The sequence below is a fragment of the Hymenobacter citatus genome (genome assembly GCF_014333615.1).
In the GTDB taxonomy this organism is placed as follows: domain Bacteria; phylum Bacteroidota; class Bacteroidia; order Cytophagales; family Hymenobacteraceae; genus Hymenobacter; species Hymenobacter citatus.
Map to the genome: position 1 here is coordinate 171767 of NZ_JACSCY010000004.1, position 57671 is coordinate 229437.

Here is a 57671-nt window from a genome sequence, read left to right on the forward strand (position 1 = left end):
AGTGGGGTGGTAGCTGGCGCAACGGCAAGGCCGAAGGCCCAGCCTTATGCTTCAAGATTGATATAGACGTGACGGTGCCGGCCGGTGTGGCGGTGCACGTGAACACCATCAGTGGTAATATCGAAGTAACCGACCTGACCGCTCCACTGGAAGCGAAGAGCATCAGCGGCTTTGTCGACGTGAGCTGGCCCGCCCGCCAGGGTGCCGAGGTAGCCTTTAAGACCATCACCGGCGAGGTGTATACCGACCAGGATATTGCCTTCGTTAACCGTAAAGAAAACCCCATTGTGGGCTACCAGCTGCGCGGTACGCTGGGTAGTACTGGTGGCCCCGCTGTGCGCCTGGAGTCGATTAGCGGCGACGTGTTTTTCCGCAAGCGTAAGTAAAGGTATCCTACCCTGGCAGAAAACTGGCTTTCTGCCAGGGTAGGAGTAAAGGGCTGTTATGCTTCGACGAGCTCAGCAGGACAGCGAGTGTCTTCCTGAATAGATTCAACGAAATATTTCGTAGATGATGTTGCATTTATAGATACAACACTATATGTTTGTATTACGAAATTATTCGTACTAAAAACACCGGCTATTCTTCCTCGACGGAGCGCCCCCTAAGGCGCTGGTTCCGCATACCATTTCTGTTCCGTCGGCATTGCTGCCAGGCACCGCGCACCTACTGTAGCGTTGCTTCCTGTCCTTTCTCCGCTTGCTTGCTGCTACTGCCGCCCGGTATGTAGCGTGGTCTTTCGTGTGCCTTCACTAGAGCTGTCTGGCTCCCTATCACTTTCTGCTATGTTAAAGTATATCACCCTTTTATGGGTGCTGCTGGGTGTGCTGTGCCCAGCCGTGGCCCAAACCAACAGCACCGGCCGCATTGCAGGCACTGTGCTCAACGCCACCACCAAACAGCCTGTGGAGTTTGCCACGGTGGCCCTGCTCAGCAAGGCCACTGGTAAGCCAGCAGACGGAACGGCCTGCGACGCCAAGGGCGCCTTCACCTTCGAAAAGGTAGCGCCAGGCGAGTACAGCGTCTCCATTAGCTTTGTGGGCTTCGAAACGAAGGTAGTAGAGAACGTGAAACCGGGTGCGGCAGCCGTAAACCTGGGCCAAGTGCTGCTCACGCCTACTACCCAGCAACTAGGCGAGGTGCAAGTGGTAGGGCAAAGGGAGCTGGTAGAAACCCACGCCGACCGCATTGTCTACAATGCCGAAAAAGACATCAGCAACGCCGGCGCTACGGCTGCGGAAATGCTGCGAAAGGTGCCCTTGCTCACGGTTGACAACGACGGCAACGTGGAGCTACGCGGCTCTACCAGCGTGCGGGTGCTCATCAACGGCAAGCCCAGCTCCATCTTGGCCAGCAGCGTGGCCGATGCCCTGCGCCGCCTACCCGCCGACAAGGTGAAAGCGGTGGAGGTGATTACCTCGCCGGGTGCAAAATACGATGCTGAGGGCTCGGGTGGGGTAATTAATATTATTCTGAAAAAGAATGATTTAACGGGAATGACGGGCTCGGTGGACGCCACGGCGGGCACGCGCTACAGCAATTCTAATACGAGCCTGAGCATCCGGCGCGGCAAGCTGGGCGTCACGCCCGAGGTAGGCTCCTACGCCTACTACAACCGCAGCCGGGGCAGCATCAACCGCACCGATTTATTGCCTGAAAACCAAACGGCGCGGTTAAGCCAGGAGCAGCGCCTGCGCAACGGCGGCGGCGGTATCTACGCCCGCCTGGGCTTTGACTACGACCTGACCGAAAAAGACGCCGTGACCGTGGGCGCCTACACCGACCTGTACCGCTCTACTGCTACGCAACACTTGGCCTCTACCTACGTGGCGCCGCAGAGCTTCGACCAGTTTGCGCGGGATATTCGTCGGCCGTGGGGAGCCAACTGGTGGCCCGAGTTCAGCCTGAACGGCAGCTACACGCATACCTTCAAGCCCAAGCACGAGCTGAGCCTGCTGGCCCTGCAAAACTACGTGTCGAACACTTCTATCTATAATCTTGACCAAACCCGCCCCGAGCAAGGCCTCGACTACCGCGAAACCGGCAACAACCGCAGCCGCAGCCGCGAAACCACCCTGCAACTCGACTACACGCAGCCCCTCGATAGCACCAGCCTGCTGGAGCTGGGCGCCAAAACCATCCTGCGTAACGAGCAGAGCGACTACCGCATCAGCGCCGACAGCCTCAACGGAGAACGATTCGTGCTGGTGCCATCACGCTCCAACGAGTTTAACTACCAGCAAAACGTAGTGGCCGGCTATGCGTCCTACGGCCTTCAGCTAGCCAAAAAATACAATGTGAAAGCCGGGGCGCGGGTAGAGCATACCCGCGTGGATGGCGACTTCCTGACCAGCAGTACCAGCGTGCGGCAGCGCTACACCAACTTTATTCCTACCCTGAACATCTCCCGCGAGTTTGGTAAGGAGAAGGAGCACAAGCTCAACGTGGGCTACTCGCGCCGGCTCCAGCGCCCTTCTATCTACCTGCTGAATCCCTACATCGACGTGAGCAACCGGCGCGTGGTGCGGACCGGTAACCCCAACCTGACAGCTGAACTGACCGACGCCTACGAACTGGGCTACAGCACCACCATTCAAAAAACTACCCTAAATGTATCGGCCTACCTGCGCAAGGCAAATAACGCGTTTCAGCCCTTTGCGCGCACGGTGCCCACTAGCCAGGTTTTTCCTACCGATACCAGCAGCACCACGGTGTTCTTCACCAGTCCTGAAAACGTGGGGCAGCGCACCACCTATGGCGTCAACCTGTACGGCTCCACGAAGCTGACGGACAAGTGGACGCTCAACGGCAGCATCAACACCTACCACGTTTCGGTGCAAAGCGGGGCGCTGGGCATTGCCAACCAGGGTTGGGTCTACAACGGCAACCTAACCTCTGCCTGGACCTTCGAGCATGGATTGAGCGCGCAAGCCGCTGTGTACATCAACTCGCCGCGGGTGTTTTTGCAGGGCCGCACCAACGGCAACGTGTGGCACAATATGTCGGTGAAAAAAGAGCTGTTCAACAAAAAGGGCAGCCTCACCCTCGGTCTCGACAACCCCTTTGCCCGCACCATTCGTTTCCGCACCACCATCACGCAGGCCGACTTATTCACCTCGCAGGAAGTGACCTACGCCTACAACCGCGCCGTGCGCCTAAGCTTCAACTGGCAGTTCGGCAAAATGGACGACGCGCCCAAGAAAGCCCGCAAAACCATCAGCAACGATGACCGGCAAGGAGGGAAGGGGTGAGATGGTGAAATGGTGAGATGGTGAAATGGTGAAATGGTGAAATGGTGAGTTAAAACCCGGCTGTCATCCTGAGCGCAGCGAAGGACCTTCCCACGATAGAACGAGGTGTTGCTACGCTAGTCGTTCAACTGGCATAAGGTCCTTCGCTGCGCTCAGGATGACAGCCCCTCTTTATTACTGATCACTTCACAAACTCACTACTCACCATTTCACCATCTCACTACTCACTTACCCCTCCCCGCGCAGGACCGCCAGCGGCGGCCGCGTGAGCACGTCGCGGCTGTTGAAGAGGCCGATGACGATAGTGAGAACTGTAGTGAGGGCGGCCAGCAGCAGCAAGGGTAGGGGCGAGGCGGTGAAGCCGATATCAAACACCCAGAAGGCCAGCGCCCAGCCGGCCAGCACGGCCATCACGAGGCCAGTGGCCGCCGCCAGCAAGCCTAGCAAGGCGTACTCTACCAGCGTGATACGCAGCATCTGGCGGCGACTGGCACCCAGCGTGCGCAGCAGCACGCTTTCCTGCACGCGCTGGTAGCGGCTCACCACCACGGAGCTGATGAGCACCACCAAACCCGTGGCGATGCTGAAGAAAGCCATGAAGCGAATTACAAAGGAAATCTTGCTCAGGATGTCGTCCAGGGTTTGCAGGATGAGGCCCAGGTCGATGGCCGACACGTTGGGGAAGCGCTGCACCAGCTCGCGCTGCACGCTGCCGAGTACCGTGTTGTCGGGTACGCGGGTGAGCAGCACGTAGAACTGCGGCGCGGGTTCTAGCACGCCATTGGGGAACACCACCCCAAAGTTGGTCTGCACCCGCGTCCAGTCCACGGTGCGCGTGCCGCTGACGATGGTCAGGAGCGGTGCACCCTGCACGTTGAAGGTCAGCGTATCGCCCAGCTTGAGCTTTAGGCGCTCAAAAAAGCCCGTTTCGATGGAAATATGCGGGGTGCCGTCGGCGGCGAGGTAGGGCAGCTTGCCTTCGGCCAGCTGCTCGGAGCTGATAAGCGTATCGCGGTACGTGACGCGGTACTCGCGGGTGAGGGAGCCCCGCGAGCGTCCGCTGGTGCTGTCCTTTTTTAGCTCGGAAGTAGGCTGGCCGTTCAGTTCTGTCAGTCGCATCGTCACGATGGGTACTTGCTGCAACACGGGTAGGCGGCGTTGGGTAAGCAGCTGGGCCACGTCCACCCGCTGCGCCGGCTGAATGTCGAACAGCACCAGATTGGGCTGATTCTCGCCGCTGGCCACCTGCACCCGGCTCAGCAGCAAACCCTGCGTGATGTAGAGCGTCGCCATCAGAAACACGCCCAGCCCGATGGAGATGATGAGTAGCAGCGTTTGGTTGTTGGGGCGATACAGATTGGCCAAGCCCTGCCGCCACACGTAGCTCCAGGAGGTAGGGAAAAAGCGGCGTACCAGCCAGCGCAACCCCGCGGCCACGCCCGCCAGACCGCCCAGCGCCACCAGCAGGCCCGCGGCAAAGCCCAAGGCCAGTTTCACCTCGCGGGTTTGGAGGTAGGCGAAGCCCGTAATGAACACGAAAATCAACCCATACACCAGGTAGCGCAGCGGATCGGGCGCGGTGGTGTCTTCCTCAAACGACGCCCGCAACGTGCGCAGCGGCGACACCCGCCGGATGCTCAGCAGCGGCAGCAACGCAAACAGCACCGCCACCAGCACGCCCGTAAGCACGCCCTGCGCCACCGCCCCCCACGACACCTGTATGTCGACTGCCACGGGCAGGAACTCGGCAAACACCCGCGGGAGCAGCAGCTGCACCGCCGTGCCCAAAGCCGCGCCCAGTAGGGCACCGGCCAGGCCCAGGGCCGCTACTTGCAATAGATAGATCAGCAGCGCCTGGCTGCCGCTGGCGCCCAGGCAGCGCAGCACGGCCACCGAGGCAATTTTCTCGCGCACATACAGGCTTACGGCACTCGCCACGCCCACACAGCCCAATAGCAGGGCCACAAACGCCACCAGATTCAGGAAGCGGGTGAGGTCGGCGAAGGAGCGGCCGGTTTGCTGCTTGCGCTCGGCAATGGTATCGGAACTAATGTTGGCTGCGTCCAGGCGTTTTTCCAGCGGCTTGATGGTCTTGGCTACATCGGTGCCGGGCGCAAAGAGGTAGTAGGTGCGGTATTGCACCCGGCTGCCGCGCTGCAACAGGCCCGTGCCCGCCAGCACGTCGCCGGGGATGAATACGGTAGGTGCCACTGCCGCACTAAAACCCGACTGCCCCGGCGTTTCGCGCACGCGCCCGGCAATCAGAAACGTAAGTTTTCCTACCCGGATGGAGTCGCCGGGCTGGGCGTTGAACTGTGCCAGCAGCGCATCGTCTACCAATGCCACGCGTTGCCCGCCCGTAGCCTGCCGGAACTGCGCCACGGCCGATTCGGGCTCGGTGCGCCACGTGCCGTAGAATGGAAAGCCACCCGTGATGGCGCGCACCTGCGCCAGTCGCACGCCCTGTCCCTTCGGAAACTGCACCAGCGAGGCAAACGACACCTCACGGCTGCGCGTCCGGCCGAGGCGGTCCAGGGTAGGGCGCAACGTGGAGTCAATCGGCTGGCTGCTCGACAGCACCAGATCAGCGCCCAGCAGCTCGCGGGCCTGCTCGTCGATGCTGCGCGCCAGGTTGGCCCCGAAGCCATTGATGCCCACCAGCGCCGCGATGCCCAGCACAATGGCCGCACTGAACAGCAAGAGCCGGGAGCGGCTGCGGCGACTGTCGCGCCAAGCCATGCGCCAGAGCCAGAGGAAGTTTGTCATAGGGATATTTGGGGACTGAGGGACCGGGGGACTGGGTAGGGGCGCGTGGCACGCGCCCGTCGTTGTGGGGGTAGAGCGACAAGAAGAAAGAACGTCATTTCGAACGCAGTAAGAAATCTCGCTCGATAGTAATTGTCATGCTGAGCTTGCCGAAGCATCTCGCGTGCTGACGTTGGATTACTATCTTTCATCAGCACGCGAGATGCTTCGACAAGCTCAGCATGACTAGCGGTAGAATTATGCCGCGCTATCAGCAACCAGCTGCCCGCCCTTCAGCCGAATCACGCGCTGAGTTTTATTGGCCAGCTCTGGGTCGTGTGTCACCAATACCAGGGTAGTACCGGCTTCGCGGTTCAGCTCAAACAGCAGCTCTTCTACCGTGGCGCTGGTTTCGGCGTCGAGGTTGCCGGTGGGCTCATCGGCAAACAGGATTTTGGGCCGGTTGGCAAACGCCCGCGCCAACGACACGCGCTGCTGCTCGCCGCCCGAGAGCTGGGTAGGATAGTGGTGCCCGCGCCCGCCCAGCCCTACCCGCTCCAGCAACGCTTGGGCCGTGGCGGTGCCGTTGGAGATACCACGCAGTTCCAATGGTACCAGCACGTTTTCGAGGGCCGTGAGGGTAGGCAGCAGCTGGAAATTCTGGAAGATAAAGCCCACGTGCTCGTTGCGCACCGCCGCCCGCTGGTCTTCCGAGAGGTCGTCGAGCCGGATGCCGTTGAGCCACACGCTGCCCGAGGTGGCGCGGTCGAGGCCGGCCGACAAGCCCAGTAGCGTGGTTTTGCCACTCCCCGACGAGCCGATAATTGAGAGCGTATCGCCGGCCCGCAGCTCAAAGCTGACGTGTTGGAGCACCGTTAGGGCCCGGCCGCCGCTGGTGTAGGACTTGGTAAGGTTTTCTATTTTAAGCACTGCGAGAAGAAAGGCAGATGAGAGAAGCGTCTAAGTAAGTAACGAGGCGGTGCGCAGAATACTTTAAGTGCGTGAGCGTTTTCTGATTCGTAGAACGGATGCATCAAACGGTGTAGACGCGTATTCGCGTCTCATCGTCCGCGCCACCTGGTATTCAACCGCGAGTTGTTCAACGACGAGACGCAACTAGGCGTGTCTATATCTGCATGAAACCACCGGATAAGCGAACAACAAAGCGCATACGCACACCCTACCCAAACGCGTGTGTGTCGGTTTGGTTAATCTTTGCGGCGGGTTCTGTCGTTACCCTTCTACTTCTTACGCTCTTCGATGATGAAACTACCCTGGACTGTCTTCTTCGGCTGGCTGCTACTCGCGCTAGCCAGCTGCAACACCAACGATTCCCCAACCACCACTGAAACGCCCACGGCTGCCAGTAAGTCCGCTGCCCCGGCCACCACGAGCAAACCAACCATTCTGTTCTTCGGCAACAGCCTCACGGCCGGCCTGGGGGTAGAGCCCGACGAAGCCTTTCCGGCCCTGATCGGCCAGAAAATTGACTCAGTGGGTCTGAATTACGCTGTAGTAAATGCCGGACTTAGCGGCGAAACCACCGCCGGCGGCCGCAGCCGGGTAGGGTGGGTGCTGCGCAAGCCCGTGGCCGTATTCGTGCTGGAGCTGGGCGGCAACGACGGCCTGCGCGGCATTCCGCTCACCGATACCCGCCGCAACCTGCAAGCCATCATCGACACGGTGCGGCAGCTGAGCCCGCAGGCGCAGATTGTGCTGGCTGGCATGCAAATACCGCCCAATCTGGGCGCCGACTATGCCGCCGAGTTCAAGCAGCTCTACGGCGAGCTGGCCCAAAAAAACAACCTCGTGCTGATTCCTTTTCTGCTCGAAGGGGTAGGAGGCGTGGCCAAGCTCAACCAGCGCGACGGCATCCACCCCACGCCCGCCGGCCACCGGCTGGTGGCGCGCACGGTCTGGGGTATTTTGCGGCCGGTGCTACAGCAGCCCCAGCCTGCGGCGGGTAGTTAAAATTGACCAACATAGCATTATAGACCGTCATGCTGAGCTTGCCGAAGCATCTCGCGTGCTGATGTCTGCATAGTAATCCAACGTCAGCACGCGAGATGCTTCGGCAAGCTCAGCATGACGTTCTGATGATTCGAAACAGTACGATAACTCACCAAATTGCTCCATGCAACAATACCTGATTACCGCCTACGACTACACCGACCCTGAAGCCCTGCAACGCCGCCTAGCGGTGCGCGAAAACCACCTGGCCGGCGCCCGCCGGCTCAAAGCAACCGGCAACTTCCTCACCGGCGGCGCCATCCTGGATGCCGAGGGCAAGATGATCGGCTCGATGATGGTGGCGCAGTTTGCCACGCCGGAAGACCTAGCCGCCTGGCAGCGCGACGAGCCCTACCTCACTGGCCGTGTGTGGGAGAAGGTAGAGATTCAGCCGTTTCGGATGGCCGATGTGTGATTTCAGAAAGTGTCATTAACTCCTGAAGGAGCAAGTGAAACGAGGCAAAACAGAGCGCTACCGATCAGTTACCTAAGCCGTGGCTGGTCGGTAGCGCTTTGTTCTTTTCACGCTACCGTTACGTGGATTGCTCTATAGTGCATAGGCTGCTTGCTGCTCTATGTATAGAAATGTATATATTATTCCCCGAAGCTTATTATCAATTGTTTAACCAATATTAACCGGGTGAAAATGTATGTGGAGCTACAGTAAAAAGTATTTGTCGATTTTTCTCTTGCTGGCCTTACTTGTTAGCTGTCAGCAAAAGCAAAAAAAGGAATACAGTTACCAAATTGTGGTCGACGCGGAAGGGTGTAAAGACTGTTACGCTAGGCTGTTTTTTTTTGAAGACACCACCGATCATCCTGTTGTTGATAGTATAACTAGTCGGGACGGGCATTTTACGTTGCAAGGCAAAATCACTCAGCCTGGCTTCTATAATTTATACTACACTAGCAATACGGATAATACGGTAGTTTACTCTACTGATGTATATCTGCCAGCAGACTCAATCCACATCAAGTCCACAAAAAAGAATATTCGAACAAAGTTTTATCGAGTGCCCTCCACGGGTTCCTACCTTCAAAACACGGTTGTCTCCCCTCTTTCTCCCATGCAAAAGGAGTTAGAGCAGTACTTCATTCTCCGTGACAGCCTCTGGAACCAATTCTTTACAGATACAGACTTAGTCAGAGCCAAGTTTGCCCAGACGTTCGACTCGGGTAACAAAGCGTTAGTTGAGCAGTGGGCCGATTCTGTAAAGTACTTCGACTATAGGTTTTCCGGCTACTTGGCCGCCGCAGCTGATGCCTTCGTCCGGCAGCACCCTACCTCTGTGGTGTCGCTCTACGCCATGCTTGATAACCGAAGTGACCGGCCTTCCACGGAACGCTTCCGCCAGTACTACCAAGCCATGCCTGCCGAGTTGCAGAGGGGTTTTTACGGCCGCCGGCTAGATGAGGAACTGGCCAGAAACGAAAAGCGCGACGTGAACAACCAGCGCTTCGTGGGCCAGCATGTGCAAAGTTTGGCGGGCAAGACCCCGGATGGCAAGGAGCTGGACACGGAACAAATTTTCAAGCAGAACAAGCTCACGCTGGTCGAGTTCTGGGCTAGCTGGTGCGGCCCCTGCCGCATGGAGATGCCCAAGTACTACGGCCTGCACAAGCAGTACCAGGGCAGGGGCTTTGGTATGGTGGGCGTCTCGCTGGACACCAACCACAACAAGTGGCGGCAGGCCATTGCTGAGGACAGCTTACAGATGCCTCACTTGTCAGAGTTGAAAGGAACCAGCGGGGATGATATGCAGCGGTTTGGCATCAACGCCATTCCGGCGAATCTGCTCGTGGACGAGACAGGCAAAATTGTGGCCGTGGACATTCCCTACCCCAAGCTCAAAAAGAAACTGCAACAGGATTTGTAGAGGCTGATCTGATGCTTAGGTTTTTCTGTGTTTCAGCCTTTCGATATAACTGATTACCTAATTCTAACCGAGCGAAAAATATGTGGAGCTATAGCAAAAAGTACTTGCCGATTTTTCTCCTGCTAGCCTTGCTTGTAGGGTGCAAGCAAGAAAAAAAAGAGAAATACAGTTACAAAATAGCTGCTGATATAAAAGAATGTAAAGACTGCTACGTCAGGCTGTTTTTTATGCACAATTCTGATGGTAACGATCTTATTGATAGTACAGCAGCCCGAGACGGACGTTTTACGTTGCAAGGCAAAATCGCTCAGCCGGGCTTCTATATGATACGGTATCAAAGTCAGACAGATGAGAATATAGGAGATTGGTTGACAGTATATCTACCAGCAGACTCCGTTCATATTAAGACTACAGAAAGCAGCAGCGTTCAGACGAAGTTTTATAAGATGTCTGATGGTAATTCTCCCCGGAAACAGATAGTTATTTCCTCGCCTTCTCCCTTGCAAGAGGAGTTGGAGCAGTATCTTTTATTGAAAGACAGTCTTGACCACCAATTTCAAGTGGATAAAGAATTGATTAAGGCGAAGTTTGTCCAAACCTTCGACTCAGGCGATAAGGCGTTGGTCGAACAGTGGGCCGATTCTATAAAAAACTTTGAATACAGGTTTCCCAGCTACTTAGCTGTGGCAGCTCATTTATTCATTCAGCAACATCCTGCCTCTGTGGTGTCGCTCTATGCCATGTTCGACAACCGTGGCGACCTGCCCTCAGTGGAGCGCTTTCGTCGGTACTATCAAGCCATGCCCACCGAGTTGCAGCAAAGTTTCTACGGTAAGAGGTTGAATAAGGCATTAGCTGAAGGCGAAGAACGCAACGTGAACAACCAGCGCTTCGTGGGCCAGCGTGTGCAAAGTTTGGCCGGCAAGACGCCGGACGGCCAAGAGCTAAATGCCGCCCAGGTCTTCCAGCAGAATAAGCTCACGCTGGTCGAGTTCTGGGCTAGCTGGTGCGGCCCCTGCCGCATGGAGATGCCCAAGTACTACGGCCTGCACAAGCAGTACCAGGGCAGGGGCTTTGGTATGGTGGGCGTCTCGCTGGACACCAACCACAACAAGTGGCGGCAGGCCATTGCTGAGGACAGCTTGCAGATGCCTCACTTGTCAGAGTTAAAAGGCACGAGCGGGGAGGACATGCAGCGGTTTGGCATCAATGCCATTCCGGCCAATCTGCTCGTGGATGAGACGGGCAAAATCGTGGCCGTGGATATTCCCTACCCTAAGCTCAAGAAGAAGCTGCAAGGCGCCTTGTAGACGCTTAGCTGCGTGCTCGCGAATTGCCTTACTGTCTCCGTAATTCAATCTTGTCGATACCTCGGTTCAGACCACGCCACGTCATAGTGTTTGGGTCTGCTGTAGTTTCCACAGAAAAGTTGTCAACCAATCCAATTGATTTGAGGTAGGTCTCCTCAGCCTCCGGAAAACGAGTGCCTGATGGGAAATTATATTCCAACAGGAAGAAAGCCTGTGGCCCTGTCTTGTCAAATACGTGTTCGGCACTCGCAAGCAACCAAAAGTGCATAGGGTAGGATTTGCCTTTATACTGAATAGTACAGTCGAAATCGGGGTGGCGCAGGTCTTTGGGATTGGTGCGCGGAACTGCCGCCTGCCGAATGGAAAGGATAGCCAATTCCTGTAACACCGTATCGCGCTTAATACCTGCCTCGCTTTGGCTGCTATTATAGGACTGTCTTTTGATATGCACACGTTGTAACGACCAGTCGCCTACCATCTGCGGGGTAAGCTGGTTCATCAGCTTAATGCTCTCTTGATCGTAGTTGATTGCAGGCTTTGCTGTCGTACCTGGTTTTGCAGGCACTGCCTCCTCCTTTGTGCATTGCGTGAAGCATAGGGCAGTAGCCAGCAAGGATAAGTGTAGGTAATTCTTCATCAGTATAGTATAGGTGATGAACAATAGTACGCAGGAGTTGTAAGCGAGCCTAGTCCACTAGTTTAAGGTATTGTTATACTATTAGAAGGGTAGAAAATAAAAAAGGAGTAGAGCAGTGATAGTAAGTAGATGTGGCGAGAGATGAATATTGTACGAAAAAAATCGTAGATTAAGCTTGCATCTACGATATGTTTCGTATATACTTGCTGTACGAACTGATTCGTACACTGTAACAACCTCGCCTCATGCCTGATACCCCCATCCCTAAGCCTACCGAATCGGAGCTGGAAATTCTACAAGTGCTTTGGCAGCAAGGCCCCAGTACCGTGCGCTTCGTGAACGACGAGCTGAACCGCAAGCGCGAAGTCGGCTACACCACTACCCTCAAGCTATTGCAACTGATGCTCGACAAAGGACTAGTACTGCGCGACGATGATGCCCGCACGCACATCTACCGCGCCGCCGTGCGGCAGGAAGAAACGCAGAGCCTGCTGCTCGACCGATTTGTGGAACAAGCCTTCGGCGGCTCGGCCATGAAGCTGGTGATGCAGGCCCTCGGCAACGGCCGCACCTCGCAGGCCGAGCTGGAGCAGATTCGGAATCTGCTGAATGAATTAGGCGAAAACGACCACCCTAACGCAGATAAGTAATGAACTGGCTCGAACAAACCCTTTCGCCCGCCCTCGTACGCGCCCTGGGCTGGACACTGCTCCACTCGCTCTGGCAAGGTGCCGTGGTGGCCCTAGCCTTAGTAGGACTCCTGCTGTTGCTGCGTCGCCATAGTGCCCAGGTGCGCTATACCACGGCTGCCGTGGCTCTGCTCACCCTGCTGGTACTGGCCGCCGTTACGTTCAGCAAGTATTACCTCCTAGCAGCACCGGTGGCACCAGCTCAGGCAGCTGTCACGTATGAGGTAGTGAACCTGGCCGCGCCTACCGGCACCGGTGAGGTAGCCTCGGTGCTACCTGCCGGGCCGGTAGGCACTGCATCGGTATGGCAGCGTGGGTTGCAGTATTTCGATCAGAACATGCCGATGCTGGTGGCGGCCTGGCTGCTGGGCCTGCTGGCCATGACGCTGCGCCTGCTGGGCGGGCTGGCCTATGTGCAGCGCCTGCGCCACTACCGCGTGCAGCCCCTGGGCCAGGACTGGCAGCGCCGCCTGGCCGAGCTGGCCCAGCGTGCCGGCCTGCAACGCCCCGTGCAGCTGCTGGAATCAGCGAGGGTGAAGGCGCCGCTGGTGGTAGGACACCTACGGCCGGTGATTCTGCTGCCACTGGGCACCGTTACGGGCCTGAGCCAGACGTATATGGAAGCCATTCTGGCCCACGAGCTGGCCCATGTGGCGCGCCGCGACTACCTCATGAACCTGCTGCAATCCATAGCCGAAATCCTATTCTTCTACCACCCCGCCGTGTGGTTTATGACGGCCTGCCTGCGCACCGAGCGCGAAAACTGCTGCGACGACATGGCTACTACCTTGGTAGGCGGCAATCCGCTCACACTGGCCCGCGCTCTAGCTGCTCTGGCCGAGCACACTGTAGTGCCAAAAGTTGCGCCGCAGCTGGCCTTGTCGGCCGTGGGGCCCGATGGCTCGTTGCTGGGCCGGATCCGGCGGCTGGTGCAAGGGCGCACGGCCCCTACCTTCACGGAGGGCTTTATGGCTGCCTGCGTAGTGCTGGTAGGGCTGGTGTTGCTGAGCACGGCCGTTACGCTGGCCGGCCCGCGTGCCGCGGCCACTTCTTCTGAGGCTCTCGCAGCCTCTTCCGAGGCAGTTGCAGTGGAGGCCGACCCCGTGCTGGTGCGCGAAACCACGGCACTTGCCCCAGCCATAGCACCCACCGAAATGCGCATTCTCAGCATCTCGGCCGATGGCAAGGCGCTGGCGCAAATCGGTGCCATGCAAGTGAGCTTCGACACGACCCTGAACCCCGGCGTGATGCGTCAGCTGCGGGCCCTGGGGCGCATAGAGGGTAGCGGCAACGGTACCGTGGTCATCAAGAAAGACAAAAAAGGCCGCCTGGAAGAGCTGTATGTCGACGGCAACCGCGTGGAGCTGGACAAGACGAAAGGCAAAAAGGCCAAAGGCGAATTGGTGCAGGTAGTGCAGCTGCCGCCGTCTAGCAGTGACTATGATGAAGATATTAACATCAACGTCAGCGCCATCACCCGCGACGCCTTGCGGATAGCACAGCACGAACTGGCGCGCATCGACATAAATGGCATCACCCACGATGCCTTGGCCACAGCCGATGCGGCCCTGAGTGGAGTAGATATCAATGCCATTACCCGTGATGCTTTGCAGGAAGCCGAAGCTTCCTTACGGTCAGCCGAGCGTAATGCCAAAACCGACGAAGAACGCAACCAGATTCGGGAAAAGCGTGATGAGCTGCGCGAAAAGCAGCAGGAGCTACGCGAAAATATGCGGGAGCAACAACAGCAGATGCGGGAAGATATGGAAGATGCCCGCCGCGACATGGAGGAAACCCGGCGTGAGATGGAAGAAGATGGCCGCCGCGACGCGCTAGACGAAGCCCTGGAAAATGCGTTGCTAAATGACGGTCTAATCAAATCTGCTGACAGCTACCAACTACGGCTTAGCCCAACAGAGCTGATCGTGAACGGCACCAAGCAGTCGGCTGCGTTGCAGAAGAAATACCTGGCGCTCTACGAATCGGCGAGCGGGCGCAAGCTGAGCGGTACGGGCTCCGTGAACATCAGCAAGAACAGCACAGGCCGCACCAACACCATCAGCGGCCCGCGCGGTAGCACGCGGATATCGGGCTCTGTAACGCACTCTGGTACTGGCCGGCGCACGCCACCTACCCCGCCCGCGCCACCGGCACCGCCAGCACCGCCAGCTGCTCCTGCTATGCCCGCCCCGCCGGCCCCACCCGCTCCGCCAGCAGCACCGGGGGCTCCTAATGTGCCGGCCCCGCCCACGCCGCCTACCCCGCCTACGCTCGGCACCGACGAGCTACGCACGCAGCTGCGCAAAGACGGACTGCTGGGAGCCAACGAAAAAAGCTTCCAGTTTCAACTGGACAAAAAGGGCCTACGCGTAAACGGCAAGTCGCAATCGGAGGCCCTGACTGCCAAATACCGCCGAATCTACGACATCCCTACGAGCGGCAACTCCAACCGCACGGTGCAAGTGTCAGTGAGTGAATGAGAAGAATAAAAGGCCGGTAGCACTACGCTACCGGCCTTTTTTGTAGCAATAGTAGCACTATCGGTCGCCGCCGCTTTTATTCTGCGGCCACTAAGCAACGCTTGTATGCGGGTCTGCATCTATGGCGCCGTGTAGCTGCTCTACTGACCTGTTTTATCTATCGTCCCACCTCTTCCCGCCCCTTGTTTTATGTTGCGTTTTTGTAGCCTGCTGTGGGTAGGCTTGGCTATGCTATGCCTGCCCGTCATGGCCCAAACGCCGGCTTCGGCCGTTACGCTGGCCCCTAAAAAGCAACTCCAGGCCCTACGCATCACGGAGGCCATCAAGCTTGATGGCGTGCTGGACGAGGCCGTGTGGCAGCAGGCGCCGGTGGCCTCGCAGTTCATCCAGAACCGCCCCGCGCCCGGCCTACCCGAGCGGCACCCTACGGAGGTGCGCATCCTCTACGACGACGCCAACCTGTACATCGGGGCCGTGATGCACGACGTCAGCGCCGATTCCATTCCGCGCCAACTTACCCAGCGCGACAACCTCGACGGCAACACCGACTTCTTCGGTATTTTCCTCGATACCTACCACGACAAGCTCAACGGCTACGGTTTTTTTGTGACCACGGGCGGCGTGCAGTGCGATGCGCGCTACTCACCGGCCGGCGGCGAAGATTTCAACTGGAATGCCGTGTGGGACTCGCGCACCGCCCTACGCGGCACCGACTGGGTGGCCGAAATCCGGATTCCTTACTCGGCCATTCGCTTCAGCAACGTGCCCGAGCAGCTGTGGGGCCTCAACTTTATGCGCCAGCGCAAGCGCGACAACCAGGGCTTTTTCTGGAACGAGGTGAAGCCCGCCGTGGATGGCTTCGTGAACCAGTGGGGCGAGCTGCGCGGCATCCGCGACGTGAAACCGCCCCTGCGCCTCTCGCTCACGCCCTACGTATCGGCTTACCTGAACCGCAATGCCGTGAGCGTGGAGGGCCAGCGCCGCACCACCACCAGCTTCAACGGCGGCGCCGATGTGAAGTGGGGCATCAATGAGAGCTTTACGCTGGATGCTACCCTGGTGCCCGACTTCGGGCAGGTGCAGAGCGATAATCAGGTCTTGAACCTGTCGCCATTTGAGGTGCAGTTCAACGAAAACCGACAGTTCTTCACCGAGGGTACCGAGCTATTCAATAAAGGTGGGCTGTTCTACTCGCGGAGGGTAGGGGCGCAGCCCATCGGCTACGGCAGCGTGGAGGCCGGAGAAAACGACGAAATCATCCGAAACCCCGGCGAAACACGCCTGCTGAACGCCACCAAAGTATCGGGCCGCACCAGCAAGGGACTGGGGATTGGGGTATTCAACGCGCTCAGCAACAACGTGTACGCTACCCTACGTAACACCGAAACCGGCCAGGAGCGCGAGGTGCTGACGCAGCCCTTCAGCAACTACAGCATCGTGGTACTGGATCAGTCGCTGAAAAACAACAGCTACGTCTCGCTCATTAATACCAACGTCACGCGTTTTGGCCGCACCTACGACGCCAACGTGACGGGCGGTCTGTTTCGCCTGGCCGATAAGAAGAATGCCTACGCCGTAAACGGGCAACTGGTGTACTCGCGCCGGCGCGGCAACGAGTTCAATTCCGATTCGCTCATCAATGACCGGGACGGCTACAAGTACAAGCTGAGCGCCGGCAAAATCAGCGGCAACTTCACCTGGACCGTCAGCCACGGCATCGAGTCGGCCTCGTATAATCCCAACGATTTGGGCATCTTATTCGGCAACAACAACATCACGCAGGGCATCAACTTCAGCTACAACAAGTACAACCCGTTCTGGAAGGTAAACAACCTGTATACCTGGTGGGGCGTCGACCACTCCCTGCTCTACCGGCCCACGCGCTACCAGAACCTGGTTTTTTACGGCGGGGCTAACACCACTTTCACAAAGAAATTCCTGACAGCGGGCATTAACCTGGACGCCAGCCCCGTTACCCGCGACTATTACGAGCCGCGCACGCAGCCGCTTGGGGAGTATTACGTGCGTATTCCGGTCAACGCCAGCGTAAGCGGTTTCCTTTCCAGCGACTACCGCAAGAAATTCGCTTACGACGTGAGCCTGGGTACCCGGTGGCATGCCAAAGACGAGCGACTGGCCCGGCCGCGCCGCATGCACTACGATGTAGGAATTTCACCCCGCTACCGCGTCAATAACCAGCTGTTATTTATCTATAGTGTCGACTGGAGCCTGCGCCAGAATCAGATTGGATACATAGGTAAATTAAATACCGCAGAACCACTGGATTCGGCGTTTAGTAAACAGGTTTTGTTGGGGCGTCGGCGGGTAGTCACCATCACCAACGTGCTGTCGACGGCCTACACGTTTACCAACCGCATGTCGCTCACGCTGCGGCTGCGTCACTACACCAGCGACGTGCACTACCAGGACTTTGTACGCCTCGACAAGGACGGCGCGGAAACCCTGGTGGACTACCGCCGCAACCGCGACAACACCTACAATGCCTTCAACCTGGACATGGTGTACGGGTGGTGGTTTGCGCCGGGCTCACAAATCAGCGTGGTGTGGAAGGCCGCCAGCACTGCTACCCTCGATGGCAACGAAGCCACGCCGCTGTACTTCGCCAACCTCAACAACACCATCAATACCCCCCAGAATAACTCGGTGTCGGTGAAGGTGCTGTACTACCTCGACTACTTGGCCCTGCGCCGCAAGCGGGCGTAGGGGCGCGTTGCACGCGCCCGCCGTTGCTGGTGTCGGGTACATCGGTAACAGCTATATCGATGTAAACACGATTGCTCATCACCGCAACCGAGCTGCTTGAAGCGTAGAGTAGTTGAAGCAATAGAAACCTCCGTAACAACGGGTGCGTGCACCGTGCCCCTACCCATGAAACAGACAATCGGCGGCATCACCCTCTTGGTGCGCGACTACGACGAAGCCCTTGCGTACTACTGCGAAAAACTAGGGTTCGATCTGCTGGAAGATACCCCGCTGGGCGACGGCAAGCGCTGGGTGCTGGTGGCGCCGCCCGGCAGCACCGGCACACCGTTGCTGCTGGCGCAGGCCGCTACCCCCGAGCAACAGGCCAGCATCGGCAATCAGGCTGGCGGCCGGGTGTTCCTGTTTCTGCACACCGATGCTTTTTGGCCCGCCTACCGTCGCATAGAAGCGCAGGGCGTGCAGTTTCTAGAGCAGCCCCGCCATGAACCTTACGGCTGGGTGGTCGTTTTTGCCGACTGCTACGGCAATAAGTGGGACTTGCTGGGGCCGCCTACAGATGAGAAAGAGTAAGTCGTTGTAAAGAATAAAAAGGAACGTCATGCTGGGCGGAGCCGAAGCATCTCTACCGTTAGTAATTCCTGTTGATTAGGATTATCACGGTAGAGATGCTTCGGCTCCGCTCAGCATGACGTTCTAAATCAGCCAGTCGGCGGTTACTTCAGCTTGATGCCTTGCTCCTCCATTTGCTGTTCCTGCTTGGCGTGGTTGGCTAGGAACTCGGCGTGTTGGGCTCCTGTGCGCTCGGTGCCGAGGCGGGCCAACTGCGCGCGCACCTCATCGGCGGGCAGATCGTTGCAGTAGATAGGGCCGCCGGGCTGCTGCCGCCACGACTGGTGCAGGGTGCCACCATCCACAGCATCGAAGCCTAGTTCTTCTACCAAGGCCATTACTTTCTGCTTGGCGGCGTCATCGTCGCTGGCTACGGGCAGGCCAATGCGGCCGGGCGTGCCGGCAGGCTTGCCGTTTTTTTCGAGGTGGTCGGCGAAGATGTTGTTGAACACCTTTACCACTGGGCGACCCAGGTGCTGCTGCACCCAGCCGCTCTCGGTGAGGTCGCCGGTTTCCAGCTCCGTCATCTGGCCGTCGCGCAGCAGAGGGTAGTAGTTGCTGGTGTCGATGATGGGTACCTCGGCGGGCACGCCTGCAAACAAGTTATTGGGCAGATCGGGGATGTTTTTCAGCGGGATGGTGACTACAATGAAGTCGCTGCCGCGCTGGGCGGCCTCCTCGGCCGTAACGGGGGTAGCGCCGGTTTTCTGGGCTACGTCGTGTAGGGTTTCGGGGCCGCGCGAGTTGGCAATGTATACCGTATGGCCGAGGCTAGTGAGCCGCACGCCCAAGGCGCTGCCGATGTGGCCGGCCCCAATGATTCCGATGTTCATAGGTTGGATAGTTTACGCGCCGGCATTGTGCCGGCGTGGGTAGGTAAACAGCGGAAGGGGGCGTTTTGCTTTTTAGTTGAAAACTGGTCCAAGCCCGTACTTATCAAATGTATTGACGGTCAGCTGCTATAATGCTGAAGTCGCGAGGATTTGCCGGATCATACAAAACCGTTACTGCTGAGCCCTCTGGGTAGCGGGGTACTGCCAAAGCTACCCCGTGCTCATACAGCGCTTCGATTGTTTGGCCTTCTCGCGTCTCAAACCGAATGATAGGTCTGACTACAGTAGTCCTTCCCCATTTTATTTTGTTGCGTACCACGACGCCCCGCGCCCGCACACCGTTGGTCTGTAGTCTGTTTTCTCGCTTTCTAGCATTGTAGAAAGCAACGACTAAAATTGCTGCAATTGCAGCAAAGCTCAACACTGTAAAAGGGTTAAATACAAAATTCATAGAAAGCGTCTAAGCATTGAATAATGAATTGTGGGCGAAATTACTGCCTTGGTACTAAGTTTGATAAAAGGCGCGTATTGTTTTTGTCCTTTTTCTAACTTCACACTTCCTCATTGTGTATTCGCGTACTTTTTTAGCCCTATCCTTAGCTTTATTGGGCGGCCTCACTAGCTGCGATGATAATTCTGACATAAAGCCTACCCCTATTCTATCGGCAACTGACTTGCTGATGGCCAAAAGCTGGAAAATGACAGCTGTAACCGAAAAAGAAGGCAGCGAGCCAGCTAAGGACATTTATACGGACGAGCCAGCTTGTCTTCGCGACAATGTGTATCAATTCCAGGCTGATGGAGTTTTCATGATGGATGAGGGAACTACCCGCTGTGACCAAGCGCATCCGCAGACCCGCACAGGCACTTGGGCTCAGTCGAACAGTGGCACCATGCTAACAGCAACTATCAACCTATCTACCCAACCTGGGGTTGAAGCAAGCATGGAAATGAGAGGCACTATCGAATCGGTTTCCGCTACCCGACTCGTGCTTGTAGACAAGGAAGCGACGGCGGGGGTAGCCACCGAGACCCGCATGACATTTACGGCCCAGTAAGCGGCCTTAAGCCATAAAAAAGCCGCTCCTATCTAGGAGCGGCTTTTTTATGGGCCATGTGTGTCGGTTCGATGTGGGGTAGGACTTCACAAGTAACAGCACCAACGATGGGCGCGTGCAACATGCCCCTACAGCAACTCCCGCGCCGCCCCAAAGGCCGACTGGCGTCCCTCGCGCACGGCTTGCTCGATGGCGGGTAGGCGCTGTTGCACGTCGGGCTGGGCGTAGAAGCGGGCTTCCAGGGTCTGGCGAATGGTGTCGTGCAGCCAGTGCAGGTTTTGCTCCTGGCGGCGTTGCTGGAAGTAGCCGCTGGCCTGGGTGTGCTGCACATACTGCTGCACTACCTCCCACACCTCGGGCACGCCCGCGCCCGTGAGGGCCGAGCTGGTCGTGACCACGGGGCTCCAGCCGCTGGGCGCCAGCGGAAACAGATGCAGGGCGTTTTGGTACTCGCGCCGGGCCAGGCGGGCGGCTTGCTCGTTGCCGTGGTCGGCTTTGGTGATGGTGAGGGCATCGGCCATTTCCATGATGCCTTTTTTGATGCCTTGCAACTCGTCGCCGGCGCCGGCTAGCATCAGCAGCAGAAAGAAATCGACCATACCGTGCACGGCGGTTTCGCTCTGGCCCACGCCCACGGTTTCCACAAAAATAACGTCGTGCCCCGCGGCCTCGCACAGCAGCAGCGCCTCGCGGGTGCTGCGCGTAACACCCCCCAGCGACTTGCCCGCCGGTGAGGGCCGGATGTAGGCGGCCGGGTGGGCGGCCAGCTGGTTCATACGGGTTTTGTCGCCCAGGATGCTGCCGCCGCTGCGCTGGGAGGTAGGGTCTACGGCCAGCACGGCCAGGCGGTGCCCCTGCCCAACCAAATGCAGCCCCAGCGCCTCAATAAACGTGCTTTTGCCTACCCCCGGCACGCCCGTAATACCCACCCGCACCGAGCGGCCCGCGTGCGGCAGCACCAAAGCCATAACCTGCTGGGCGAGCTCCTGGTCGGAGGGTAGGGTGCTTTCCACCAGTGTAATGGCCTGGCTCAGCCGCACGCGGTTGCCAGCGAGCAGGCCATCGGCGTATTCGTGGGCGGCAAGGCGTTTGGGCATAGTGAAAAGGTAGGAAGCGAAGCCGCAAGCTAAGACGCATGGGTGAGAAGTTCTGGAAAACAGTCTGTCACCCTACGCCGCTTGTCTCCCTACGCCATCTGTCATTTTGTGCTTCCTGTCATCCTGAGCGGAGCGAAGGACCTTCTCACGATAGAACGATTACCGTAACAACGACTCGTTCTGACGTGAGAAGGTCCTTCGCTCCGCTCAGGATGACAGGAAGCACAAAATGACAGATGGCGTAGGAGGACACTCGGTTCTAGACGTGACCTACTTCGGTTCCACCAAAAAACTTGGCAAACCCAACTTGCTACGGCGGCCGCCCAGGCTCAGGCCGTCGTCTTTGTAGTCGGCTGCTTTGCCGGAGGCGTTGGGATTCTGGATGACGCCTAAGTAACCGTTGTCTTCGCGGGCGACGTAGATTTTGCCGTCGGGGCCGAGCTGGAGGGCGCCTACCTTGCGGTTGGCCGAGTTACCGATTTGGGTGGCTTTGCTGGTTTTCAGGTCGAACTGCCATATCTGGGCATCACCGCCGCCCGAGCCGTTGCGGGTGCCGTAGAGCTTGGTGCCGTCGGGGGAAAAGGCCACGCCGTAGGCCTCCTCATACGGCCCAAAGGAGCGGGGCTTGCTCACTTTGCCAGTGGTGCGGTCGAAGTCGAATACCTCAAATTTGTTGGCCTCGCGCCACAGCGCCACGGCCAGTTGCTTGCCATCGGGCGCAAACGCCATGGCCCCGATGGCGTTGCGGCCGGGGCCGGCGTGCATGGAGCCCACGTTGCTCAGGATGGGCTTGCCGGCCTCTACCCCCTCGGGCGTGACGAGGTAGGACACGAAGCCGTTGGAGTTCCAGCGGTGAGCCACCACCCACACGTCGCGGCCGTTTTGGTGGCGCACGGCCGCCAGCTTCTCTGCCACGGGCGAAATAAGCAGCAGGTTGGCGCGGGGCACGTCGCCGAGGCCGTTGTCGCGGGTCATGTCCACGATGGAGTAGCGCAGGCCCACGTTGGTGCCTTGCGGAGCTACTGTGAAGACGTAGAAAATATTGCCGCTGCCGGGGTCGGGCACCACCAAGGCGCTTTGGGTACTGGAGTTGCTACCCTGGAGCTTGCGGCCGTTGGGCATCACCTGGTGCTGGCGGTTCCAGATGGTTTCGCCGTTGGTGTAGAACAGTAGCTGCCCGCGCTTGTTGGTGGCCACGGCGCAGCCCTCGTAGGTGGTCATCTTGCCATCGTTCAGCGGGGTAGGGGCGCCGTTAGCAAAGCTCAAACCGGCTTGCTGGCCGAAGTACCAGAAGGTTTGCTCGCCCTGGGCTTGAGAAGAAAAAGCCGCACAGCAGGAAATCAACAAAAGCAGAAAGAAACGCATAGACTGAAAAGCAGAAAAAATTAGTCATTTCCAGGAAGCATAACGAAATGCCGTGCCATACTAAGATAAGGACCTTCTTTTTTGTGGGCGGTCGTATGCCTTGCCTCATTCCGTATCGCTGAAAGGCGCTTCCAATAGAATGTCTGATAACTCTTGCTGTCGACGCGCTTCCCAAGCCGGATTGAGCCGGTGCAGCAACTCCGCCTGCTTCGCAAATAACAGTCGTCGAAAATCCTGGTTGGGTACACGGTGTCGCACTTCATAGCTGCTAGCCATAGAAAATGTGATGCTGGCAAATACCCAGTACAGCAATTCGTCTGCGTCCTGCGTGGTGCGGCGCAGTTGTTCTTGGCCACGCTCTACTACCACATAATGCATACCGTTGCTGTTAACTTCCAAATGCGGCAGAGCACCATCGTCGCTATAGCCATAGGTAGGTCGCCAGGCAATAGGAGCTATTCGCTTCGCTAGAGTTTCTACTTGCTGTTGCAGTTGGCGTAGTTCGGCATTCATGGTTAGCTATAGATAAACTTAGATAGGCCACTCGCCCGCCACTAGCCGCGGCAGCAAAGCCCGCACCATGCGGTAGCTGGCGCCCCACAACGGGTAGGGGCCTACCCGGTAGAACGACACCGGGTAGGGCGCCGGCCAACCCGGTAGCTGCCAGGTTTCCGTCACGCGGGCGTCGGGTAGCAGCAGGTCGTCGATTATCACGCTCAGCACCTCGGCAATTTCGGTGGGCTGCCAGCGCCATTGCGCGGGCGGCTCTATGTGACCCACAAACGGCCAGATGCGAAACCCCGAAACCTCCGTGACAATGGATGGCAGCGTACCCAACATCCGCACCTGCGCGGCGGGTAGGCCAATTTCCTCCTCCGTCTCGCGCAGGGCCGTGGCTTCCAGCGAAGCGTCCTGCAACTCCCGCTTGCCGCCCGGAAACGCCAGCTGCCCGCCGTGCACGCCAAACTCGGTGCGCCGGATGACTACTAGGCGCAGCTGGCCGGCATCGTCGCGGTATAGGGGGATGAGCACGGCAGCATCGCGCAAGGGTGGGGTAGGGGTGTGCATGGTAGGAAAGGGAGCAGGTAGGGCCAGGCGTCTAGCGTACGGAATACGCGCCTCTGGCGTCGGTAGTCAGATGTGGCAACTGGTGAGTTTGCTCGAAAAACAGGTAGCCTGCACGCAGGTTTTGCCAGAAAACGACGTGGGCGCTGTTGCGTCGGGCCGTTAGGTTTTCGGATGTAAGCGGAAACGGGAAGATGTGCACGCCAATAGTGTCCTGCCCGGCGGCCCGGGCCTCCACGGCCAATACATATAGCTCCTCCATGCCCGCGTCGGTGATGGGTAGGCAACCCACGGTGACGTTGGAGCCGTGAATGAAAATGTCGCCGCCGGGGTGCTGGATGTCGCTTTGGTATAGGTCGCTGGCATTGGGGTAGTTGAGGCCGAGCGAGAGGTGGTAGGCGCTGGTGGGGTTGAAACGGTCGAGCTGGTAGAAGCCCTCGGGTACTTGCCCGTCGCCCTCGCGGCGCTTGGGCCCCAGCGTGCCCGAGGTGCCGGCTATATAGAAAGTGCGGATGAGCACAAACGGCGTAGCCGTGGCCCGCGTGCGTGCCCATACCTCCAGCTGCCGCCCTACCTTGAAAGCGCGTAGGAAAATTTCGGGCTGCTTGGGGTCGACGCCGTGGGCCGTCAGGAGGAGGCGCCACCCTGGCCATGTGCGCTCATACGCAGCCCGCACGCGCGGAAAGCGCTGCTGTTCGTCGCGAAAAGCATTTGGCAAAGGATTGGATTGGCAGAAAGAGAGGAGTAGAAAACCTGTAGAAAGCAGTAGGCGTATCATCCGATAAATAGGATAAAAACCAGGAACGTTGCTATATCTTATATAGTATATGTAGTAGGGCCTATGCAAACAGCTTTTCGTGTATCGGCCAGATAGCGCACTGCGAAACATTGCGTTTACCACCACGAAACACTGCGAGAAAAGAGGGTTGTGTAAGCTCTGTATCTCTACCCCGCCTACCGGCCTGAAAACCGGGAAGTAAGCAGCGCCTGCTAACTTGCACCCGTGGAAACTTCCGAATACGACGTAGCCATTCTGGGTGCCGGCCCTGCCGGGGCGGCCTGCGCGCTGGCGTTGCACGGCCACGGCCTGCGCGTGGTGCTGGTAGACAAAGCTACCTTCCCGCGCGACAAAGTGTGCGGTGATGCCATTCCTGGCTTAGCGCTCAAGGCGTTGCGCCAGCTTAATCCGGCCTGGCACGCTGAGCTTCTGGCAGGTCTCACGCCCCGCGCCGACACCCGCGACAGCCGCGTAGTGGCGCCCAATGGCCGCGAGCTGCGCATTCGCTGGCAGCTGCCTACCTTCAACAGCCCCCGCCTGCACTTCGACGACCACCTGCTGGGCCTTGTGCGCCGCCATACCACTACCAAAATCCGGGAGGACTATGCCGTGCGCGACATCCAGACCACACCAACGGGTGTGCAGCTCCTACCCGCCCACAAAGAGCAAGAACCGCTAACTGCCCGCCTACTCATTGCCTGCGACGGCGCCAATTCCGTGGCGGCCCGCCGTCTCACCCAGCGCACCATCGACAAAGCCTACCACTGCGCCGCCGTGCGGGCCTACTACTCGGGCATTGCGGAGGTAGACGGCACCACCACCGAGTTTTTCTTCCTGCACGAATACATGGCCGGCTACTGCTGGATTTTTCCGGTGGGCAATGGCGTGTATAATGTGGGGTTTGGAATGCTCTCCGAAGCCGTAGCGCGCCAGCGTGTTGACCTGAAAAAGATGCTGCCGCAGCTGTTGGCCACGCACCCCGAGCTGGCACAGCGCTTTGCCGGGGCGCAACAACTATCAGAGGTAGAAGGCTTTGGCTTGCCACTGGGCGGCCGCCCGCGCCCCCTGGCAGGGGAGCGGTTCCTGCTCTGCGGCGACGCGGCCTCCCTCATCGACCCCTTGCAGGGCCACGGTATCGATACGGCCATGCAAAGCGGCATCCTGGCGGCCCGGCAGGCCGTGCGGAGCTGCCAGCAAAACGATTTCAGCCCTGCCTTTCTAGCCGACTATGAGCACCAGGTAGCCCGCCAAATCACCAGCAAGCTGGCGCGCAGCTACCGCCTGATGCGCCTGGTAGCCCCGCGGCCCTGGCTGATGAACGTGGGCTTTGCCGTGGCCCGGCAGCCGCTATTAAAACGGTGGCTGCTGCGGGTGGCGGGGTAGACACAGCGGTTATCCTGCGGGTGTTGGTTTGCGTAAGGAAAAGCATGAACACTACGTTTCGTCGTTTGGGAATACTGAGTGGCATTGGCTTGCTGCTGATAGGGCTGCTGAGCGCCGCGCCCCCTGCCTCACTCTCTGCTACCCTGAAAGCCAACCGGTGGAAAAAGCGCGTACTGCTCCTGTATGCGCCTACCGCCGATGACGCCACGCTGAAGCGCCAGCGCGCCCTGCTCGCGGCCCAACCGGAAGGAATGCGTGCCCGCGACATGCTAGTCCTCGATGTTATCGAAAGCCAGCTAAGTACCACCGACCGCCACTACGCCCACCAAGAGCTGAAGCTGCCCGCCGACCGCTTCACCGTGCTGTTAGTTGGCAAAGACGGCGGCGTGAAGCAGCGTAGCGCCACGCCCCTCCCTCCCGATGCCCTGTTTGGCACCATTGACAAAATGCCCATGCGTCGCGAGGAAATGCGCCGCGAGAAGTAGCGCCGATGTGTGGTGGGGTAGTCAACTCCGGGCGGTTCCTACGTATAGGGACCATATTTCCTACTGCATGCCTGTTAAGCCTACCCCTGCCGAGCTACAAGACCAGCCCAAAGGCACCGCCGTCACTGCGGCCACCGAAACTATTCCGCCGCACGAAGGCAATGCCCATCCGACGGTGTATGGACCACGCTGGTGGCGCAAGCAAGTAGTGCAGGGCCTCATGATGGTGGCTGGCATTTTTTCGGCGGCGCTGGGCCTCGAAAGCTTCTTGCTACCCAATGGCTTTATCGATGGGGGCGTAACGGGCATTTCGTTGCTCACCAACCACACCACCCACCTTTCGCTGCCATTGCTGATTGTGGTGCTCAATATCCCGTTTGTGGTGATGGGCTATTTTCAGCTGGGGCGGGGCTTTGCGGCGCGTACGCTGGCAGCCATTCTGGGGCTAGCCACGGTGCTGTACTTCGTGCACTTTTCGGTGCTGGCCGAAGACAAGCTACTGGCTGCCGTGTTTGGGGGCTTCTTCCTGGGGTCGGGTATCGGGCTGGCCGTGCGCGGCGGCGCCGTACTCGATGGCACCGAAATCCTGGCTGTGTACCTCAGCAAGAAACTTCCCCTAACAGTAGGAGATATTATTCTGCTTATCAACATCGTCATCTTTGGCGTGGCGGCGCTGTTGCTGTCTATCACCACCGCCCTCTACTCGATTCTAGCCTACCTGGCCGCCGCCAAAATGGTTGATTTTATCATTGAAGGCATTGAGGAATACACGGGCGTGACCATCATTTCGCCCAAAAGTGAGGACATCCGGCGCATGGTCACCGAAAAGCTGGGTCGCGGTGCTACCCTCTATGTGGGCAAAAGCGGCTACAACACGCAAGGGCAGGATCAGAATACCATCGACATCATCTTCACGCTGGTAACGCGCCTGGAAGTAACCCGCCTCACCGACGAGATTGACAAGATTGACCCAAACGCCTTTGTGGTGATGAGCAGTGTGCGCGACACAAAAGGTGGTATGGTCAAGCGGCGGCCGTTGCATTAGCGAACATGAGAAGCGCCTACTAGGTGAAAGCGATGGGCCACATAGAAAGTATATTTTCTCAATAGTGGAAAAATATCCAATATTGAATCTGCTTGCCGTCTCAAATAAGCTGTTCAGCTACCAGAGGAGTGCAAATACCGAGAAAATGAGTTTTGCGCTATTCAATTGAGTTGTTTTGTAGAACAAATGCCGCAGCGGACTCGGCATCCTGATCTTCTACATCTCTTTTATTGCTCTGCTCATGTTCTCTTCTACCACTCTGCGTCCCATTTTTGTACTTGTTGTGGCCCTGCTCTTATCGGTAGGCAATACGGTGGCGGGTACTCCCTTCACGCGGGCGATTAAGCGTGGCTATGGCTATACGCACCGGCCTTACTACAAACAGTACAAAAGCGGTGTGCGTGGGCTCTTTGCCCGCCGCTAAGTAGGTAGAAGAGTGTAGCTAACGCTCCCGTCACCAGATCCATATCTCAGGGCTTGGTGACGGGAGCGTTGCATGTAATAGCATCGCTGGGTAGGCCACCCCAAGCCAGGTTGCGTACATAGGCAAATGAAAAAGCTACTGCCACTTCTGCTAGTATTGGCAGCCTGTGCCCCTAGTGCCCAGGTCACGGCCGTTGACCAGATGGCCGGAACCGATTTTACAGCCTACCACACCTACAACTTTCCGGCCGCCGACGCCCGCAATGAGGCCGGCTACCAGGTGATGAGCCCAACCCTACCCGTTTGGCAGGCAGCCATTGCCCGTGAGCTGGAAAAGCGGGGTTACCGTCGCGCCCCCCAGCCCGATGTGTGGGTGCACGTGGGGGTAGTAGTGGCCGATAAAGTGCAAACCCGCGAAACGCAGATCTGGGAGGCGCCTCCGTATGTGGGGCAGCACCGCTACGGTTGGCAGAGCCAGCAGGTGCCCGTGCGGGCCTACCGCGAGGGAACTACCACGGTAGATGTAGTAGATGCCGCCCGCAATACGCTGGTGTGGCAGGGCAACGTGGCCGGCGCTCTTACTAAGAAACCCAATCGGCAGGTAGAGCAGATTAACAACAGCGTGGCCGAGCTGTTTGGCCGTTACCCGGTGCCCGCGCCCTAAAACATCCAGTTGGGTTAGCTGGTTGATACAACCAGTCGCGTAAGCCCCCGTATCAGCATCATCACTAAGCTTTTTCTCTTGGAAAGTCCATTCACCTCCGCTCGCCCCGAAGACTTATTGTTTGATGCCGCCCGCCGGGGCGATGTAGCCTATTTGCGTGAACTGCTCGCGACGGGCGTCGATGTAAATACGCAGGATGCCAAAGGCTTCACGCCGCTTATCATTGCCGCCTACGACGACCACCTGGAGGCTACCAAGCTGCTGCTAGAGGCTGGGGCCGACGTGAACGTGCAAGACCGCGCCGGCAATACTGCCCTGATGGGTGTATGCTTCAAAGGCTACCCCGAAATAGCTCGGCAACTCATTGCCCACGGCGCCAACCTGGACTTGCAAAACGGCAACGGCGGCACGGCTCTCATGTTTGCTACCCTGTTTGGCCGCAACCAGCTGATACCAATTCTGCTGGAAGCAGGTGCTGATACCAGTATCCGCGATGTGCGGGGTCTCTCGGCTCACGATCTGGCCATTCAGCAAGGCAACGAAGCGGCACTGGAGCTGCTATAGGAGAGCCCTAAGAAGGTATATAAACAGAGGAGCCGGATTTCAGTACTGCTGAAATCCGGCTCCTCTGTTTATTGTAATAGTTGTAGAATGAACGCGCCATTCGTTAAATCAAGCATGACGGCCTTATGGCTTCCTGAATAAGATTAACTAAATGACCAAAGCCGGCCATATAGCCTTGGCAAACGAAACACAGAGTGTTGTGTTTCTACAACGATTAGTAACCCATAAGATACTTGCTCCTACTGCCAGCAATAGCTTTTATTACTGCAATAGCGGCGAAACAAAAGAGTAAATCAGCAACAAAAATCAACGTAGAATGGAAGAAGGTAGGGGACCAGTTTAATGTGCCATTTTCCGTTAGGTAATCAATAAAATACAGGAAATAGTAATGAATGAAATACAAAGCAAAACTGACGTTAGATAATTTAGTCAGGTTGCTAGACAAGAATTTATTCTGCATAATCTTGTCGTTAAACTTCCACAACAAGTATATAATGCTCCAGCAGAGGAGTAGTTTTTGGCAATACAAGAATTGCTCGATAAAGCGGATTTCCTTCTGGGTGAAAATGGCGCCCAATACGATAAAGGCAACGGTAAGACCAAGTAAAATAGGCCATAGCAAATCTGTGATGGACAGCAGCCGCTTGTGGTACCGGCTGGCGAACATACCAAGCAAATAGATGGATATGTAATGGATAAAGGCCAGATGAAACCGGTACAGCTCTGATGATCTGGTGACTAACAACGACAGGCACATAAAAACAGGTAGAAAATAATACACTGTTCGGTTACGGTCGAGGTAGATAAAGACCGGTGCCAGCAGGTAGTAAAAGCAGATCATGGGAATAAACCAGAAAGGCACCAAGTGCATACCGGTTACATAATAGGCCACTAACTGCGTGGGTAGGGAATACGTGAAAAAGGCCGGAAATACTTCCGTTATGTCTGGGTTGTGGTGGTGCGTTGCGAAGCGGATAAACAGAATAGGAAGCGAGATAAGTACATAGGGCACCAGGATGTTCTGCACCTTCTTGTACCAATAGGTCTTTTTATCGAATCGCTTGGAGAGGTATTGAAAAAGAAAGCCCGAGATGAACATGAACAGCAACGTGCCTCGTTGCAGGATAACAGGTTCAAACTCCGGCTTTAGGATGCCGTAACAATGGATGGCTACAATGAACAGAATAGCAATGGCCCGAGCGTTCTGAATATAGTCCAGAAAAGCAGGTTTGCGAGCAACTGTTGTGGATGCATTGACTTTATCTAAGAAAGCAGTTGGTTGCTTCGCAACAAAAGTATTAACAGTTTCCATGCAGCGCCCTCAAAAAGTTATGCTAAGAGATTTCTATAGTGAGTAACGTTACTTGCTGGATTAGAAATAGAACTATACTTATATGATAGACTTTTTACGTGCCTATTATTCTGTTTTAATGGCTTTTTTCAAGAAAAGCACACATGCTGTCGCTCCCGTTTATATTAAATAAGTTCGGCTATACGCATACTCAACGAAAGGGTTGTACTTTTTTAAAAATAAGATGATTGGCGGGGCGTGTATAGTGGGTATAAATTGTAAGTGGTTATTGTTGAGCTTCAACTACATAATAAGCTATTATATTTATCGTTTTATGATTTAAGTATCTTATTTACAGATATTTATGAAATATTTATTTGCTTGGTGATTCTTATTATATATTTTATTCATGTTTAATTATTTCGCTTTTCCTTTATTAGTAGTGTGGTTTATTTATATTTTATGAATGTGTGCGACTATATGATTTTATAATAATTTTATGTTATTGAATTAGTAACAATGGCATGCACAAACAGTGAAACTTTGTAGTATGAGTAAATAACTGCGCACAAAATCAACTATATTTTTATACAAATAGGAAGCTCATATAAAGCCAAATAGCCGTGTTGGGTAGGGCTGCGTAAGAGGTAGGAAATACAGTTCTAATTTCTACCCCTATGAAACTCAAACCCATCAAGGAACAAACCATTGTTATTACAGGTGCAACCAGCGGCATCGGACTAGCTACGGCTCAACTAGCCGCCAAACAAGGTGCAAAGCTGGTACTAGCGGCGCGCAGTGAGGAAGACTTGCAGAAGGTGGCCCGGGAGCTAGGCGGCGACGTTGCCACCGTAGCGGCCGATGTGGCCAATGCCGACGAGGTGCGGCGCATTGCCGAAACCGCCTTGGCGCGCTTCGGCAGCATCGATACCTGGGTAAATAACGCCGGGGTAGGCATTGTAGGAATGATTGAGCAGGGAAGCGTGGAAGACTACCGCAAGCTGTTCGATACCAACTTTTGGGGTGTGGTGAATGGCTCCTTGGAAGCCCTGAAGCACCTGAAGCCCAAAGGCGGCGCACTCATCAACTTGGGCAGCGAGGTATCCGATTTGGGTGTGGCGCTGCAAGGGGTGTATGCGGCCAGTAAGCACGCCATCAAAGGCTTTACCGACGCGCTGCGCGCCGAGCTGGAGCACGAGGGCGCGCCAGTGTCGGTTACACTGATCAAGCCAGCCGGCATTAATACGCCATTTATGCAAAACGCGCGCAACTACCTGGACCGGGAGCCGAAGCTGCCTGACCCCGTATACGCGCCCGAAGAAGTGGCCTATGCCATTGTGCACGCCGCCGCGCATACGGAGCGCGACGTGTACGTGGGCGGTGCTAGCAAGCTATTCAGCTCCTTCAATAAAGTAGCACCCAGCGCTGTAGACTGGGTGAATGCCCACGTGATGCCCAGCCAGGAAGTGCGCCCCGACCAGGCGCCCAGCAACCCGCAGGGCGGTTTGCACCAGCCCGGTGTTGGGGGCCACGTACACGGCGACCATCCGGGCTACGTGTTTCAGAAAAGCTACTACACGCGTGCCGCTTTGCACCCGGTAGCCTCGGGGGCACTCCTGGCCCTGGTAAGCGGCGCCGTGGCACTGTGGCTGTCGAAGAAATAAAAGGCCGTCTTTATATAGAGCGTTTTAGCAGAACGTCATTCCGAGCTTGTCGAGGAATCTCGCGTGCTGATGGTAGGTAGTGTCTTACGTCAGCACGCGAGATTCCTCGACAAGCTCGGAATGACGTTCTTTTTTTGGTCCGTTCTGCCCTCGTTCTGTTTCAGATGTTCTCCGGAAAAGCCTTTGTTATGCAAACCCCGAACAAACAGTCGGGTATACGGATTGGGTACACAGAATATTCTTAGCTCCCTGAACGAAATGCGCAATTTCTGGAAAATCGTTGGCTACTTGGTAGCAGGTATCGTGGCCATGCTGATTGTAGCAGGTGTCGCGTTTGCGCAGTTGAGCCCGGAGCTGGGCGGTAAGCCAACCAAGGCGCAACGGGCGGCCTATGCCGAGTCGGGGCACTACCAGGATGGGGAGTTCCGGAACTTGGTGCCGACGGAGGTGATGACCGGGGGGAGTACAGTGAAGGTGTTCTGGCAGTTTCTGTTCAGCAAAACGCCCAGCAGCGAGCCGCCCGGCCCGCTGCCTACCCATATGCTCGACTCGCTCAGCATCACCCGCAAAACGCCGGACATGGTGCGCGTTACGTGGTTTGGGCACTCGGCCAGCCTGGTGGAAATAGCCAGCAAAAACATCCTCTTCGACCCCATGCTGAGCGTGAAGATGGGGCCGCTACCCCTGGTCACGCCCAAGCGCTACAACGACACGCTGGCCATTACGGCCGAGGAGCTGCCGCCCATCGAAGCAGTCCTGATTTCGCACGACCACTACGACCACCTCGACTACAAAACCATCGTGAAGCTGAAGGACAAGGTGGCCCACTTCTACGTGCCGCTGGGGGTAGGGGCGCACCTGCTGGCCTGGGGCGTAGACCCGGCCCGCGTGCAGGAGCTGGACTGGCACGACTCCATCCAGCTGCCCGGCCTCACGATTGTGAGCACGCCGGCGCGCCACTTTTCCGGGCGCGGGCTGGGCAACCGCAACAGCACCTCGTGGTCGTCGTGGGTGCTGAAGACGCCTACCCACCGCGTGTTCTACAGCGGCGACGGCGGTTACGGGCCGCACTTCCAGCGCATTGGCCAGCAGTACGGCCCCTTCGATCTGGCACTGCTGGAGTGCGGGCAGTACGATAAGAACTGGGCCGAGATTCACATGCTGCCCGAGCAAACCGTGCAAGCCGCCCTCGACGTGCAGGCGCGGGTGTTTCTGCCGGTGCACTGGGGCGCCTTCACCGAAGCTCACCACCCCTGGAACGAATCGGTGAAGCGGGCCACCGCCGAAGCCGCCCGCCGCCACGTGCCCTTCACGACGCCCGAGCTAGGCCAGTCGGTGGTGGTAGGGGTAGGGATGCTGCCACAACGGCGGTGGTGGGAATAAAAGCCTGGCAGCAAGACGAATTTGGTCAGATATATCTATCTACAAGCTAAAAAAGTGATAAATGATTAATCTATATTGCTTCCCATTAACTGTAAAAAAATATATATAAACCTAATGGAACAGGTAAGCGAAAAAGCAGTGGTAAATACAGTAATTAATTGAACATAACGCCAATAAGAAGAAGCTGTATTAATATCAGAGGGAATAAAAGATAAGCTAAGTAGAAATAAAGCTGTTGCTAATAACACCCACACTGCAACAACTAAATACTGATTGAATAAAGGCAATTGTCCAAGTTGAGTAATAAACTGTTTGCGTCGGCTAGTTATAGTCTGAAAAATGGTATAAATAGTTAATAGAAAGCCTAGAAGTGTGGTTGTAACTGTTAAGCTGGCGCTACTAAACGCTCCAAAAATTTTGTTAGCCTCTGCTGGGGCTAAAGTATGAAGATAGTGGCGCACTACCCAGGTAACACCTAGGGCTATTGTAAGTGGCCAATACCGTTCGATAATACGTGTCATGATTGGTTAAGCTACTCTCCGCCTACACTTTGAATAACGGCAGCGTGTTTTTCAAATAATTCTAGAATGAGCTGACACCTATGGCGAACAGCTACAGAACTAGGCAGCGTGGAATCTGTAAAAGGAACAGCTGAGATAGAATCTGTTACTCTGTTTGCTAACAAATTTAGCTGAGTTAGGCGTTCCAAATCCTCTTCCTGTCCAACAACTTGCAATAGTGATAGTTCACGAGGATCTAATTCATCCATCGCGCTAACAAATTTGTCGACAAAACTTCTTTGTAATGAAGGGTTTATTCCTAGGTCTGTCTGCCGCTTTTTAGGCGGACGACTTGGGACCTTGAAAGTACAAATTATCTCATCGCTGCCACTCTCAGTAGCAACTTTGAAAGAGCTAGTAATAGCTTGCCTAGTAGCTTCATCGCGGAACATAGAGACATCACGCAACCGAGCTATATGTACTCTAAGTTGCGTAATTCGAGTAAGACGTTTGAATACAGCACGAGCATCTAAGTTTTCAATAACAGCTGGATGAATGTGTGGAAAACGCCCATTCCGCTGTTCAAGTAACATAGTACGCAGATATAGGCACCAATCACGGGCTGTAGTGCTGCCTTCACCAGGGCTTTCTAGTAGCAGAATGCGCCGCCGCTTTTCAAAGACAAAACAACTAGTTTTACTAAGACCTTGGCCTGGTGTTAATGGAAGTAAACCAAATTGTTTACTATCCGTCGCATAAGTAGGAGGTAGATTTGCCATTTGATTGTGCACTAATGCACCTTGTATATAATCTCCTCTATCTTCTACTGCATAAGCATCTAGCGAATAGCTCTCTCCCTTAAGAAATGATTTGAATTTTGAGCAATCAACGGTTGCAATAGCATCGTTCAGTATTTTCTCTGAATGTTCGTTATTACTGTCTGTATTAATGCGCCAGAAATTGACAGAAATCTTACGTGGTCTTATGCCCATAATTAGTGTAATGTTAATTATCGTATTAAACAGACAGGAAAAGCTAAATCTCCAAACAAGATATAGTCTTGTATCGAGTTACTCCCCCAACTTCCCCAAAATCTCCTGCGCCGCCACGGCAATAACCGTCCCCGGCCCGTACACGCCGGCCACGCCCGCATCATACAGAAACTGGTAGTCCTGCGCCGGAATCACGCCGCCGGCAATAACGAGGATATCCGCGCGTTCGAGCTGCCGTAGCTCCGCCAGCAGCTGCGGAATCAGGGTTTTGTGGCCGGCGGCGAGGCTGCTGACGCCCACCACGTGCACGTCGTTTTCGGTGGCCTGACGGGCTACCTCGGCGGGCGTTTGGAACAGGGGCGCAATGTCCACGTCGAAGCCCACGTCGGCGAAGGAGGTAGCAATGATTTTGGAGCCCCGGTCGTGGCCGTCCTGGCCCATTTTGGCGACCAGCATACGCGGGCGGCGGCCTTCGCGGGCGGCGAAGTCGTCGGCCATGTGGCGGGCCTGGGCAAATTGCTCGTCGTAGCTCATCTCCGCCGAATATACACCCGAAATGGCCCGAATGGTAGCCTGATGGCGGCCATATACTTTTTCGAGGGCATCGGAGATTTCGCCGAGGGTAGCGCGCAGGCGGGCGGCCGTCACGGCCAGGTCCAGGAGGTTACCCCACCCCCCGGCCCCCTCCCCTCCGGGAGAGGGGGAGCCAAACGATTCTGTTGTTGACTGCTGTGTGGCTCCCCCTCTCCCGGAGGGGAGGGGGCCGGGGGGTGGGGTCTGCCCAGCCGCCGCCGTAAGCGCCGCCAGCGCCGCCTGCACAGCCGCTTCGTCGCGCCCAGCCCGCACTTTTTGTAGCCGCGCAATCTGCGACTCGCGCACGGCGGCATTGTCGATGTCGAGCAGTTCGATATTGGTGGGCTCGTCAATCTTGTATTGGTTCACGCCTACCACTACCTCCTTGTTGGAGTCGATGCGAGCCTGCTTGCGGGCGGCGGCTTCCTCGATGCGCATTTTGGGTAGGCCGGTTTCAATGGCCTTGGCCATGCCGCCCAGCTCTTCCACCTCCTGCATCAAGGCCCAGGCTTTGTCGGCCAGCTCGTGGGTGAGGGTTTCCACGTAGTAGGAGCCGCCCCAGGGGTCCACCACGCGGGTGATGTCGGTTTCGTGCTGGAGGTAGAGCTGGGTGTTGCGGGCAATGCGGGCCGAGAAGTCGGTGGGGAGGGCAATGGCCTCGTCGAGGGCGTTGGTGTGCAGGCTTTGGGTGCCGCCCAGCACGGCGGCCAGCGCCTCCACACAGGTGCGGGCCACGTTGTTGTAGGGGTCCTGCTCGGTGAGGGAGTAGCCCGAGGTCTGGCAGTGCGTGCGCAGCGCCAACGACTTCGGGTTCTGCGGGTTGAACTGCTGGATGAGCTTGGCCCAGAGCATACGGGCGGCGCGCATCTTGGCAATTTCCATGAAGTGATTCATGCCAATGGCCCAGAAAAACGACAGCCGCGGCGCGAAATCATCAATGCTCAAACCCGCCGCCAGGCCGGTGCGCACGTACTCCAGCCCGTCGGCCAGGGTATAGGCCAGCTCAATGTCAGCGGTGGCGCCGGCCTCCTGCATGTGGTAGCCCGAGATGCTGATGCTGTTGAACTTAGGCATGTGCCGCGCCGTGTACTCAAAAATATCGGCAATGATGCGCATGCTGGGCGCGGGCGGGTAGATATAGGTGTTGCGCACCATAAACTCCTTCAGAATATCATTCTGAATGGTGCCCGCCAGCTTGTCGGGCGTCACGCCCTGTTCCTCGGCCGCCACAATGTAAAAGGCCATAATGGGCAGCACCGCTCCGTTCATGGTCATGCTCACCGACATCTGATCCAGCGGAATCTGGTCGAACAGCACCTTCATATCCTCCACCGAGTCGATAGCCACGCCGGCCTTGCCCACGTCGCCCTCCACGCGGGGGTGGTCGGAGTCGTAGCCGCGGTGCGTGGCCAGGTCAAACGCCACCGAGAGGCCCTTTTGCCCGCCCGCCAGGTTGCGGCGGTAAAAGGCGTTGCTTTCCTCGGCCGTGGAGAAGCCCGCGTACTGCCGCACGGTCCAGGGTTTCTGCACATACATAGTAGAGTAGGGGCCGCGCAGGTAGGGCGCCACGCCCGCGCCAAAGCCGAGATGGTCGAGGCCGGCCACGTCCTGGGCCGTGTAGTAGCTTTTCAGCTCGATGCCTTCGGGGGTAGGGGAGGCAGCGGGCGGCGCGGTGGGGGTAGGCAGCGTGCCGGCGTTGTAGGGAATATGGGCGAAATCGGGCGTCATGAGAGTAGGGGTAGGGGCGCGTCGCACGCGTCCGGCATCGGGTGGGGATATTAGGAAGAAGCTGCTACGGCGCGGCCGAAGGGCGCGTGCCACGCGCCCCTACCGTTTGCCCTGTAATCGGGCCAGCACATCTTCCGTGCTATAACCTTCCACCACAAATTCTTGAAAACCAAAAAATTGCACGGCTTCCTGCAACGTCGCAAGGTCGGAGGTGAGCAGGGGCGAGGGTAGGAAAGATGGGTCGTCGGCTGGCACGCGGTGCACCAGGCGGGCCAATCGGCTGAACTGCTCGGGCGTGGCATACATCAGCGTGGCTTCTTCGGAAGAAGAAAACAGCACCGAGACCGTGCCCTCCGGGTGGCTCTCGCGCAGCTCCGGCCGTTCTGCGGCGGGAAGGGTTTGGAGAAACGATTCCAGAATGTGCTGGTTGGTATGAGCGCCCAGCAGCACCACGGCCGCCCGCTTCAGCTTCTTCTCGCGCCGCTGAAAGTGCAGCGCCGTGGCCAGTTGCAGTACTTCCGAGGGGTAGGCGGCCCGCGTCGAGTCAAAATCGGCACTACGCAATAAGCGCTTGGGGTTGAAGCTGAACTGCTCACGCGGATTCTGGTAGCGGTTGGTGCCCACAATCACCTGCTCGCCGGTGGCAATGCGCCGGAACTGCGCCTGGGTGGTGACTTGTAGATGATTGATAACGAGCCGAACGGCTCGCGGCATACCGCCCGCTGCCTGCACCTCTTGAAACAGTGCCCAGGCGTTGCGGGCCAACTCATCGGTGAGGGTTTCTAGGTAGTAGGAGCCGGCAGCCGGGTCGGCCACTTGTTGCAGGTGGGCTTCGGCACGCAGCAGGGTAGGGATGTTGCGGGCCAAGCGGTCGGCAAAGGCATTGGGCGCCGCAAACAGGCTGTCGAAGGGCGTGACGCTTACGGCATCGGCGCCGCCTACCACGGCGGCCATGGCCTCGGTGGTGGTGCGCAGCAGGTTGGTGGGCGGGTCGAGGGTAGTCTGGCTCCAGGTGGCCGTGCTGGCGTAGATGCGCAGTTGGGGCGCCATCTCGGCGGGTAGCTGCTGGGCAAATAGCAGCGTGGCCCACAGCCGGCGCAGGGCGCGCAGCTTGGCTATTTCGGTGAAGTAGCTGGGGTTGATGGCCACCTGCACTTGCACGGCGGCGGCCACCGTGGCTACCTCTAGTTCGTTGCTGGGTAGGCAATCGAGATAGTACGCCGCCGCGCTTAGGGCAAAGGCCAGCTGCTGCGTAGCCGTACCGCCCCGGTTGCCGAAATACGCCCCGTTCAGCGTCAGCGCCTTGAATTCTGACAGGTGTTGCGTCAACTGCAATACGGTTCGCAGCGCGGTGAGCTGCCCCTGCAAATCCGGCAAATGGTCCGTTACGGGGTCGAAGCGCAGAAAGCCGCGCAGGGTGTTGCCGCTGGCTGTCAGCAGCCGCTCGATCAGGGGTAGGGGCGTGGCGCGCACCGAGTAGCCCACGTACGTAGTGGCCAGGGGTAGGCGCTGCGCCAAGTAGGTAACGTCGAAAGCGGCGGTATCGGCTAGGTCGAAGTGGGCGCCGTCGGCACCGCGTTGCAACGCCTCCGTTGCCCGGTCGATGGCGGCGTGGCCGTTGTCGTGGGCCGGTACCAGGTAAGTAGGCACGTTCAGCCAGGCGTTGGCCTCCGCCGTGCGCACCTGCGGGGTGGCGGGAGTAGATAGCGCGTCGAGAGCTTCGCGGTGGTAGAAGGGTTCCACTACCACGCCTTCGGGCGAGTGCCAGCGCAGCGTGGCCGGGTCCTGCCCTTTCAGGTCGCGGCGGATGCGCTCCTGCCAGGCGGCCGTACTCAGGGGAGTGAATTCAGAAAAGGAAAGCGGGGCGGTAGAGGAGGTATCGGCCATAGAGGGAAGGGTGGGCCTGGAATAAGCAACAGAACAGGTGAAACGGTTAAAGATACCGTATCGGGGGGATAATGCACGGGAGAAAGTACGCGCCCGCTTACGCAGGGTGTAGGTGCATAGTTGAGTTAGGTGAAGTGGGTAAGTAGGGTAAGGCGAATACCAACCACGGGTATCACACCGCCGCCGAAACGCGCAATTCGCGTACCTTTGCACTTCTGTATGCCCCTCCTGCTTATGTCGTTTTTTCGCACACGTACCACTGCTCTTGGCTGGCTGCTGGCCGTAGCCCTGCTACCTGCCTGCCAGCGCGCTGCTTACCAACCCCAGGCGGCCCTGGCCCCCATTACGGCCCGCCCCGTCGATAAGAGCCAGGCCGAGGACGCAAAGATGGCCGCCGAAATCACTCCTTACCGTCAGCGTGTTACGGAACAGATGTCGGCGGTGCTGGGAACGGCTCCAGTGGCCCTTACCAAGAACGCAGGCGAGTCGCCGCTGGGCAACTTTGTGGCCGACTTGCAGCGCGAGCGGGCCGCCGTAGCCCTGCACCAGCCCATTGATTTGGCCGTGATGACCAACGGCGGCCTGCGCACGGCGTTTCCGGCCGGCCCCATCACGCTGGGCTCGGTGTTTGAGCTGATGCCGTTTGAAAACAAGCTGGTAGTGCTGGATGCCCCTGGCCCCGTGGTGCAGCAGTTGTTCGACTACGCCGCCCGTATCAAAATGGCGGTTTCGGGCGCTACCTATGCCGTAGCACCCGATGGCAAACCCACTGATATTCGCATTGGCGGCCAGCCCTTCAACCCGGCCCGCGTCTACGCCATTGCCATTTCCGACTACCTGGCCGGTGGCGGCGACAACCTTTTGTTTTTCAAACCCCTCACCCAGCGTGATACGGGCGTACTGCTGCGCCAGGCCATTGCCGACAAAATCACCAGCCTCACGGCCCAAGGTAAACCCGTAGAGGCCCGCGTAGAAGGTAGGGTGAAATGAAGTGTTGAGTTGTAAGTGTTGAATTTTGAATGACTTGTGTAGGTTGTGAAAAGCATCACTCTCTCATTCTCAATTCATCCACGTGGCAGAATACTCAACCCAAAACTCAACATTCATAATTTAAAACTTCCAACGTGAACCGTCGCGATTTTCTGAAGCATTCGACGCTGGGTGCCGCCAGCCTGGGGTTGTTGGGCCTGAGCCACTCGGCCACTGCGGCCGATACCAAGGGCCGCCTGGTAATTCTGCATACCAACGACATGCACTCGCGCATCGACCCCTTTCCCGACAACGGCGGGCAGTGGGCCAATATGGGTGGCATGGCCCGCCGTGCGGCCCTCATTCAGCAGATCCGGCAGCAGGAGCCCCACGTGCTGCTCCTCGACTCGGGCGACATCTGGCAGGGTACGCCCTACTTCAACTTCTTCGAGGGCGAGCTGGAGTATAAGCTGATGACGGAAATGGCCTACGACGCCAGCACCCTCGGCAACCACGACTTCGACAACGGCCTGGAAGGGCTGCAAAAGCAGCTGCCCCACGCCGGTTTCCCGTTTCTGATTGCCAACTACGATTTCTCGGCTACCCCGCTGGCCGGCAAGTTTCAGCCCTATAAGGTGTTTGAGAAGGCCGGACACCGCATCGGTGTGTTTGGGGTAGGGATTGAACTGGCGGGCCTGGTGGCCGATAAGAACTTCGGCGCTACCCAATACCTCGACCCCATCACAGTAGCCAACAAGATGGTAGCGCAGTTGCGCGGCCCCGAGCGCTGCGACATGGTGATTTGCCTCTCGCACCTGGGCTACCAATACAAAGGCCCCAAAATAGACGACTTCAAGCTGGCCGCCGGCGCCCCCGGCATCGACCTGATTCTGGGCGGCCACACCCACACCTTCCTCGACAAACCCGACGTGGTAGCCGGCCCCAACGGTCACCAAACGCTCATCAACCAGGTAGGCTGGTCGGGTATCAACCTGGGCCGTCTCGACTACTCCTTTACGAAGGCTACCCGCCGTCCGGCCGTGGCCGCCGCTGCCGTAGTGCCCATTCACACCGCCTGACAGAAACTTGATAAAAGCAAGAGAAAGGAGCGTTTTTTTGTCTCCTGACTTTTCCACATTTTTGTCTCCCTTTGCCGTAAACGGAACGCTCTGCGGAGCGTGACGACGGCTTTCTGTCCACTGTCTGCTCGCTTCTTTGTTGCTCTAACTGTTTGATGCTGAAGGATTTTAGAACCGTATGGGTCAACTGTCTGCGCGTCATCAAAGCGAATATTGGTGAGCAGAGCTTCCGCACGTGGTTTGAGCCCATTGTGCCGGTGCAGCTGCACAATAACGTATTGATTATCCAAGTCCCCAGCCAATTTTTTTATGAGTGGCTGGAGGAGCATTACGTGGACGTACTCAAGAAAAGTATCTTCCAGGAGCTGGGTCCCGATGGCCGCCTGGAGTACTCGATTGTAGTAGATCAGGGCAACGCCCAGTCGCAGCCGCGCACACTCAACCTGCCTACCTCGCGCAAGGCTGCCCAACCGGCCCCCTCGGCCGGACCCGCCGCGGCGTTGGCCGCGGGGCCCATGTCGTCGTCGGCGCGGCACGTGGCGGGCGCGGCGGCGGCCCCGGCAGCCGCGCCGCCTACCCTGCGCAACCCCTTCGAGGCCAGCAAGGTAGTCGACCGCAACTACGTCAACTCCCAGCTCAACACCACCTACACCTTCGAGAACTACATTGAGGGTGACTGCAACCGCCTGGCGCGTTCGGCGGGCTTGGCCGTGGCGAACAAGCCGGGCACTACCTCCTTCAACCCGCTGATGGTGTACGGCGGGGTAGGGCTGGGCAAAACGCACCTAGTGCAGGCCATCGGCAACCACATCAAGGCCACCACGCCCGATAAGTTTGTGCTCTATGTGTCGGCGGAGAAGTTCACGAACCAGTTTATCGAGAGCGTGCGCATCAACTCGGTGCAGGATTTTGCCAATTTCTACCTGCTGGTGGATATCCTGATTCTGGACGATGTGCAGTTTATGTCGGGCAAGGACAAGACGCAGGAGATGTTCTTCCACATCTTCAACCACTTGCACCAGGCCGGCAAGCAAATCGTGATGACCTCCGACCGGCCCCCGCGCGACCTGAACGGCCTGGAAGACCGCTTGCTCTCGCGCTTCAAGTGGGGCCTCACCGCCGACTTGCAAAGCCCCGACTTTGAGACGCGCATGGCCATCATCCAGAACAAGATGCAGCAGGATGGCATCGATATTCCGCCGCAGGTGGTGGAGTACCTGGCGCATTCCGTGAATACCAACGTGCGCGAGCTGGAAGGCGTGCTGATTTCGCTGGTGGCCCAAAGTAGCCTCAACCGCCGCGAGATTGACCTGGAAATGGCCAAGCAGGCGCTCCGCCACATCATTGAGGAGGTAGAGGCCGAAGTCAACCTCGACTTCATCCAGAAAACCGTGGCTGAGTATTTCAGCCTGCCGGTGGAGCTGCTGAAGGCCAAAACCCGCAAAAAGGAAGTGGTAACGGCCCGGCAGGTGGCCATGTACTTTGCCAAGGAACACACCACCCACTCTCTGAAAAGCATCGGCCACCACTTCGGCGGGCGCGACCACAGCACCGTGATTCACTCCGTGCAAACCGTCTCAGACCTCATCGACAGCGACAAAAGCTTCCGCAGCTCGGTGCAGGAGCTACGCAAGAAGTTTGCGGGAAAGTAGGAAGAGATAGGAAAAAAGAAGACCGTCATGCTGAGCTTGGCGAAGCATCTCGCGTGCTGATGGCAGATAGTAACTCCAACATCAGCACGCGAGATGCTTCGACAGGCTCAGCAGGACGGTCTTTATTGTAGCACGTCTACTTCTCCTGGGAGTCGCTCAGCGGGATTTGATGGTTGGCAGCGAAGCGCTGCACTTGCTCGTGCAAAATCCGGCGGCGGCGGGTGCCGCGTACCTCACGCAGGCTCAGTACATAGCTGTTGCCATCTTTGAGCTTTACCCGTAGCTGACGCAGTGCCAACTCCAGTGAGGAAATGTCCTCGGCCGGAAAAGCCTGCTTGGGCTGAAACAAGCCGCCTTTGTGCACCATGTAGGCTGGGGTGAACTCCAGGTACGTCTGCGTGCCAAAAATAGGCGCGTTGTTGACCAGCACGTAGCCAATATAGATCAGGCTGAACGCCAGAAAAACATAGTCCAGGAAGTGTTGATCAGTACTGTTGCTGTCGGCTACCAGCCGCGAGCCAACGTAGAAGATCCAGAGTAAGCCAATAGCCATCTGCCCCCAAAAAGGAATACGCGAGTTGTTGGCAGGTTGCAGACGAATACGGGTAGAGGTAGGAGGCATACAGCGCAAAATAAGGTAGGACGGCAGCAAAGTAACTCAGTTTTCTGTTGCCAGCTGTTAGCAATTGGTGGAGTAGGCCGTCATTTCGAACGCAGTGAGAAATCTCGCGTGCTGATGATGGATAGTATCCTCCGTCAGCACGCGAGATTTCTCACTGCGTTCGAAATGACGGCCTACTCTTGATTAGAGCCAACTTATTTCAGCGTGGCCGAAGTCAGCTCCATCTCGGGTACGGCGCTGAGCAGCTGTGAGATTGGGCAGTTTTCCTTGGCATTTTCGGCCTGTTTCTGAAATTCTTCCTGCGAAATACCTTCCACTTCTCCTTCGGTTTTCAGGGCAATCTTCACCACTTTCGGCGTTTCGCCGGAGGTGTCCAGCGTCACCTTCGACTCGGTGCGGATTTGCTTTACCTGGTAGCCATCCTTGGTTAGGTGGCTGGTCAGGAACATGGTGTAGCAGCCGGCATGAGCGGCGCCAATCAGCTCCTCGGGGTTGGTGCCTTTCTGGCCCTCAAAACGGGCGCCTACCGAGTAGGGGGCTTCTACCACGCCGCTTTGGGTGCTAATGGTGCCGCTGCCTTTAATGTCGCCGTTCCAAACGGCATTGCCACGTTGGTTGATCATGGGAGGAAAAAATGAGTGATGGTGAAAAATGCTGTGTATACATACCACTCCCGGCAGTAGTAGGTTGCAGCGGGCAGAATCGCTACGAGTACGCAATGGTTCTCAACCATTGGCACGGGTAGGGTAGGTGGCCGAAAAAGGCTTTATGCATAGGAAATGGAGGGTCCATATCGCCTGGGCTTACGCAGGTTCCCTACCTTTACGGTGTTTACTTCTCAGCTGATTCTGATTCTATGGCGTTGAAAGCTACTCTGAGCCGGCCTCTGGCGGCTTATGTTGCCCACCGCTACCAGCGCTGGATGCAGGACCCGGTGGGTACCCAACAGCGCGTTCTGACCGGACTGCTGGGCTTGGGTAGCCGCACAGCGTTTGGGCACGACCACGACTTTCGCGCTATCAGCGACGCCGCCGGCCTGGCCCGCCAAGTGCCGATGCGCGACTACGAGGCCCTGCGCCCCTACCTCGACCGGGTGCAGGCCGGTGAAGCCGACGTGCTGTGGCCTGGTCGCCCGCTGTACCTGGCCAAAACTTCGGGCACTACCAGCGGCGCCAAATACATTCCGCTGACCAAGGACAGTATTCCCAACCACATCAACGGTGCCCGCGACGCGCTGCTGCACTACATCGACTACACTGGCCGCAGCCAGTTCCTGGACGGGCGGCTGATGTTTTTGTCGGGTAGTCCAGAGCTGGAAATGGTCAATGGTATCCACACAGGCCGATTGTCGGGCATTGTCAACCACCACGTGCCGGCCTACCTGCGCCGCAGCCAGCTGCCAAGCTACACCACCAACATCATCGACGACTGGGAAACCAAGCTCGACCAGATTGTGGAAGAAACCCTGGGTCAGCCCATGTCTTTGATTTCGGGCATTCCGCCCTGGGTGCAGATGTATTTCGACCGCATAGTGGCGCGCACGGGCAAGACGGTGAAGGAAGCGTTTCCTGAGTTCAGCTTGTTCGTATACGGTGGCGTCAACTTTGAGCCCTACCGCAAGAAGCTGTTTGAAACCCTGGGCGGCCCCGTGGATAGCATCGAGACCTTTCCGGCTTCCGAAGGCTTCCTGGCATTTCAGGACCAGCCCGGTAATCCGGGGCTGCTACTGCTGCTGGATGCCGGTATTTTTTTCGAGTTTATTCCGGCCGAGCGGTTTTTCGAGGACAACCCTCCCCGCCTGACCATAGGAGAGGTAGAGCTGGACCAGCAATACGCCGTGGTACTCAGCAGCAACGCTGGGCTGTGGGGCTACTCCCTCGGCGACACGGTGCGTTTCGTGAGCCGCTTCCCGCACCGCGTGGTGGTGTCGGGGCGCATCAAGCACTTTCTATCGGCCTTCGGCGAGCATGTGATAGGGGAGGAGGTAGAGCAAACCCTACGCGAAGCCATGCGCCAGCACCCCGAGGTGGAGGTAGTGGAATTCACGGTGGCCCCACTCGTCAGCGACGACCCCGCCGTGCCTTCTCGCCACGAATGGCTCCTCGAGTTTGCCCGGCCCCCGCATGATACTGCTGCCTTCGCGGCTACCCTGGACGCGGGCTTACGACAGCGAAATACCTACTACGACGACCTGCTGGCAGGTAATATTCTGGAGCCCTTGCAGCTCACGGTTCTGCCTGCTGGCGCTTTCCAGCGGTATATGAAAAGCCAGGGGAAACTAGGCGGGCAGAACAAGGTGCCGCGCCTCAGCAACGATAGGACGTTGGCTGAGGGGCTGCTAGCGATGTAGCGCCAGCACTGTCCAGCTAAGACAACCGGTTCCGGTAAGAAACCTAACTTGGCCCCACAACGCCCAAAATCATCTTTCACCTTTCTGCCTTATTCCACTCTTGCCCATGCGTTTTCTTCTTTCGCTGTTTCTTGCCTGTCTATTGCTTGCGCAAGTTGCCGTTGCTCAAAAAACCGCTGCTACCCCGTTGCGTGTGGCTACCTACAACCTGCGCATGAACACCGCCAGCGACGGCCAAAACGCCTGGCCCAATCGCGCGGAGATGGTGCGCAACCTCGTCAGCTACTATGATTTCGACGTGTTCGGCACGCAGGAGGGCTTCCGGGGCCAGCTCAACGATGTGGCCCAACTCAAACAGTACGCCTTTGTGGGCAAGGGTAGGGACGATGGCAAGGAAGCTGGTGAGCACTCGGCTATTTTCTACAAAAAAGACCGCCTGAAGCTGCTGCAAACCGGCGACTTCTGGCTCAGTCAAACCCCCGATAAGCCCGGCAAAGGTTGGGATGCCACCTGCTGCAACCGTATCTGCACCTGGGCCAAGTTCCAGGACACGCAAACCAAAAAGGAATTTTACTTTTTCAGCGCCCACTTCGACCACGAAGGAGTAGAAGCCCGGCGGGAGTCAGGGAAGCTGATGGTGCAGAAGATCAAGGAAATTGCCAAAAATGCTCCCGTTATCTTCGTCGGCGACCTAAACTCTACCCCCGATACGGAACAGGTAAAGATTATCCAGGCCTCGCTACGCAACGCCTACGATGCCACCCAAAAACCGGCCTATGGTCCTATAGGTACCTTCCAAGGCTTCAAGCTGGATGTGCCCCTGCAAGACCGCATCGACCACATCTTTGTAAGTAAAGAGTACACCGTACTCGACTACGCCGTTCTCACCGACTCCATGCGCGGCCGTTACCCCTCCGACCACTTCCCGGTGATGGTGGATGTGGTATTGAAGTAGATTTATTGGAATATGGAGTAGTTGATTAGTAATTATAAATTATCATATTTTAAATGAAAACACTTTTGATAATAGTAGCTATATTTTTAGCTATACCTTTTTGGTATATTGAGAGTAGAAATATTTATCATGTAGGAGGAAAAAATATAACTGTTTGGAAAACAGTTGGCAATGCGTGTTATATTATGCCTTGTGCTTATTTTGATATTTTCGCGCCTAATAATGATTACGTTGAAATTATGAATACTAATATGGATGTTGTTATAGCTTGGGATAAAGAGGCTTCAGATACTATTATGGTTTATAGCTATGATAAAAGAATAAATATAAACAGTCGAAAAGTGAAATTTATCTTGGTTAGTCAAGAAGATTTAGAAGAGAAAATTTATGAGAAAAAAGAAAATGGACTTAAAAGTAAACTAAAGAAAAATATAGAGTTGGTAAGTGTTCATGCTTTTGAATCGTGGGCAAACGATAAAAATGGTGTTGTTCTTTAGTGAACACTAAGAATATAATTATTTTAATTAAATTGTTGAGAAGTAAAATGAACATTATATAATGGTCGGCTTAAATCAGCAACTAAAACCTGCCCTCCACGCCGCTTGCCTGGCCTACCTCCAACAGCGCATTGACGCGGCCCAGTCGGCGATGCTGGCAGCGCAGGAGTCGGCTAATTCTGAAACCAAGAGCAGCGCCGGCGACAAGTACGAAACCGGCCGCGCCATGGCCCACGAGGAGCGCAACCGCAACGCCGTGCAGCTCCGCGAAGCCCTGAATCTCAAAGCTGAGCTAGAGCGCATTGACCCAGAAAAAGCCTGCGACACGGTGCGCCCCGGCGCGCTGGTTACCACCAGCATGGGCCGTTTCTACCTCAGCATCAGCGCCGGTAAGCTCACCGTAGACGGTGCCGATTACTTTGCCGTGTCGCCGGCCGCGCCGGTGGCGGCGGCGCTGAGCGGCAAGCGGGTAGGGGAGGAAGCGGTGTTCAATGGAAAGAAGGTGCGGGTAGAGGGTATTGTATAAAGCGGGGTAGGAGCGGTTTGAAGCCGCCCATCGTTGCTGATGTAGGATAGGGCGCGTCGCGTTGTAGTCGATGCAATGGAGCGCAACCCAGCAGGCGGCTGCAAGTCACCCCTACCTCATTCTACCTAATAGCAGGCCGGAACGGATATTGCCTGCGAAGCAGAACTTCGCCTTACTTTTGTTCATGCCTACTCCCACCCCCAAGCGCGTGGCGCTGCTCGGTGCCACGGGTTCCATTGGAACCCAGGCGCTGGATGTCATGCGCGCCCATCCTACCCGATTCGCCGTTGCGGCGCTGTCGGCGCAGTCCAATGCCGAGCTGCTGATTACCCAGGCCCGCGAGTTTCGGCCCGCCGTGGTAGTTATTGGCGATGAAACCAAGTACGAAACCGTAAAAACCGCGCTGGCTCAGCAGCCCGAAACCGAAGTGCTGGCCGGAGCCGGCGCCCTCGCAGAAGTAGCTGCCCGCCCCGACTCGGATATTGTGCTCACGGCTATGGTAGGCTACGCGGGGCTGCTGCCCACGGTGGCGGCCATCCGGGCGGGCAAAGACATTGCCCTTGCCAACAAAGAAACGCTGGTGGTGGCGGGTCAGCTCATCACGGAGTTGGTTCGGGAGCATAACGTAAAGCTGCTGCCCGTCGACTCGGAGCACTCGGCTATTTTCCAGTGCCTGGTAGGCGAGGAGCAAAATCCAATTGAGAAAATCATCCTCACGGCCTCAGGCGGACCGTTCCGGGGTAGGGGTAGGGCCGAGCTGGCTACCGTCACCAAAGCCCAGGCCCTGAAACACCCTAATTGGGACATGGGCGCCAAAATCACCATCGATTCGGCTTCCCTGATGAACAAAGGTCTGGAAGTGATTGAGGCCAAATGGCTGTTCGGCCTGCGCGACGACCAGATCGACGTGGTGGTACACCCGCAGAGCATCATTCATTCGCTGGTGCAGTTCGAGGATGGCTCTTTGAAAGCCCAACTCGGCCTGCCCGATATGAAGTTGCCCATCCAGTATGCCCTGGGATACCCCGAGCGCCTGCCCTCCGATTTTCCGCGCTTCAACTTTCTGGCCTACCCACAGTTTACCTTCGAGCAGCCCGATACCACCACGTTCCGCAATCTGGCCCTGGCCTTCGAGGCCATGCGCCGGGGCGGCAACGCGCCCTGCATCCTCAACGCCGCCAATGAGGTAGCCGTGGCCGCTTTTCTGCGCGATGAAATCGGTTTTCTGGAAATGTCGGACCTCGTGGAAAGTTGCCTCACCAAGGTTTCGTACCTTGCTACCCCATCGCTCGACGATTACGTGCATACCGACCAGGAAACGCGCCGCGTGGCGCAAACGCTGATTGGCCACGGAACGAAGTCGAGGTAGGAACTGTCATGCTGAACAACTGTCATCCTGAACGCAGCGCAGCGGAGTGAAGGACCTTATCACGCTGCACTGAGCCGTTGATGCGATGGTGCGGGCGTGATAAGGTTCTTCACTCCGCTGCGCTGCGTTCAGGATGACAATCTTACATTTTTAACTTCTTCGCTACTTTGGAAGGATTAGTTATGGCCGGCAACCTGTTGCTGGGCCTTTCGCTTTTGGTTGGTTTGCACGAGTTTGGTCACTTCGCCACGGCGAAGTATTTCAAGATTCGCGTCGATAAGTTTTACATCTTCTTTGACTTTCTGTTTCCGATGCCGGGCGTGCTCAACTTCGCCTTGTTCAAGAAGAAAATTGGGGAGACGGAGTACGGCCTGGGCTGGTTTCCGCTGGGTGGCTACGTGGCCATCCACGGCATGATCGACGAGACGCAGGATGCCGAGAGCTTGGCCGCCGAGCCGGAGCCCAACGAGTTTCGGGCCAAGCCAGCCTGGCAGCGCCTGATTGTGATGCTGGGCGGTATCATCATGAACGTGATTACCGGCATCGTCATTTTCACGGCCCTCACCTACACCCACGGCGAAAGCTACCTGCCCGCCTCGGAGGTGCGCTACGGCGTGCTACCCAACGAGTTGGGTAAGGAAATGGGCTTTCGGATGGGCGACAAAATCGTGAAAATCAACGGTCGCCCGTTCACTGAGTTCAACGAGGTGTATGAGCCCGAAGTGATACTGGGCAGCAACAGCTACTACACCGTGGAGCGCAACGGCAAGCTCGTCGACATCGATGTGCCTGCCGACTTCATGGACCGCCTCGCCGAGAAAGACCAGGGCGCGTTCGTGGTGCCCCTCGACCCGTTTCAGGTAGATGAGGTAGTGCCCAACAGCGCCGCCGCCAAGGCTGGCCTCCAGCCCGGCGACCGGGTAGCCGCCGTAGCCGGCACGCCCATTCACTATTTTCCTGAGCTGCAACAGGAGCTGAAAAAACAAGCCGGCAAGACCATTCCGCTGACGGTGGAACGCGCCGGCGCCCCTACCCAACTCACCGTGACGGTAGAGCCGGAGGGCACCATCGGCTTCCGCCCCAAGTCGCTGCTGCACTTCGACACGCGGCATTACACCTTTGCCGAATCGGTGCCGCAGGGCACCAAGCAGGCTTTTGGTATCGTGACCACGCAGGCCAAGGCATTCGGTAAGATTTTCCGGGGAGAAGCGTCGTTTCGTAAGTCGGTAGGCGGGCCCATCGAAATTGCCCAGCAATATGGCGGCAAGTGGGACTGGCTGCGGTTCTGGACGCTCACGGGTATGCTCTCCATGGTGCTGGCCTTCATGAACCTGCTCCCTATCCCGGCCCTAGATGGCGGCCACGTGCTGTTCCTGCTCTACGAAATGGTAGCCGGTCGCAAGCCCTCTGATTCCTTCCTGGAAGGTGCTCAGAAGGTAGGCATGGTGCTGATTCTGGGCCTGATGGCTTTCGTGCTGATTATTAACCCCATCCTGAAAAACTTCCTCTAATGCGTCGGTGGCTGTTCTTGTTGTTGATGGTAGTAGGCATGGCGGCCCAGGCGCACGCGCACGTCTACCACGCCAGCATCATGGACGTGCGTTATAACCCGCAGAAAAAACAGCTGGAAGTAGCAGTGAAGGTGTTCACCGACGACCTGGAAAAAGCCTTATCGGCAAATCAGCCCAAGCCGGTGAGCGTGCTGGAAGACCCAAAGCCACAATTGGCTACCCTCGCCACGGCGCTGTTGCGGCGCACACTGGCATTCGGCACGAAGCCCGGCGAAATCCTACCCTGGCGCTACGTAGGCATGGAACGCGACCACGACGCGCATTGGCTCTACCTCGCCGTACCGCTGTCTAGTGCGCCGCCAGCGCTCTACCTGCGCAACCATCTGCTGCTCGACACCTTCGACGACCAGATGAACATCGTGAACGTGGAAGCTAACGGCAAGAAGCAAAGCGCCCTGTTCCGCGGCGGCGAAGACGTGCGGAAAATGGAGTTGTAAGGCAACAAATGTCATCCTGAGCTTGCGAAGGACCTTCTCACGGCAGAACGACGAGCGTAACAAAGACTCGTTCTTACGTGATAAGATCCTTCATCACTGGCTTGATGCGCCACATGTTCAGGATGACAAACATTTTCGCTGTTCTACCAATCCGACCCACCGCTGGCCGCTGGCTTCTTGCCCTCGCCCTCGGGCTTAATCAGCTGAAACTCCACCCGCCGGTTCACCTTCGCGTCTTCCTCAGTCACTTCTTCCTTGAGCGGCTTGGTGCTACCTAAGCCGTTGCTGTCGATGCGGTTGGGCTGGAGCTTGCCTTTCTGCTCGATGTAGCGCCGGATGGCCTCGGCCCGGTCCTGAGAAAGCTTCTCGTTTACGTCGGGGTTGCCGCGGGCATCGGTGTGGCCCGTGATACGGAGACGGTAGGTAGGGTGGTCTACCATGAACAGGGCGATGCGGTCGAGGGTGCCGTGCATGGCGGGCCGCACGTTGGCCTTCATCGCCTCAAATTCGATATTGTGGAAGATGAGGGGTAGGCTACTGTCGAAGCTAGCCGTCATCAGCTTCATCAGCGTATCCGATTTCAGGTCGAATTGCTTTTCCACCGTGAAATAATCGGGGCTGCGGATGAGCATCACGTAGTGCGAGCCTTCCATCAGATCGAAGTCAAACGAGCCGTCGGGGCGCAGGTATTTGCTGGCTACTTCGATGCCATTGTTCGTGTCGATGATGCTGACTACGCCGTTGAGTGGCTTATTAGTCACGGAATCTACCAGCGAGCCTTCGAAGTGCGTGGTAGCCAGCGGCTGCGCCTCCATGGGCAGCGGGAAAGAGTAGAGGTCGAGGTTGTGAGGCGTTTTGGCCTCAGCCCGAGCGTAATACAGGTTCTTGGAGTCGCGGTCGATGGTGAAATAATACTCCGAGCCTTTGCCGTTCACCAGCGGCCCGATGTTGCGTGGCTCCTGCCAGCGCCCGTTTACGCGGTAGGTTTTATAGATATCAAAATCCCCAAAATTGAGCAACTGCCCTCGTGAGCTGAAATACAGCACGTTATACAAAGGGTGGTAAAATGGACTTACCTCGCTCTCGCGCGTGTTCACCACAGGTCCCATGTTTTCGGCCTTGGCCCACTCGCCGTTCTTAGTTTTGTAGGTGTACCAAATATCCGACAAACCGAACCCGCCCAAACGGTCGGAAGCGAAGTACAAAGTGTCCTCGGTGGGCGAGAGGGTAGGCTGCGAGTCCCAGGCGCCGGAGTTGACGTTCGGCCCCAGGCTCTTCGGCGTCGACCACTGCCCGTCCTGGAAGGTTGCCGAGTACAGGTCACAGTTGCCGTGGCAGTCGGGGCACTCGCAACGGGCAAAGTAGAGGGTTTTGCCATCGCGCGAGAAGCACGCCGAACCTTCGTTGTACTGCGAGTTGATGGGCTTGGGTAGGGGCTCGGCATCAGTCCAGTACTCGCCTTCCTGGCGCGAGGTATATAGGTCCTCATCTACCACCTGCTTGATGTTGCCGCGCACCTTGCGCTTCGAAGAAAACACAAACAGCCCCGCTTCGCTGCTCAGCGCAGGTCCGTAATCCTCTACCGGCGAGTTGATGCCAGCGCCCATACTTGTGTACACACCCACGGGCGGATGAAACGTAGCCAGGTTTTTTCGGTACTCCACTATGGCGTAGTACTCCTGCATGGGCACGTAGAGGTCAGCGGTTTTCTGCTCCAGTGAGTCGTAGTAGAGCTGCACTTTTTTCAGCTCGCGGCGGCGGTGCTTCAGTGCCAGGCTATAATAGATTTTGGCCTGTTGCTCGTTGTTGGTGCGCTCGTAGAGCTGGCCCAGCCGCCAGAGCATATCGGTGTTTTTAGCGAAGTTCTCGATGCCGAACTTGCCCACGTAGGCGGCCAGCAGCTTGCGGGCCTGCCCCCAGTTATGGCGCTTCTCGGCCTGCTGAATGGCCTTTAACTCCTTTTTGTTTTGGTAGAACGCAATGCGGTTGATGTTGGGAAAGGTGGGCGTGCCATCGGGGCGCACGCGCAACTGCTTGGTAGCGGAGGCATTGCGTGCCAGCTCTCGTTGCGCGAGGGGAGGAGTAGGGGGTACCTGCTGGGCCTGGGCGGGTAGAAAAGCCGCGCAACTGCTAAGCAGCACCAGCCACAAACAAAGAGAGCGTAGCATAAGAAACAAGACAACGCCACCGTTGTCAGAATGGAAAGGAGGGTACCAAAAATAGCAAATTCCTGATACTGCCGAGCAGTAGCGTACCCCAAGCCGGGGCAAGCGCCGTGCCGTGTTGGCGTAGCCTGTCCCGAAAAAGAATTTCGGTCCTTGATGGCACGACGCTTGCCCATTCCGTAATCTTGCAAAAGCCAGTCGCAACCGGGCATAGTTGTGCCAGGCCAGGCTGCCATTCTGGCACGAACCAATCGTGCATCCCTGCTATTCCCATGAGTAAATCCTTTTTTCAAGACGCTACTCCCTACCTGCTGGCCAAGGACACGGTAGAGATGGTTTCTATTGTTGCCACCGACCCCGATCAGCCGCTTACCGGCGAAGACGCCCCCGAGGTACTGCCGCTACTGGCCGTGCGCAATACGGTATTGTTTCCTGGAGTAGTGCTACCCGTTACAGTATCGCGCAAGAAAAGCGTGCGGCTGGTGCGCAAAGCCTACCGAGGTAATAAGATTATTGGGGTAGTTGCTCAAAAAAATACCCAGAGCGACGACCCCGTGCTGGCCGATCTGTACCAGACTGGCACCATGGCGCGCATCCTGAAAATGCTAGTGCTGCCCGATGGCAACACCACCATCATCATTCAGGGGCAGCAACGCTTCCAGATTGAGGAGCAGGTGCAGGACGTGCCCTACCTCACGGCACGGGTAAGCTACCTCACAGAGGAGTTTCACAACAAGAACAGCAAGGAGGTGAAAGCCTTGGTGTCGTCGCTGAAAGAAGCCGCCGCCAAAATTCTAAAGCTGAACCCTGAGATTCCGCAGGAAGCCCAGGTAGCGCTGGATAATATCGACTCGCCGGCTTTCCTGACGCATTTCCTGTCGTCGAACATCAACGCTGAGGTAGGAACTAAGCAGCAGTTGCTGGAAATAAACGACGGTGTGGAGCGCGGTACGCGGTTGCTGGAGCTGATGCTCAAGGAGATTCAGCACCTGGAAATCAAGCGCGAAATCCACACGAAAGTCCACACCGACATCGACCAGCAGCAGCGCGACTACTTCCTGCGCCAGCAAATCAAGGTGTTGCAGGATGAGCTGGGTTTTGATGGGCCGGATCAGGAAATAGATAAGTTTCGCGCCCGCGCCAAGGATAAGAAGTGGCCCGAAACCGTAGCCAAGCACTTCAACAAAGAGCTGGACAAGCTCACGCGCCTCAACCCCCAGGCCGCCGAGTACCCGGTGAGCGTGAACTACGTGGAGTTTCTGCTCGACCTACCTTGGGGCGAGTACACCAAGGACAACTTCAACCTAAAGCGCACCCGCAAAATCCTCGACCAGGACCACTACGGCATGGAAAAGGTGAAGGAGCGCATTGTGGAGTATCTGGCCGTGCTCAAGCTGAAGCAGGACATGAAGGCGCCGATTTTGTGCCTCTACGGCCCGCCCGGCGTGGGCAAAACCAGCCTGGGCCGCTCCATTGCCAAGGCGCTGGGTAGGCAGTACGTGCGCATGAGCCTGGGTGGCGTGCGCGACGAAGCCGAAATCCGGGGGCACCGCAAAACCTACGTAGGCGCCATGCCGGGCCGGATTGTTAGCCAGATCAAGAAAGCTGGGGCATCCAATCCGGTCATTATTCTGGACGAGGTAGACAAGGTGAGTGCCGATTTCCGGGGCGACCCATCGTCGGCGTTGCTCGAAGTACTGGACCCGGAGCAAAATTCCACCTTTACCGATAACTACTTAGAGGTGGAGTACGACCTGTCGCGGGTGTTGTTCATTGCCACGGCCAACTCCCTCGATACCATTCAGCCCGCCCTACGCGACCGGATGGAAATCATCGACGTGACGGGATACACGCTGGAAGAGAAAACCCAGATTGCCAAAAAGCACCTGTGGCCCAAGCTCCTGGCCGACCACGGCCTACAACCCAAGGACGTGAGCATCACCACGCCCGCTTTGCAACGCGTGATTGACGACTATACCCGCGAATCAGGGGTGCGCAGTCTGGAACGCAAGCTGGGCGCCGTGGTGCGCAACGTAGCCAAGCACAAGGCGTTGGAGGAAGAATACCCGGCTACCCTGGAGCCGAAAGACGTGGCCCGCATCCTGGGCGCCGCCATCTTTGACCGCGACCAGTACCAGGACAACGACACCGCTGGTGTGGTAACCGGCCTAGCCTGGACCTCAGTAGGCGGCGACATCCTCTTCATTGAAAGTCTGCTGAGCCGGGGTAGGGGCAAGCTCACGCTCTCGGGCCAGCTGGGCGACGTGATGAAGGAATCGGCCATTACGGCGCTTTCCTATTTGCGCAGCCGGGCCGAGGAGCTAGGTATCGACTACCGTCTCTTCGACCAGTATGACTTGCACATCCACTTCCCCGAAGGTGCCGTGCCTAAGGATGGGCCAAGTGCCGGTATTGCCATCTTCACCAGCATTGCGTCGGTATTTACGCAGCGTAAAATCCGCAGCCACTTGGCTATGACAGGCGAAATTACCCTACGCGGCAAGGTGTTGCCGGTAGGCGGCATCAAGGAGAAGATTCTGGCGGCGCGCCGGGCAGGCATCAAAGACGTGATTCTGTGCCAGAAAAACCGCAAGGACATCGACGAGATTCCCGCCGAATACATCAAAGGCCTCACCATTCACTACGCCGACCGCGTGGATGACGTGCTGGCTGTAGCCTTATTACCGGAGTTGGTGAACCACCCGATGAAGCTGACCGTGCGCGACGAGCCAACCCCGCCGGCTGTACCGAGCGTGGAAGTGCAGTAAGTAGGATATTTAGGATTTGGTTAGAGCGTCATGCCGAGCTTGTCGAAGCATCTCGCTCGCTTCGTTGGATAGTATACAACGAAGCGAGTGAGATGCTTCGACAAGCTCAGCATGACGTTCTGCATTAGTGGAATGTTTCAATGCCCAACCTTGTAATTTCCTCAGTATCTTCCGCCAATGATTGCACCGCTACGTCAGTACTTGTTGGGGATTGTTAGTGTGTTGGTACTGGGAACGGTGAAACCAGCGGCAGCGCAAATTGGCGGCCGGCGAGCCTTTTCGTTTCTAAACGTGCCTGCTGGTGCCAAGCTGGCGGCTCTGGGCGGCGCCAACGTCTCTTCCCGCGATGCCGATGGGACCATGCTCTTTGCCAACCCGGCCTTGCTGAACCAGGAAATGGATGGTAGGCTGGCCCTGAGCTATGTTGATTACCTGGCGGACATCAGCCAAACCAGCGCCGTGTACGTCTTCAATACGCAGCATGCCGGACGGTTTGGGGTAGGGCTGAACTACCTGAGCTATGGTGAGTTTCAGCAGGTAGACGCAGCGGGCAACGTCATCGGTGAGTTCTCGGTGAATGAGTACGCCGCCAGCATAGCCGACTCATATACCAGCGGCAATTTTACGCTGGGCGGCACGCTGAAGCTCGCGGTATCGGGTATTGCCGGCAACCATTCGGTAGGTGTGCTGGCCGATGCGGGTGCATTATTTAAGCACCCAGATCAGGATTTCACGGTAGGACTGGCGGTGCGCAACTTGGGGTATCAAGTGAAGCCGTACACCGGTTCCGGCCGTGAGCCTATGCCGCTGAACGTGGAGCTGGGCACTTCCTTCAAGCCCGAGCACTTGCCATTTCGCTTCTCCCTCACGGTGCATCACTTGCAGCAACTGGATATTGTATACCTCGATCCTACCCAGAATACGCAGCTAGACGAAAACGGTAACCCCATTATGCCCAAGAAAAGCCTGGGCGACAAAATTGCTCGGCATTTTGCGGCAGGTGGTGAGCTATTGCTCAGCAAAAACTTGCACCTACGCGTTGGCTACAACCATTTAACCAGGCGTGAGTTGCGCTTGGTCGACGTAGGTGGGGGCGCGGGTTTTAGCTTTGGAGCTATGCTACGTATCAGCCAGTTTCAACTTGATTATACTCGGGCGGGCTACCACGCTTCGGGCGCGGCCAATTATTTCACCATTGCGCGCAACATTGACTCGTTGTTTACGAAGGAGAGGTAGGGTAGGGGCCGGTAACTCTGTCGGGTAACAGCGGATAAAAGACAACCCTGACCGGCTAAATCAGTATTTGTGGCAGAAGCAAGCCGTTGGGCAACGTTTTGCCGGATAGTTGCTTCTTCTCTACATCGCCCAAGCACATCTTCTGGGCGCTTTCACTTTTGATGTATGATAGAATCCGATGTTTTTCTGACGCCGGCGCAGATAGTAGCCGAGCTGGATAAGTATATCATTGGTCAGCACGAGGCTAAGCGCCACGTAGCCATTGCCCTGCGCAACCGCTGGCGCCGCCTGCATGCCCCCCTCGACATGCAACACGAAATCGTGCCCAATAATATCCTGATGATTGGCTCTACGGGGGTAGGTAA

General features: G+C 57.0%; 50 protein-coding genes and 1 pseudogene (2 of these 51 running past the window's edge). 33 read left to right on the plus strand and 18 right to left on the minus strand.

Annotated features, from left to right (window positions below; genetic code table 11):
• A protein-coding gene (locus tag H8B15_RS07040) for a DUF4097 family beta strand repeat-containing protein (RefSeq protein WP_187318967.1) crosses the window boundary here: on the plus strand, positions 1-386 show its 3' portion. 334 nt of this gene lie to the left of the window's left edge; only the last 386 of its 720 coding nucleotides appear in the window; its start codon lies beyond the left edge, outside the window; the stop codon is at positions 384-386.
• A gap of 399 nt (positions 387-785) precedes the next feature.
• Positions 786-3251: a TonB-dependent receptor gene (locus tag H8B15_RS07045; RefSeq protein WP_187318968.1), complete on the plus strand. Its 2466-nt coding sequence runs from the start codon at positions 786-788 to the stop codon at positions 3249-3251.
• A gap of 228 nt (positions 3252-3479) precedes the next feature.
• Here H8B15_RS07045 and H8B15_RS07050 read toward each other — a convergent pair whose 3' ends face one another.
• Both H8B15_RS07050 and H8B15_RS07055 read right to left on the minus strand, forming a co-directional pair.
• Positions 3480-6017 (minus strand): ABC transporter permease, encoded by a 2538-nt coding sequence (locus tag H8B15_RS07050; protein WP_246455339.1) that lies wholly within the window; start codon positions 6015-6017, stop codon positions 3480-3482.
• 237 nt (positions 6018-6254) lie between these two features.
• Positions 6255-6926 (minus strand): ATP-binding cassette domain-containing protein, encoded by a 672-nt coding sequence (locus H8B15_RS07055; protein ID WP_187318969.1) that lies wholly within the window; start codon positions 6924-6926, stop codon positions 6255-6257.
• Positions 6927-7256: 330 nt separating this feature from the next.
• Here H8B15_RS07055 and H8B15_RS07060 point away from each other — a divergent pair, with 330 nt between their 5' ends.
• The 5 genes and pseudogenes from H8B15_RS07060 to H8B15_RS20990 all read left to right on the plus strand — a co-directional run bounded on the left by H8B15_RS07060 (position 7257) and on the right by H8B15_RS20990 (position 11193).
• The gene (locus H8B15_RS07060; RefSeq protein WP_246455340.1) at positions 7257-7967 is read left to right on the plus strand and encodes an arylesterase; all 711 of its coding nucleotides are present in this window, start codon (positions 7257-7259) and stop codon (positions 7965-7967) included.
• A gap of 163 nt (positions 7968-8130) precedes the next feature.
• Positions 8131-8421 carry a YciI family protein gene (locus H8B15_RS07065; RefSeq protein WP_187318970.1) on the plus strand — a complete coding sequence of 97 codons (291 nt, stop codon included), beginning with the start codon at positions 8131-8133 and terminating at the stop codon, positions 8419-8421.
• 652 nt (positions 8422-9073) lie between these two features.
• Positions 9074-9883: a TlpA family protein disulfide reductase gene (locus H8B15_RS07070; protein WP_246455341.1), complete on the plus strand. Its 810-nt coding sequence runs from the start codon at positions 9074-9076 to the stop codon at positions 9881-9883.
• A gap of 80 nt (positions 9884-9963) precedes the next feature.
• Positions 9964-10302: pseudogene (locus tag H8B15_RS21365) on the plus strand (DUF4369 domain-containing protein); the annotation flags it as partial.
• Between the two features lie 264 nt (positions 10303-10566).
• Entirely contained in the window at positions 10567-11193 is a 627-nt protein-coding gene (locus H8B15_RS20990; RefSeq protein WP_343069138.1) for a TlpA family protein disulfide reductase, read from the plus strand.
• Positions 11194-11221: 28 nt separating this feature from the next.
• Here the strand turns inward: H8B15_RS20990 and H8B15_RS07080 are convergent, their stop codons facing one another.
• Positions 11222-11830, minus strand: coding sequence for a hypothetical protein (locus H8B15_RS07080; protein WP_187318973.1), 609 nt, complete (start codon positions 11828-11830; stop codon positions 11222-11224).
• Positions 11831-12075: 245 nt separating this feature from the next.
• Between H8B15_RS07080 and H8B15_RS07085 the strand changes: the two genes are divergently transcribed.
• From H8B15_RS07085 to H8B15_RS07100, 4 genes are all read left to right on the plus strand, one after another.
• Entirely contained in the window at positions 12076-12480 is a 405-nt protein-coding gene (locus H8B15_RS07085) for a BlaI/MecI/CopY family transcriptional regulator (RefSeq protein ID WP_187318974.1), read from the plus strand.
• Positions 12480-14999: a M56 family metallopeptidase gene (locus tag H8B15_RS07090; RefSeq protein WP_187318975.1), complete on the plus strand. Its 2520-nt coding sequence runs from the start codon at positions 12480-12482 to the stop codon at positions 14997-14999. The genes H8B15_RS07085 and H8B15_RS07090 overlap by 1 nt, the downstream gene beginning before the upstream one ends.
• 189 nt (positions 15000-15188) lie before the next feature.
• A complete protein-coding gene (locus H8B15_RS07095; protein ID WP_187318976.1) occupies positions 15189-17723 on the plus strand; it encodes a DUF5916 domain-containing protein in 2535 nt (844 codons plus the stop codon).
• 165 nt (positions 17724-17888) lie between these two features.
• The gene (locus H8B15_RS07100) at positions 17889-18293 is read left to right on the plus strand and encodes a VOC family protein (RefSeq protein ID WP_187318977.1); all 405 of its coding nucleotides are present in this window, start codon (positions 17889-17891) and stop codon (positions 18291-18293) included.
• Positions 18294-18436: 143 nt separating this feature from the next.
• On the opposite strand, the gene H8B15_RS07105 is transcribed toward H8B15_RS07100, so the two are convergent.
• Together H8B15_RS07105 and H8B15_RS07110 are read right to left on the minus strand one after the other, a co-directional pair.
• Positions 18437-19165 carry an NADPH-dependent F420 reductase gene (locus H8B15_RS07105; RefSeq protein ID WP_187318978.1) on the minus strand — a complete coding sequence of 243 codons (729 nt, stop codon included), beginning with the start codon at positions 19163-19165 and terminating at the stop codon, positions 18437-18439.
• A gap of 103 nt (positions 19166-19268) precedes the next feature.
• Positions 19269-19616 (minus strand): DUF3592 domain-containing protein, encoded by a 348-nt coding sequence (locus H8B15_RS07110; RefSeq protein WP_187318979.1) that lies wholly within the window; start codon positions 19614-19616, stop codon positions 19269-19271.
• Between the two features lie 229 nt (positions 19617-19845).
• Here H8B15_RS07110 and H8B15_RS07115 point away from each other — a divergent pair, with 229 nt between their 5' ends.
• The gene (locus H8B15_RS07115) at positions 19846-20223 is read left to right on the plus strand and encodes a lipocalin family protein (RefSeq protein WP_187318980.1); all 378 of its coding nucleotides are present in this window, start codon (positions 19846-19848) and stop codon (positions 20221-20223) included.
• 128 nt (positions 20224-20351) lie between these two features.
• On the opposite strand, the gene meaB is transcribed toward H8B15_RS07115, so the two are convergent.
• The 5 genes from meaB to H8B15_RS07140 all read right to left on the minus strand — a co-directional run bounded on the left by meaB (position 20352) and on the right by H8B15_RS07140 (position 24468).
• Complete coding sequence (meaB, locus tag H8B15_RS07120) at positions 20352-21320, minus strand: methylmalonyl Co-A mutase-associated GTPase MeaB (protein WP_187318981.1); 969 nt, start codon at positions 21318-21320, stop codon at positions 20352-20354.
• Between the two features lie 270 nt (positions 21321-21590).
• The gene (locus H8B15_RS07125) at positions 21591-22685 is read right to left on the minus strand and encodes a WD40 repeat domain-containing protein (protein ID WP_187318982.1); all 1095 of its coding nucleotides are present in this window, start codon (positions 22683-22685) and stop codon (positions 21591-21593) included.
• Between the two features lie 105 nt (positions 22686-22790).
• The gene (locus tag H8B15_RS07130) at positions 22791-23198 is read right to left on the minus strand and encodes an Imm63 family immunity protein (RefSeq protein WP_187318983.1); all 408 of its coding nucleotides are present in this window, start codon (positions 23196-23198) and stop codon (positions 22791-22793) included.
• Between the two features lie 18 nt (positions 23199-23216).
• Positions 23217-23753: an NUDIX hydrolase gene (locus tag H8B15_RS07135; RefSeq protein ID WP_187318984.1), complete on the minus strand. Its 537-nt coding sequence runs from the start codon at positions 23751-23753 to the stop codon at positions 23217-23219.
• Positions 23754-23784: 31 nt separating this feature from the next.
• Positions 23785-24468 (minus strand): L,D-transpeptidase family protein, encoded by a 684-nt coding sequence (locus H8B15_RS07140; protein WP_187318985.1) that lies wholly within the window; start codon positions 24466-24468, stop codon positions 23785-23787.
• A 285-nt stretch (positions 24469-24753) separates the two neighbouring features.
• Here H8B15_RS07140 and H8B15_RS07145 point away from each other — a divergent pair, with 285 nt between their 5' ends.
• The 6 genes from H8B15_RS07145 (at position 24754) to H8B15_RS07170 (ending at position 29092) form a co-directional block, all read left to right on the plus strand.
• Positions 24754-25911 (plus strand): geranylgeranyl reductase family protein, encoded by a 1158-nt coding sequence (locus H8B15_RS07145; RefSeq protein WP_187318986.1) that lies wholly within the window; start codon positions 24754-24756, stop codon positions 25909-25911.
• A 44-nt stretch (positions 25912-25955) separates the two neighbouring features.
• Positions 25956-26396, plus strand: coding sequence for a DUF4174 domain-containing protein (locus H8B15_RS07150; protein ID WP_187318987.1), 441 nt, complete (start codon positions 25956-25958; stop codon positions 26394-26396).
• A gap of 67 nt (positions 26397-26463) precedes the next feature.
• Complete coding sequence (locus H8B15_RS07155) at positions 26464-27441, plus strand: YitT family protein (protein WP_187318988.1); 978 nt, start codon at positions 26464-26466, stop codon at positions 27439-27441.
• A gap of 241 nt (positions 27442-27682) precedes the next feature.
• Complete coding sequence (locus H8B15_RS07160; protein ID WP_187318989.1) at positions 27683-27865, plus strand: hypothetical protein; 183 nt, start codon at positions 27683-27685, stop codon at positions 27863-27865.
• A 126-nt stretch (positions 27866-27991) separates the two neighbouring features.
• Entirely contained in the window at positions 27992-28528 is a 537-nt protein-coding gene (locus tag H8B15_RS07165; RefSeq protein WP_187318990.1) for a DUF4136 domain-containing protein, read from the plus strand.
• A 78-nt stretch (positions 28529-28606) separates the two neighbouring features.
• Positions 28607-29092, plus strand: coding sequence for an ankyrin repeat domain-containing protein (locus tag H8B15_RS07170; RefSeq protein WP_187318991.1), 486 nt, complete (start codon positions 28607-28609; stop codon positions 29090-29092).
• 214 nt (positions 29093-29306) lie between these two features.
• On the opposite strand, the gene H8B15_RS07175 is transcribed toward H8B15_RS07170, so the two are convergent.
• Positions 29307-30404 carry an acyltransferase family protein gene (locus H8B15_RS07175; RefSeq protein ID WP_187318992.1) on the minus strand — a complete coding sequence of 366 codons (1098 nt, stop codon included), beginning with the start codon at positions 30402-30404 and terminating at the stop codon, positions 29307-29309.
• Between the two features lie 656 nt (positions 30405-31060).
• Between H8B15_RS07175 and H8B15_RS07180 the strand changes: the two genes are divergently transcribed.
• Both H8B15_RS07180 and H8B15_RS07185 read left to right on the plus strand, forming a co-directional pair.
• Positions 31061-32047, plus strand: a complete 987-nt coding sequence (locus H8B15_RS07180) for an SDR family oxidoreductase (protein WP_187318993.1) — start codon at positions 31061-31063, stop codon at positions 32045-32047.
• A gap of 258 nt (positions 32048-32305) precedes the next feature.
• Positions 32306-33430 carry an MBL fold metallo-hydrolase gene (locus H8B15_RS07185; RefSeq protein ID WP_187318994.1) on the plus strand — a complete coding sequence of 375 codons (1125 nt, stop codon included), beginning with the start codon at positions 32306-32308 and terminating at the stop codon, positions 33428-33430.
• A gap of 65 nt (positions 33431-33495) precedes the next feature.
• On the opposite strand, the gene H8B15_RS07190 is transcribed toward H8B15_RS07185, so the two are convergent.
• From H8B15_RS07190 to H8B15_RS07205, 4 genes are all read right to left on the minus strand, one after another.
• Complete coding sequence (locus H8B15_RS07190; RefSeq protein ID WP_187318995.1) at positions 33496-33951, minus strand: hypothetical protein; 456 nt, start codon at positions 33949-33951, stop codon at positions 33496-33498.
• A gap of 11 nt (positions 33952-33962) precedes the next feature.
• Positions 33963-34922, minus strand: coding sequence for a hypothetical protein (locus tag H8B15_RS07195; RefSeq protein WP_187318996.1), 960 nt, complete (start codon positions 34920-34922; stop codon positions 33963-33965).
• A gap of 78 nt (positions 34923-35000) precedes the next feature.
• On the minus strand, positions 35001-37223 hold the full coding sequence (gene scpA, locus H8B15_RS07200) for a methylmalonyl-CoA mutase (protein WP_187319170.1): 2223 nt from the start codon (positions 37221-37223) through the stop codon (positions 35001-35003).
• A gap of 99 nt (positions 37224-37322) precedes the next feature.
• Positions 37323-39110 (minus strand): methylmalonyl-CoA mutase family protein, encoded by a 1788-nt coding sequence (locus H8B15_RS07205; protein WP_187318997.1) that lies wholly within the window; start codon positions 39108-39110, stop codon positions 37323-37325.
• A gap of 219 nt (positions 39111-39329) precedes the next feature.
• Here H8B15_RS07205 and H8B15_RS07210 point away from each other — a divergent pair, with 219 nt between their 5' ends.
• From H8B15_RS07210 to dnaA, 3 genes are all read left to right on the plus strand, one after another.
• Positions 39330-40100, plus strand: coding sequence for a 5'-nucleotidase C-terminal domain-containing protein (locus H8B15_RS07210; protein WP_246455342.1), 771 nt, complete (start codon positions 39330-39332; stop codon positions 40098-40100).
• 134 nt (positions 40101-40234) lie between these two features.
• Positions 40235-41158: a metallophosphoesterase gene (locus tag H8B15_RS07215; RefSeq protein ID WP_187318998.1), complete on the plus strand. Its 924-nt coding sequence runs from the start codon at positions 40235-40237 to the stop codon at positions 41156-41158.
• 155 nt (positions 41159-41313) lie between these two features.
• On the plus strand, positions 41314-42810 hold the full coding sequence (gene dnaA, locus H8B15_RS07220; protein WP_187318999.1) for a chromosomal replication initiator protein DnaA: 1497 nt from the start codon (positions 41314-41316) through the stop codon (positions 42808-42810).
• Between the two features lie 136 nt (positions 42811-42946).
• Here the strand turns inward: dnaA and H8B15_RS07225 are convergent, their stop codons facing one another.
• The gene (locus H8B15_RS07225) at positions 42947-43432 is read right to left on the minus strand and encodes a hypothetical protein (protein ID WP_187319000.1); all 486 of its coding nucleotides are present in this window, start codon (positions 43430-43432) and stop codon (positions 42947-42949) included.
• A 194-nt stretch (positions 43433-43626) separates the two neighbouring features.
• Entirely contained in the window at positions 43627-44055 is a 429-nt protein-coding gene (locus H8B15_RS07230; RefSeq protein WP_187319001.1) for an OsmC family peroxiredoxin, read from the minus strand.
• A gap of 233 nt (positions 44056-44288) precedes the next feature.
• On the opposite strand from H8B15_RS07230, the gene H8B15_RS07235 reads away from it, so the two are divergent.
• The 7 genes from H8B15_RS07235 (at position 44289) to H8B15_RS07265 (ending at position 51137) form a co-directional block, all read left to right on the plus strand.
• On the plus strand, positions 44289-45782 hold the full coding sequence (locus H8B15_RS07235; RefSeq protein ID WP_187319002.1) for a GH3 family acyl-acid amido synthetase: 1494 nt from the start codon (positions 44289-44291) through the stop codon (positions 45780-45782).
• Positions 45783-45888: 106 nt separating this feature from the next.
• Positions 45889-46737, plus strand: coding sequence for an endonuclease/exonuclease/phosphatase family protein (locus tag H8B15_RS07240; RefSeq protein WP_187319003.1), 849 nt, complete (start codon positions 45889-45891; stop codon positions 46735-46737).
• 53 nt (positions 46738-46790) lie between these two features.
• On the plus strand, positions 46791-47234 hold the full coding sequence (locus tag H8B15_RS07245; RefSeq protein ID WP_187319004.1) for a hypothetical protein: 444 nt from the start codon (positions 46791-46793) through the stop codon (positions 47232-47234).
• Between the two features lie 61 nt (positions 47235-47295).
• On the plus strand, positions 47296-47760 hold the full coding sequence (locus tag H8B15_RS07250) for a 3-oxoacyl-ACP synthase (RefSeq protein ID WP_187319005.1): 465 nt from the start codon (positions 47296-47298) through the stop codon (positions 47758-47760).
• A 184-nt stretch (positions 47761-47944) separates the two neighbouring features.
• Complete coding sequence (locus H8B15_RS07255) at positions 47945-49129, plus strand: 1-deoxy-D-xylulose-5-phosphate reductoisomerase (protein WP_187319006.1); 1185 nt, start codon at positions 47945-47947, stop codon at positions 49127-49129.
• 167 nt (positions 49130-49296) lie between these two features.
• A complete protein-coding gene (rseP, locus tag H8B15_RS07260; RefSeq protein ID WP_246455343.1) occupies positions 49297-50640 on the plus strand; it encodes an RIP metalloprotease RseP in 1344 nt (447 codons plus the stop codon).
• Positions 50640-51137, plus strand: a complete 498-nt coding sequence (locus tag H8B15_RS07265; RefSeq protein ID WP_187319007.1) for a DUF6702 family protein — start codon at positions 50640-50642, stop codon at positions 51135-51137. The genes rseP and H8B15_RS07265 overlap by 1 nt, the downstream gene beginning before the upstream one ends.
• A gap of 143 nt (positions 51138-51280) precedes the next feature.
• Here the strand turns inward: H8B15_RS07265 and H8B15_RS07270 are convergent, their stop codons facing one another.
• Positions 51281-53305 carry an OmpA family protein gene (locus H8B15_RS07270; protein ID WP_187319008.1) on the minus strand — a complete coding sequence of 675 codons (2025 nt, stop codon included), beginning with the start codon at positions 53303-53305 and terminating at the stop codon, positions 51281-51283.
• 329 nt (positions 53306-53634) lie between these two features.
• On the opposite strand from H8B15_RS07270, the gene lon reads away from it, so the two are divergent.
• From lon to hslU, 3 genes are all read left to right on the plus strand, one after another.
• Complete coding sequence (gene lon, locus H8B15_RS07275; RefSeq protein WP_425489791.1) at positions 53635-56070, plus strand: endopeptidase La; 2436 nt, start codon at positions 53635-53637, stop codon at positions 56068-56070.
• A 177-nt stretch (positions 56071-56247) separates the two neighbouring features.
• Entirely contained in the window at positions 56248-57306 is a 1059-nt protein-coding gene (gene porQ, locus H8B15_RS07280) for a type IX secretion system protein PorQ (protein ID WP_187319010.1), read from the plus strand.
• Positions 57307-57471: 165 nt separating this feature from the next.
• On the plus strand, positions 57472-57671 hold the beginning of the coding sequence (hslU, locus tag H8B15_RS07285) for an ATP-dependent protease ATPase subunit HslU (protein WP_187319011.1). Its footprint extends 1219 nt past the window's final position; the window shows 200 of its 1419 coding nt (coding positions 1-200); its start codon is at positions 57472-57474; its stop codon lies beyond the right edge, outside the window.

Bases quoted from the DNA above. Each gene is read 5' to 3' on its own strand.
- H8B15_RS07045 (WP_187318968.1), top strand. From the start codon at position 786: ATGTTAAAGTATATCACCCTTTTATGGGTGCTGCTGGGTGTGCTGTGC.
- H8B15_RS07050 (WP_246455339.1), bottom strand. From the start codon at position 6,017: ATGACAAACTTCCTCTGGCTCTGGCGCATGGCTTGGCGCGACAGTCGC.
- H8B15_RS07060 (WP_246455340.1), top strand. From the start codon at position 7,257: ATGATGAAACTACCCTGGACTGTCTTCTTCGGCTGGCTGCTACTCGCG.
- H8B15_RS07065 (WP_187318970.1), top strand. From the start codon at position 8,131: ATGCAACAATACCTGATTACCGCCTACGACTACACCGACCCTGAAGCC.
- H8B15_RS07070 (WP_246455341.1), top strand. From the start codon at position 9,074: ATGCAAAAGGAGTTAGAGCAGTACTTCATTCTCCGTGACAGCCTCTGG.
- H8B15_RS07080 (WP_187318973.1), bottom strand. From the start codon at position 11,830: ATGAAGAATTACCTACACTTATCCTTGCTGGCTACTGCCCTATGCTTC.
- H8B15_RS07085 (WP_187318974.1), top strand. From the start codon at position 12,076: ATGCCTGATACCCCCATCCCTAAGCCTACCGAATCGGAGCTGGAAATT.
- H8B15_RS07090 (WP_187318975.1), top strand. From the start codon at position 12,480: ATGAACTGGCTCGAACAAACCCTTTCGCCCGCCCTCGTACGCGCCCTG.
- H8B15_RS07095 (WP_187318976.1), top strand. From the start codon at position 15,189: ATGTTGCGTTTTTGTAGCCTGCTGTGGGTAGGCTTGGCTATGCTATGC.
- H8B15_RS07100 (WP_187318977.1), top strand. From the start codon at position 17,889: ATGAAACAGACAATCGGCGGCATCACCCTCTTGGTGCGCGACTACGAC.
- H8B15_RS07105 (WP_187318978.1), bottom strand. From the start codon at position 19,165: ATGAACATCGGAATCATTGGGGCCGGCCACATCGGCAGCGCCTTGGGC.
- H8B15_RS07110 (WP_187318979.1), bottom strand. From the start codon at position 19,616: ATGAATTTTGTATTTAACCCTTTTACAGTGTTGAGCTTTGCTGCAATT.
- H8B15_RS07115 (WP_187318980.1), top strand. From the start codon at position 19,846: ATGGCCAAAAGCTGGAAAATGACAGCTGTAACCGAAAAAGAAGGCAGC.
- meaB (WP_187318981.1), bottom strand. From the start codon at position 21,320: ATGCCCAAACGCCTTGCCGCCCACGAATACGCCGATGGCCTGCTCGCT.
- H8B15_RS07125 (WP_187318982.1), bottom strand. From the start codon at position 22,685: ATGCGTTTCTTTCTGCTTTTGTTGATTTCCTGCTGTGCGGCTTTTTCT.
- H8B15_RS07130 (WP_187318983.1), bottom strand. From the start codon at position 23,198: ATGAATGCCGAACTACGCCAACTGCAACAGCAAGTAGAAACTCTAGCG.
- H8B15_RS07135 (WP_187318984.1), bottom strand. From the start codon at position 23,753: ATGCACACCCCTACCCCACCCTTGCGCGATGCTGCCGTGCTCATCCCC.
- H8B15_RS07150 (WP_187318987.1), top strand. From the start codon at position 25,956: ATGAACACTACGTTTCGTCGTTTGGGAATACTGAGTGGCATTGGCTTG.
- H8B15_RS07155 (WP_187318988.1), top strand. From the start codon at position 26,464: ATGCCTGTTAAGCCTACCCCTGCCGAGCTACAAGACCAGCCCAAAGGC.
- H8B15_RS07160 (WP_187318989.1), top strand. From the start codon at position 27,683: ATGTTCTCTTCTACCACTCTGCGTCCCATTTTTGTACTTGTTGTGGCC.
- H8B15_RS07165 (WP_187318990.1), top strand. From the start codon at position 27,992: ATGAAAAAGCTACTGCCACTTCTGCTAGTATTGGCAGCCTGTGCCCCT.
- H8B15_RS07175 (WP_187318992.1), bottom strand. From the start codon at position 30,404: ATGGAAACTGTTAATACTTTTGTTGCGAAGCAACCAACTGCTTTCTTA.
- H8B15_RS07180 (WP_187318993.1), top strand. From the start codon at position 31,061: ATGAAACTCAAACCCATCAAGGAACAAACCATTGTTATTACAGGTGCA.
- H8B15_RS07185 (WP_187318994.1), top strand. From the start codon at position 32,306: ATGCGCAATTTCTGGAAAATCGTTGGCTACTTGGTAGCAGGTATCGTG.
- H8B15_RS07190 (WP_187318995.1), bottom strand. From the start codon at position 33,951: ATGACACGTATTATCGAACGGTATTGGCCACTTACAATAGCCCTAGGT.
- H8B15_RS07195 (WP_187318996.1), bottom strand. From the start codon at position 34,922: ATGGGCATAAGACCACGTAAGATTTCTGTCAATTTCTGGCGCATTAAT.
- scpA (WP_187319170.1), bottom strand. From the start codon at position 37,223: ATGACGCCCGATTTCGCCCATATTCCCTACAACGCCGGCACGCTGCCT.
- H8B15_RS07205 (WP_187318997.1), bottom strand. From the start codon at position 39,110: ATGGCCGATACCTCCTCTACCGCCCCGCTTTCCTTTTCTGAATTCACT.
- H8B15_RS07210 (WP_246455342.1), top strand. From the start codon at position 39,330: ATGCCCCTCCTGCTTATGTCGTTTTTTCGCACACGTACCACTGCTCTT.
- dnaA (WP_187318999.1), top strand. From the start codon at position 41,314: ATGCTGAAGGATTTTAGAACCGTATGGGTCAACTGTCTGCGCGTCATC.
- H8B15_RS07225 (WP_187319000.1), bottom strand. From the start codon at position 43,432: ATGCCTCCTACCTCTACCCGTATTCGTCTGCAACCTGCCAACAACTCG.
- H8B15_RS07230 (WP_187319001.1), bottom strand. From the start codon at position 44,055: ATGATCAACCAACGTGGCAATGCCGTTTGGAACGGCGACATTAAAGGC.
- H8B15_RS07235 (WP_187319002.1), top strand. From the start codon at position 44,289: ATGGCGTTGAAAGCTACTCTGAGCCGGCCTCTGGCGGCTTATGTTGCC.
- H8B15_RS07240 (WP_187319003.1), top strand. From the start codon at position 45,889: ATGCGTTTTCTTCTTTCGCTGTTTCTTGCCTGTCTATTGCTTGCGCAA.
- H8B15_RS07245 (WP_187319004.1), top strand. From the start codon at position 46,791: ATGAAAACACTTTTGATAATAGTAGCTATATTTTTAGCTATACCTTTT.
- H8B15_RS07250 (WP_187319005.1), top strand. From the start codon at position 47,296: ATGGTCGGCTTAAATCAGCAACTAAAACCTGCCCTCCACGCCGCTTGC.
- H8B15_RS07255 (WP_187319006.1), top strand. From the start codon at position 47,945: ATGCCTACTCCCACCCCCAAGCGCGTGGCGCTGCTCGGTGCCACGGGT.
- H8B15_RS07265 (WP_187319007.1), top strand. From the start codon at position 50,640: ATGCGTCGGTGGCTGTTCTTGTTGTTGATGGTAGTAGGCATGGCGGCC.
- H8B15_RS07270 (WP_187319008.1), bottom strand. From the start codon at position 53,305: ATGCTACGCTCTCTTTGTTTGTGGCTGGTGCTGCTTAGCAGTTGCGCG.
- lon (WP_425489791.1), top strand. From the start codon at position 53,635: ATGGTTTCTATTGTTGCCACCGACCCCGATCAGCCGCTTACCGGCGAA.
- porQ (WP_187319010.1), top strand. From the start codon at position 56,248: ATGATTGCACCGCTACGTCAGTACTTGTTGGGGATTGTTAGTGTGTTG.